Below are 56898 nucleotides of genomic sequence, written 5' to 3'. Positions count from 1 at the left end.
TGTGAGGGACGTGGTATATGTGTACTGGGAGCAAGGCCCCGGTTAGACGAATGAACGACGAGCAACGATTCGGACGGAATCGCCGCCAGACGCCCACAGAAATCGAGAAGTGCGGACCGACTGCCGAGCGAACGGAGGGGTGCCCATGACCGAGGAAGACGCCGCCACGCTGCCGGACAGCACGGACGTCGCCGTCGTCGGCGGCGGGGTCATGGGAACGAGTATCGCGTACTTCCTCGCCCGCGAGTCGGATCGATCGGTGACCCTCCTGGAGCGGGACGGGCTCGCGGCGGGCTCGACGGGCGACTCCTCGGCGATTCTCAGACACCACTACGGCGACGAGGAGATCTACACCGACATGGCGTGGTGGAGCCACGAGTTCTTCCGCTCGTTCGACGACGAGGTCGGCGCGCGAATCGCCTACGAAGGGAGCCCGCTCGTCAGGTTCGCCGACGAGGGAACACCCGGCGGCGAGTACGCCCGTGACGGGTACGAGGCGCTCTCGAGCCGGGACATCCCCGTGTCGGTCCACCGGGGGGAGGCCATCGTCGAGGAGTACCCGATGTACCGGGGGGCAAGCGAGTTCGACATTGCCGTCAGCGACGACTCGGCCGCTTACTCCGACGGGTCGGACGTCGCCCTCGGGTTCGCCCGCGGGGCGAGCGAGCGCGGTGTCGACGTCGTCACCGGGGTCGCAGTCACCGAGGTCCGGACCGAAGACGGCGAGGTCACCGGCCTCCGAACGGAAGCGGGGACCGTCGACTGCGACGAGGTCGTGGTCGCGGCCGGCCCGTGGACGCCGCGACTCGCCGAGACCGTCGGCGTCGACGTCCCGATCACGCCCGTTCGCGAACAGATCGTGTTGCTCGATCCGCCGACCGACTACGCGGAGACGTATCCCTCGCTAACCCCGACGACCAGCCTCCCCGACGGCGAGTGGTACATCCGCCCCGACTTCGGCGACGGCGTGCTGGTCGCGACCCACCGATACGCGGAGGAAGTCGACCCGGACCACTACGACGACGAGCCCGACGAGGAGACGATGCTCGAGCTCGTCGAGAACCTCGAGGAGGTGATCCCGGAACTCGCCGAGGCCGGGATCAAGGGGACCTACTGCGGCGTCTACTCGACGACGCCGGACCACGACTTCGTAATCGACGAGGCTGGACCCGAGGGCTGTTACTGGGCTTGCGGGTTCTCCGGCCACGGATTCAAGCACGCGCCAGCGGTGGGCTCGCTCGTCTCGGGGCTCGTCCGCGGCGAGGAACCGACCCTGGGGGACGTCGAGATAGATCTCGAGTACTTCTCGCTCGACCGGTTCGCGGACGATCCGGCGGGGAACGGGCTGCCGGACGACTACATCTGACCGGGGCTACGCGTCCGACAGCGTGAACCCGTCCAGTTCGTCCCGGGCGTCGGCGAGGAACGTGTGCCGCCCGGTGATGTAGGCCGACCCCGTCACCTCGGGGGTCGTCACCGCCACGCCGTCCCGGTGCTCGACCTCGAGCAGCCGGCCCGTGAACTCGCTCCCGATCAGGCTCTCGTAACGGTACCGCTCCCCGACCTCGAGGTCGCCCCGTGCGTGCAACAGCGTCATCTTCGCACAGGTTCCGGTCCCGCAGGGCGAACGATCGACCTGGCCGTCGCCGAAGACGACGACGTTCCGGTCGGCTGACGGCCCGGACTCGTAGAACTCGACGATCGACACGCGTCGCCGCGTTCCCGCGAGCGGGTCGACGATCCCGCCGTTCTCGTTCAGCCGTCGGCGGATCTCGAGCCCGAGGTCGACGAACGTATCGGCGTTCTCGGGCGATACCTCGAGGTCGAGATCGAGGTCCGCGACGTCGACGAGCGCGAAGGCGTTACCGGCGGAGACGACGTCGACGGAGAGCGACCGGGGCTCGTCCGCTTCACCCGTCGTCATCGTGTGTTCACACTGGTCCGCGACGTACGACCGAACGTTCCTGACAGTGACGTCCTCGACGCGACCGTCCGTCACCGTCGGCGACGTCGCGACGAGTCCGGCCGGGGTTTCGACGACGATGCGGTCGGCGGGCTCGAGCCGTCCGGTCTCGATCAGCGCCGTGACGGCGCCCATCGTCCCGTGGCCGCACATGTCCAGGTACCCCTGCCCGTCCATGAAGAAGAGGCCGAGGTCGGCCTCCGGCGCGTTGGGGAGGGTCGGTACCGCGCCGAACATGTCGGCGTGGCCACGCGGTTCGCACATCAGCAGTTCGCGCAGCCAGTCGTAGTGGGTCGCGAACCGATCCCGTTGCTCGCCGACGTCGCCACCCCGGATCCGTGCCCTGTCGATGCCGTCCGTGAGGATCCGGGTCGGTTCGCCGGCCGTGTGGGTGTCGATCGTCTCGACCGCGATGTCGCTTTGCATGGGTCGTCCGGGGAGTTACAGGCGTTCGAGCGACCGGATCTCGTCGTCGCTCCAGTCGTAGAATTGCCTGTCGGTCTCCTCGAGGGCATCGACACACTCGTTGTACTGCTCGCGGGCCCGGTCGACGAGCGGATCGTTCGGGTTCGCCTCGATCCACTCGCGGAGTTGCTCGAGCGCCCGCGGCGAGTAGGTGTCCATCCGGTCCTGGTGCTCGAGGATCTCGACTTTTCGGCTCTCCTGGCGCATGGTTCTGACGAGCGCCCAGGAGGCGACCCCCCAGAACGCCAGCAGGGTAAACGCGAGCATGCCGACGACCTCGGCCGTCAGCGCCATCAGTCATCACCCCCCGTGACGTCTGCGGGTTCGGACTGGCCGCCGCCACCCCGTTCTCGCTGCTCGGTCACCGACATGACGACGTAGCCGATGATCGGCAGGGCGACGACGACCGCGACGCCCCCGTACATCTCGGGGGTGCCGAACGAGTCGTAGGCCGAGTACCCCATGATGAACAGCATCACCGCGGGCACGACGAACTTGATGACCGGGTTCCACCAGCGACCCACGAAGATCCCGGCGTTGCGGTTCACCGCCAGGAGTCGTAGCCGTTCCGGCCCCATCACCCAGCCGATGACGCCGATGATCGCGAGCGTCGCCAGCGGCAGCCCCCAGTTGCCGAAGACGAAGTCGAGGTAGTCGAGGGTGTCGACGGAGTAGGCGCTCGGCAGCCCGATCAGCCAGATCGTACCACAGAGCCCGAGAACGGTCTGGTTCCGGGAGAGTCTGGTTTCCTCGGCCAGCGTCGTGACGCCCACCTCTGTGATGATCACCCCTGACGTGAAGGTGGCGAGGAAGAACCCGACGAAAAAGAGGATCGCGACGATCCCGCCGAGCGGAATCTCCGGGAAGACCTGCACCAGCGACACGAACGCGAGCCCCGCGCCCGCGTCCGGCTCGAGCCCGACGGCGAAGACGACGGGGAAGATCGCCAGCGCGGCGAGGATGCCGATACTGGACTCGCCGATGGCGGTGAAGACGCCGCCACCCAGCGGCACGTCGTCGTACTCCCGCAGGTAGCTCCCGACCGTCAGCGCGATCCCCCAACCGAGGCCCGTCGAGAACAGCGCCTGGCCGAGTGCGGCGATCCAGGTGTCGCTGTAGGTGAGGTACTCCCACTGGATGCCGAAGGTGAAGGCGATACCTTCTGCCGCACCGTCGAGGGTCAGCCCGCGGATCGTCATGATGACCAGCGAGATCACAAGCGCCGGCACCGCGTACACGACGAGTCGCTCGACGCCACGCCGGATGCCCAGCAGGAGGACGGCCGCGATCGACCCCATCACGACGGTGTGGAGGCCGATCATCAGCGCCGAGTTCGCGAAGAAGTCGTTCATGAACGTCGCGGGTTCGAAGCCCGACGCGGTGAACGAGAACAGCATCGAGTGAACCGCGTAGTACAGCGTCCACCCGATCAGCGGCGAGTAATACGACATCAACGCGACGTTGACCAGTAACACGACGACCCCGAACCCGACCAGCCCGCCGGGCCCGAGCACCTCTCGGAACGCACCGATGACGCCTTTCTGGGAGTACCGTCCGAGCGCCACTTCGGCCATCAGGCCAGGCACCGCGAGGACGAACAGGAGGGAGAGAAACGCCAGCACGAACGCGCCGCCGCCGTTCTCCCCCATCACGTACGGGAACCGCCAGATGTTTCCAGCGCCGACCATGGCGCCGATCATCGCCATCAGGAAGCCGAACCGAGTGCCCCACTCGGCTCGAGCGGTCTTTGCATCATTGGACGTCATGTGTGACCATACCGTACTGAACTAACAGAGGCTGATAGCTGGGGTGTCTCCCATGGTCGGGGCCGGGCCCGGCTCCGGCCCGGAAACGAACTTCGCGGCCAGAGAGCGAGCGGGAAGTGACGTCCCCTCGAGGGTGCCGACGGCGGCGTCGAACGACGTTTTTAGCCCCCCGTCCCGAAGGGGACGGTATGGACCGCAAGGAGTTTCGCGACCTCGCCTCCCCCGCACAAGCGCGGGAGGCAATCGACTCGCTGTCGCTCGAGGGCGGCGTCGAACGGGTGTCGCTCGCCGACGCCCGCGGGCGGGTGCTCACCGCCCGCCTCGACGCAGAACTGGACGTGCCGGGGTTCGACCGGGCGAGCCTCGACGGCTACGCGCTGCGAGCGCGGGACACGTTCGGGGCCGACGAGGCCGACCCCGCGCGCCTCGAGGTGGTCGGCGAGGTACACGCCGGCGAGGAACCCGACGCCGACCTCGAGGAGGGACAGGCCGTCGAAATCTCGACGGGAGCGGTGATGCCCGCGGGTGCGGATGCGATGGTGCCCGTCGAGCGGACCGACACGGAGGGGTCGGACGTACTGGTGCGGACGTCGGTCGCCCCCGGGGACAACGTCATGTTCGCCGGTGCGGACGTGGCCGCAGGCGAGCGCGCGCTGGGGCCCGGAACGAGGATTACGCCCCGCGACATCGGCCTGCTGTCGGCGCTCGGGATCGACGAGGTTCCCGTCCGGGCACGGCCGCGGGTCGGAATCGTCTCCACGGGTGACGAACTCGTCCGCCCCGGCGACGACGTGAACAGCGCCCGCGGCGAGATCTACGACGTCAACAGCTACACGATCGCCGCGGGCGTCGAGGACGCCGGCGGCGAGGCCGTCCTCTACCCCCACGCCGGCGACGACCGCGAGGAGATGGAGCGCGTCCTCCGGGAGGCCGCCCGGGAGTGTGACCTCGTGCTCTCCTCCGGGTCGACCAGCGCCAGCGCGGTCGACGTCATCTACGACGTGATCGAGGAGGGCGGCGAACTCCTGCTTCACGGGGTCGCCGTCAAACCCGGCAAGCCGATGCTGGTCGGTCGCCTCGAGGACTCCGCCTACGTCGGCCTCCCGGGCTACCCCGTCTCCGCGATGATGGTGTTCCGAACCTTCGTCGCGCCGGCGATCCGAGAGGCTGCGGGGCTTCCAGAGCCCGAGGCGGCCACCCTCGAGGGTCGGATGGCCGTCGAGGAGCGGTACGGCGAGGGTCGACTCCGGCTGATGCCCGTCGGTGTCGTGGCCGATGGCGACGGCGAGACGCTCGTCTACCCCGTCGACAAAGGAAGCGGCGCGACCACCAGCCTCGCAGAGGCCGATGGCGTCGTCGAAGTCGACCCCGCGACCGACTACCTCGAGGCCGGCGAGTCCGTAACGGTCCGGCTGTTCTCGCCGGACGTCCGGCCGCCGACCCTGCTCGGCGTCGGCGAAGACGATCCGACGCTGAACCGGATGCTCGACCGTCTCGAGAACCCCAGGTATCTCTCGGTCGGCTCCCGGCCGGCACTGCGGCGACTCCGCAACGGCGTCCCGGACGTGGCCGTCGTCGCCGGTCCGCTCGAGCGCGAAACCGAGGTCGACGCCGACGCGATCGGCGGCTGGGACCGCGAGTGGGGGCTGCTCGTGCCGCCCGGCAACCCCGACGACGTCTCCGGGATCGCGGACCTGGTCGACCGCGACCTCCGCTTCGTCAATCGGACGACCGACTCCGGACTGCGCGCGAGCCTCGGGGCGGCCGTCGCCGATCTCGCTGAGCAACGCGGCGTCGACAGACACGAGGTCGTCGAGGCGATCGACGGCTTCCAGGTCGCCCTGCGGGCCCACGAGAGCCCCGCCCGGAAGGTCATCGCCGGCGAGGCGGACGCCGGCCTCGGGCTCGCCGAAACCGCGGACAGGCTCGACCTCGAGTTCGTCCCCCTCGGCGACCAGCAGGTGCGCGTCCTCGCGAACCCCGACCGCGTCGAGAAAGCGGGCGTACGCGAACTCGAGCGGACGCTGGAATCGAATCTCGAGTAGGTCCCTCGTCGGATCCGTCGGAATCCCTGACGGTTAATAAGCCGTGAAAAGCGATTTTTGGTCCTCGGCGGTGTACGTGTCGTGATGTCGACGATAGCGGAACTCCGCCTATCGGCCGCGGACACGACGCTCGAGGAGACGTTCGAGCGCGCCCCCGAGGTGACGGTCGAACTCGAGTCGTCGGTCTCGAAGAACCGGCCGTCCCTCTGGGTCACCGACGTCGGTCGCGAGCGGATCGAACGGGCGTTCGACGTCGATCCGTCGGTCCGGTCGTCCGAACTGCTGGTCGAGACCGACCAGCGACTGCTGTTCGACGTCCGGTTCGCCGAGAACGAGGGGCTGAACAGGCTCTACGACGAGTTGCTCGTCGACGGGAGTTCGCTGCTCGAGGCCTGGGGATCGAACGGCTGGTGGCAGATGAAAGTCCGGTTTCCCGACCGGGACGGGCTCTGTGAAGGGTACGACCGCCTCGTCGACCGAGGGATCGACGCCGACCTCCGGCGGGTTAGCGACGTCCCGGAGCAATCGGAGGTCGACAGCCGGCTGACCCCAGAACAGCGGGAAGCCCTCGAAGCTGCGCTCGAGTACGGCTACTTCGAGATTCCGCGCCAGGTGTCGATGGAGGAGCTGGCGAACGAACTCGGCATTTCACACCAGGCACTGTCGGAGCGGTTCCGACGCGCCTACGAAACGCTGGTCAACGACGAACTCGAGTCGGCGAGTCGACCGCCGTAGCTCACGCGAAGTAGGGGTGGTCGAGTTCGTCGAACGAGCGGACGCGGTAGTCTCCGAGCACGCACTGGCCGCGCCGTTCGTGGCCGATCCGCTCGACGTGGATGGCATCCAGTCCGGCGTTCCAGGCCGCGCCGACGTCGCAGGCACCGTCACCCGCCAGCACGCCGCGGTGGCCATTGTGGCCCACGCCGAGGTCGTTCATGACCCGCTGGACGGGCGTCGGGTCCGGCTTCCAGCCCGTCTCCTCGGTACAGCAAAGCCGGGCGTCGAACCAGTCGCGGATGCCGAGTTCGTCCAGGACGGGTTCACAGAGGAACTCCTGGCAGTGCGTGACCAGGCCGACGGGTTCCTCGAGGTCGCCGACGAACTCGGCGTCCTCGTGCAGGAAGGTCTGTTCGGCCCGGACGTAGGGGTCCTCCTCGGCGTGGAACGCCTCCCAGAACTCCCCGGGATCGAGCCCCCACTCGCGGAGCTGGTGGTCCCGGGAGCCGGTGAGCCCGTTCCAGATGATCTCGGCCTCGCGGTCGCTGAAGCGGTATCCGAGCCGGTCACCGACCCGGTCGAACACGTCGCGGGTGTACGACCACTCGACGTCGACCAGCGTGCCGTCGAGGTCGAGCAGCCAGAAATCGTACTCGGAGACCATCGGGACACACAGCTACGGGTTTGCGAAGTTTATGTGTACCGATCGAGGGCACTGCCGTCGGTCACGAGCCGTCGGTCACCCGGATGCTCGAGCCGAGATACTTCGAGAGCACTTCCGAGACGTGCTCGGCGTTGAACGTCTCGAGATCGGCCGCGATCTCGCGTTTGAACGCCTCGTAGTAGGCCTCGTCGGTCCGGAGTTCGCTGAAGGCGACGGATTCGACCTCGAAGGGGAGCCCGCCTGCGGCGTCGGTCCCCGCCGGGTCGGCGTCGTCGCCGCCGAGCCACTCGGCCGCGAGCCGTCGCGCGTACTCCTCGTCGGCGACGTCGCCCCGCCAGAGCGTGGTCCGGAAGAACAGCCAGCCGTCGGCCCCCGGTTCGGGCGCATCCCGGTGGACGGTGAGTTCGGTCCGGGCCGACGCCGGATCGATCGAGACCGACGGCGCTTCGCTCTCGAGGCGGACGGTGACGCGGAAGACGTAGCTGGCGTGCATGGGTACAGTGTACTAGATCGGTGCGGGTGTGCGTTTCGCCGGCATCGCCCGGTCGCGACGGGGACTTCCCTCGAGCCCCCTCGAACGGTTCCCGTCGCCGCTCAGGCCTCGCGCTCGGACTCGATCAGTTCGGCCATCTCGACGTCCTGATCGGTAATGCCACCCTCCTCGTGGGAGGTCAGCCGGATCTCGACCTCCTTGTACCGGATGACGATCTCCGGGTGGTGGAACTGCGATTCCGCGATCTCGCCGACCATCTGCGCGAAATTGACCCCGTGAAGGTAGTCGTCGAACTCGTAGGTACGGACGATTTCGTCGCCGTCTCGAGTCCACTCGTCGGGCAGTTGTGCGTCGATCTCGTCGTCTGAGAGTAGGTCGGCCATATCCGTGTCAACGCAAGCCAACCAGATAACGATTATGCCAAGGTCGTCCCGGCCGACAATTAAGTCGAACCGGCAGGAAACAGCCGTCAGAACCGACAACGCGTCGGGGGCGTTCGTATCAATCGTCGTCGGTCACGTGGATGAGGTCCGTGCCCGCGGTCTCGGCCTCGCCCTCCGACTCCATCGCGTTCGCACCCGCGTCGAGCAGGGCCGCGACCTCGACGTCGTCGCCGAAGTGCGGATCGAACAGCTGTAAGGCGGTGTGAATCGTCTCCCAGTCGTCCTCGGCTGCCGCCTCCCGCAGGCTCGTCGTCGGCGGGGCGAGCAGTTGAGACACCAGCGTATCCGCCATCGACTCGACGACCTCGCGCTGGGAGGGAGAGAGGTCGTCGTCGAGCCTGGACAGCGCCTTCTCGAGTTCGCGTTGCTTGATCCGTTCGGCGGACTCGTACATCGCGGCGATGGCCTCGTCGGCCCGCGCCCGCTTGTACTGTTCGAGGAGGAGGTCGAACTCCCGTTCGACGATCTCCTCGACCTCGCGGGCCGCCTCGGCCCGCTGCCGTCTGGTCCGTTCGGTGACCGACTCGAGGTCGTCGAGGTCGTAGACGGCCACCGTCGGGAGGTCGGCCGCGGCGGGCGCGACGTCGCGGGGCTGGCCGAGGTCGACGACGACGCGTTCGACGTCGGCCTCCGCTTGCGCCGTCGGTTCCGAATCCGAGAGATGGCCGGGTTCGATCACCGGCTCGTCACTTCCCGTCGCCGCGACGACGATGTCGGCTTCGGGTGCGGCCGACGGCACCGATTCGAGGGAAAGCGCGCTGGTTCCAGTGTCCCCGTCCTCGTCGGCACCGGCGTCGCTCGCCAGCTTGTCCGCGAGCGCTTCGGCCCGCGCGAGCGTTCGGTTCGCGACCGACAGCTCCGCGACGCCGGCATCGGCGAGGCTCCGCGCAGCGAGCCGGCCCATCTCGCCCGCGCCGACGACCAGTGCGGCCGCACCCTCGAGGTCGCGTTCCTTGGCGGCGAGTCGCGTCGCCGCCGACCCCAGGGAGACGACGCCTTCGTTGATCTCGGTCTCGGTGCGGGCACGTTCCCCGACGTGGATCGCCTTCGTGACGGCGGGGTCGAGCATCGGGCCGATCCCGCCGGCGTTCCGGGCGTCCTCGTAGGCGTCACGGACCTGCCCCATGATCTGGTCTTCCCCGAGCACGACCGACTCGAGGCCGGCCGCGACCCGCAGGAGGTGTCGAAGACTCTCGTCGTGGCCGGTCCTGACGATCGCGTCGTCGTCGACGCCGGCGAAGAACTCCTCGAGTGCGGCCCGCCCGACCGCCGCGTCGGGACCGACGACGTAGGCCTCGACCCGGTTACACGTCGAGAGGACGTATGCTTCGTCGATCTCCGGCAGCGAGCAGAGGTCGGCAACCGCGTCGCGTTGCGCGTCGGGGCTGGCGTCCGCGAGGTCGTCGACACTACCGCTGTCGTGGGTGACCCGCGCTGCGCTGATGACGCCGGTACCCGTCACTCCCGGTCACCTCCCATCCCCGTTCCGGTGTCGTCGAGTTGCTCGCCGAGCACGTCCTCGATCACTTGCTGGCGGTTGGAGTCTCCACTACGTAAAGTTGTCCAAACTTCCGGCGATCTGGTGACGTCGGTAACCACCTCCCGTCGCCGCTCCGGCGACACTCCCCGCGACCGCAGTTCCGTCCGCAACTCCCCACAGAGCGTCGCCATCTCGCCGGCGCCCGCCAGGGTCTCCTCGAGTTCCTCGCGGAGGTACTTGCTCACGGCGGGGGCGGTCCCGCCGGTGGCGACCGCGACGACGACGGGATCCTCCCTGACCGTCGCCGGAACGACGACGCGGCCGGGATCGCCGTCGCCCGTTCCGGATCGATCCGCCCTGTTCACGAGCGCGCCACGCTCGCGCGCGGCCTCCCCGATCGCGTCGTTGAGCGTCTCGTCGTCGGTCGCCGCGACGACGAGGGTCGGAGTCGTCCGCTCGAGCCAGTCGCCGACCTCGTCGGGATCGGGCGCGGCCCGGATGCGGCTGACGGTACCCGACCGATCGGTACTGCCGTTCCCAGTCTTCACCTCCACCTCCACCGCCACCTCCTCGAAAGCGTCCGTAAACGCCGGACTGACGACGATCACCTCCGCTTCGCGGGCGAACCGGCGGGCCTTGCGTGCGCCGACGCTGCCGCCGCCGAAGACGAGCACCGTCGCGTCCGTGAAGTCGTGACCGAGGGGGATCATGTCGTGTCTGGTCGCGTGTTCGCTTCGACGCGTTCGGTCAGTCGAATCCCCGTCTTCTTCAAGATTCGCGTTGAAAAGAGCGTCTCCCAGTCGTCATCGCGTACGTCGCCGTACTCGGCGACGGTCTCGCGGACACGCTCGATCCGCCGGCGACACTCCCCTTCGGAGCGACCGTGGACCATCGCGAAGAGGTTGTACGACCAGACGCCCTCGTGGCGCGGCCGCTCGTAACAGTGAGTGACGAACGGAAGCGACGCGACGGCCGGCCCGACCTCGGAGACGAGGTCGTCGGGGACGTCCCAGACCGTCATCCCGTTTTCCGTGTACCCGAGCGCGTAGTGGTTCGGCACGACGCCGACCCGGCGGATCTTCCCCTCCCGGTCGAACCGCCGGATCGTCTCGCGAACCCAGTCCGGATCGCGGTCGATGGCGGCGGCGACGTCCGCGTAGGGGGTTTCCGAGAGCGGCAGTCCGTCCTGTACCTCGAGAACGAGGTCGCGTTCCGCCGGCGAGAGGGGACTCGAGGCGTCCGCGGGCGTGTCGCTCGAACTGGGCTCGTCGGCCCCCGGACCGATCTCGAGCGACTCGTCCGACAGCGGCCCGTCGACCGGGAACCGCGCCTCGAGTTCGAACTCCCGTCGCTTGGGCATCGCGTACGTCTCGCGGCCCGTCGCGGCCTCGATCTCGGTCAGCACCTCCGGAACGCGGTCCGCGTCCGCGACGGAGACGACGAACCAGAGGTTCAGCTCCGGGTGGTCGCGTTCGTAGTTGTGGGCCACCTCGCGGCGGGCGTTGATCGTCTCCGCGATCTCGTCGACCCTGTCGTCGGGTGCCGACGTCGCGGCCAGGACCGCGGTCCCGCCGATCGCCTCCGCGTCGATCAGCGGCCCGAACCGGGAGAGAACCTCCCGCTCCGACAGGTCGCGGATCGTTCCGAGCACCTCCCCTGCGGAGACGTCGACGCCCCGCGCCCGGAGGGCGGCAGCGGCGGGTTCGAACGGCCGTGCCGCGACCGGGAATCCGCCCTGGAAGGCGTTGACGACCGCCCGCTCGCGCTCGACGAGGGCGACGTCCGTGTCCATACGCGCCCCTCGGGAGGCGGTACCTAAAAACAGCCCGGCGACTCCAGCGCCGTGGGAGACGGCCGCGTGCGTCCTCAGTCGCCCTCGACGCCGGTCACGTCGAAGCCCATCTCGCGAACGTCCTCGAGGATCGCCTCGTGGTCCGCGCTGGCCCGGTAGTAGACGACGATGTCGAAGCTCCCCTCGCGCAGCAGCTGCTGACACTCCCAGACGAACTCCTCGTCGTCGAGGGTGAGCCCCTGGTGCTGGTTGGAGGAGAAATCGGGGTCGTCGTTGCCCGAGTAGACGAAACAGTCGGTCGGATCGTAGCCGGAGTGTTCGGCGATGACGTCCCCGACGTCGATCGTCGCCTGCATCATCTTGACGTCGTCCTGACCGTCGTAGTCGGTGTGGACGATCGCGCCGTTGAGATCGATCTCGCCGGGCTCGAGCAGTGCCTTCGTCCGCTGATAGAGGTCGTCGTCGATCGTGTCTGGCATTGTCGATACGAGAACCGCCGCACGGATAGCCGTCACGATTCGATCCCGGGGCCTGTGGGCCGTATGAAGGGTGTAGTAACGATTGTGGAGTACCGGACGGTCGGACAGTTCTGCGACGCGACGACAGGAGGGCGTCGGTATCGCAAGACCATGTCGACCCGTCTCATTGGCGGAAAGTAACACGCAAAACACATAGTCGTCGGCCCCTTCCTTTCGGCCGATGAAGCGGTGGCTCCGTCAGCGCGCCGACGCGATCTACGAGCGGGTCCTCTCGAGAGAGATCTCCGGTGCACCGACCCACGTCGCGGTGATCCAGGACGGAAACCGCCGGTACGCCCGTCGGCGGGGCGGCGACGCCCCCGAGGGCCACCGTGCGGGCGCACAGACGACCGAGCGCGTCCTCGAGTGGTGTCAGGACGTCGGCGTCGAAGAACTGACGCTGTACGCGTTCTCCACGGAAAACTTCGAACGGCCCGACGAGGAAAACGAGGAACTGTTCGACCTCCTCTGTGAGAAACTCCGCGAGTTCGCCGATGCCGACCGCGTCCACGAGAACGAGGTCGGCATCCGGGCGATCGGCGAAATCGAAATGCTCCCCGAGCGCGTCCAGGAGGCCGTCGACTACGCCGAACGGCGCACCAGCGACTACGACCGGTTCGTGCTCAACATCGCCCTCGCCTACGGCGGCCGCTCCCGGCTGCTCGAGGCCGCCCGCGACGTCGCGACCGAGGTCGATGAGGGCGAACTCGAGCCCGAGGAGATCGACGTCGAGACGATCGAACAGCGGCTCTACGACCAGCCCGTCCGGGACGTCGACCTGATCATCCGGACCGGCGGCGACGAGCGAACCTCGAACTTCCTGCCGTGGCACGCAAACGGCAACGAGGCCGCGGTCTTCTTCTGTACGCCCTACTGGCCCGAGTTCTCGAAGGCGGACTTCCTCCGGGGGATCCGCACCTACGAGCACCGCGAGGAGTCCTGGCGGCGCACGCGGGCGCGCCGCGCGCTCGCTCTACTGGGGGCGCTGGGCGACACGGAACTCCCCGAAGCCCGCTCGGTCGTCGACCGGTTCCGGGACTCGCTGCCGACGGGCGAACGGCCCGCCGAGGACGAGTTCCCGGTCGGTGAGGACGGCGACCTCGAGGGCGAACCGATCGCGGACTGACGGCGCAGTGGCCGGTCGCGCTCGAGAAGCCCGGACTATTATATCAGCAGGGGAGAATTATCGACCGTGTGTAACTCTGCCTTCCAGACTGCGGTCGTCCTCCTGCTCGGTCTCGCCGCCGTCGTGGTTCTCGGACCGGTCCCTGCCGCTGCCAGTCCTGCCGGGACTGCGACCGCCGATACGACCGAGGAGAACGCGTCGCCGTCCGTCACGTTCTATCGTGCAGCGGACGTCGACGGCGACGACCTGCAAAGCGCCGACGACATCGAACGTAAAATAGCGGACGGATCGATCGAAAACGCGGCCGTAATGCTCGAACGCGAGACGCTGGTCGTGGCGATCGACGACGAACGGGTGGCGTCCCACCACGAACCGGCGAACGACTCCGACGGTTCGGACCCGGCGACGTCATCTACCGGTCGGTTTTTCGCCTCGCTCGAGGAGGAGAACGATGGACACCTTCGGCTCTTCCAGACGAACCCGACTCCGGAAACGCTCCGGACCGAGATACCGCTCGGACCCGAGAACGCCACGGCGTATCGAAACGCGAGCGTGACCTACCTCGTCGTCGATCCCGCGGTGCCGGCCGCCGACGATCGGTCGGTCTCACACCGAGACAGGTACGGGATCGCGCTCGGGTCGACGTACAGACCGTACCCGATGGACGAGCCCGTGGAATTTCACGAGTCGAAAGCCGACGTGCTCCACCTCTCGAGCGGCGACCCGCTCCCGACCGAAGCGGTCCGACGGGAGGTCGAAATCAACGTCCCCGGCGACGGGGACGCCGAACCCGAGATCCGTCTGGAACTCGACGGCGAGAACGGAACGGAGACTCGCACCGTTCCCGTGACGGCGGTCCCCTGGTCCGACCACCACGGGTTCTCGGCGGACCTCTCGACCGTCGAACCCGGCACCGAATACGAACTCGAGTTACGCTACGACGGTGACGTCGTCGACTCTTATTCCGGGGTCGTACGGGAGCCAGGGGCGACCGTCGAGGTCGCCGAGGTGACCGAGACGACCGTCGACGGCGAACCGACGCGCGAGTTGACCCTCGACGTCGGGACCACCCACGGCGGAGCGATCCTGGTGACCGGCCCCGATCGGGAGCAACTGTACTACAGCGCCGGACTCGAGCCACAGGACGACCGTTCGACCGAAACGTTGCGGATTCCCGGCGAGAACGGCCGACCGACGCTGCCGGTCGACGAGGAGATCCACGTTCACCTCGAGCGCGAACACGCCGCGGTCGAGTCGACCTATCCCATCGGCTCGCCTGCCGCCATCGTTCCCGGAGCCGAGAACGCGACGGAACGCGAGGGGATGTCCGATAAGGACGGGACGTCGGAGGGGACCGACGGTAGCACGGAGGACCGGACGGAGTCGGAATCAACAGCCGACGTGACGGATGCTGAAAGCCCTGCCGACGACGTTCCCGGGTTCGGCGTCTCGACGGGCACCGTGGCCGCACTGCTGGTCGCGCTGTCGCTTCTCGTCCGACGAATGGAAGACTGAACGGACGATCACCATCACGTCGAGGCTACGTGTTGGCGGATTCCGTGACGATCGCAACCAGACGGGACGGGCTGGCGGGCCCGCGCGAGGATTGCCGCGTTGCTCGAGGCGCGGTTGCAACCGAATCTGAACGCTCACAGCCGTGCGAATCCGAACGAATTCTAGACGGAATGTGCACCGAAGCCGGAGGGAGTTCGACCCGTTCTTGAAAAATCTATTTTCCCGACGTAGCCGTCCGCTCAATCGGTATGCCCGAGACAGACACGACGCGACGACGGCTCCTACACGGCGTAAGCGGCGCGACGATCATCGCACTGGCAGGCTGTCTGGGAGGTGACGGTGACGGCTCCGACGGCGACGCGATGGACGACGGTTCCATGGACGACTCGACCGACGACACCATGGCGGAATCGACCGCCATGGACCCGAGCGACGCGCCTCGAGCGGAGATCGATCGGTTCAGCGAGGACGCGGGGACGTTGATGGTCCGCGACGAGACCAACGATCTCCCCGAACCCGACGCGCCGATCGACTTCGACCAGGGTCCGTTCGTCACCCAGGGATTCGGGCCGGACGGCGAACCCGTCGAGTACTACAACTTCGACGTACAGCCGACCGACCCCGCGCCCATCTACGCGTTCTTCCGGGAGAACGGCGACCCGGTCGAGGACCAGCTCAACGTCGTCGGCGTAGTTCCCGGCGACGAGGGGTACAACGACTTCTGGCACGTCCACCGGGTGACGGTTCCCGACGACTACGAGGCCAACGCGGTGACGAGCGCGGCCGAACTGATGGACGGCGACTTCGAGATCACGCCCACGGAGACGATCAAGAACTGCCCGATCGTCCCCGACGGTTCCAGGGCCTCGAAACGCTACGGCTACGGGGACGGGGACGGGGACGGAGACCAGGAACTGGTCGAGGGCTGGTACGACGGGACCGTCGTCAGCTACTTCCTTTTCGAGGAGCGCCCGCTCGAGGCGACCGACGACGGAACCGTTCCGACCACACCCATCTACGTCTCGTTCGACGTGAACCCCGACGAGGACGGCGGCGGGCCCCAGTCCGGGTTCATGACAGAGGAGATGAGCGAGCAGACCCACAACGTCGTCGCCTCGCTGCCGGAGGACGAGGGGTACTCGCCGCTGTGGACGGTCACCGTCTACGACAACGAGGAGTTCGGGGACGTTTCGGACCTCGAGTCGGCGACCGATGCAACCGTCCTCGAGACCGACACCGCGACCGTCAACTGCCCCGTCGTCTCCGGGGGGATGGGGTGACCCGATGACGACCTCTCCGTCCCGCAGGGAAGTCGTCTTCGCGGCCCTCGCCGGCCTGACCGGCGTCGCCGGCTCCTACGCGGTGACGGGCTACTCCCGCGAGTTCCTGGTCGCCCCGATCGACGACGCCGTCGTCAGGGCCACGCCGGGCCCGATCGTCGCGTGGATGATACAGAACGTCGGCGAACGGGCACATCTCCTCCACATCGCGCTTTCGTTCGCCATCGCCGTCGGGTTGCTCGCCGTCGCCGCAGTCGTGGGACTCCGCGTCGCTCGGCGACTGGACCGACCGGCGGTCGGGGTCGGCCTGGCCGGCGTCGCCGCGTGGGGTCTGACGGCCTCGATCACGGCCGAGCCACTGCTCGCGATCGGTGCCGGGGTGCCCGTACTGGCGTTTGCCGCCCTCGGTGCAACGCCAGTCGCCGCTCCCGAACACGATCCGTCGCGGCGGCGCGCGCTCGTTTCGGGCGTGAGCGCGCTGGCCTTCCTCGCCACGGCTCTCGGCTTCCGTCGATTGACTGCCGACGACGACACCGCCGGCGGCGAACCCCTCGAGGAGATCGAGGGAGGAAACGAGAGCGAAACGACGGACGACGGGGACGACGAAGCGACGCTGATGGAGCAGGCCGAGGCGAACGCCCTCGACATCGAGGGCGACGTCCCGGGGCTCGTGAGTACGTTCGACGAGTTCTACAACGTCGACATCGCGGATTCGACCCCGAACTCTCGCCCGACGACTGGTCGATGACCATCACCGGGGAGGTCGGCGACGACACCACGATCACGTTCGACGAGTTGACCGGGATGCCGACCGAGCGCCGGTTCGTGACCCTCCGGTGTGTCGGCGAGGACCTGAACGGCGAAAAGCTGGACACCGCCGTCTGGACCGGAACGCCGATCAAGCCCCTGCTCGAGGAGGCCGACCCCGAAGGCGAGTGCGGGTGTGCGATGCTCCACGCGGCGGACGATTACTTCGTCCAGTTCCCGATCGAGGCCCTCGAGGACGGCTTCCTCGCGTGGGGAATGAACGGGCGGTCGCTCCCCCAGTCCCACGGCTACCCGGTTCGCGTGCTGATCCCGGGTCACTGGGGAGAGACGAACGTCAAGTGGCTCCAGGAGATCGAACTGCTGAACGAGGAGATGGACGGCTACTGGGAACAGCGCGGCTGGCACGGCACCGGCCCGGTGAACACGGTCGCCAAACTCTGGAGCGACACCGTACTGGACGACGGGACGATCGAGGTGGCCGGCCACGCCTATGCGGGGACCCGGGGCATCGAACGCGTCGAGGTGTCGACGGACGGCGGCGACAGCTGGGCGGACGCCGAGCTCTCGGAACCGCTTCCGGGCGACGACGTGTGGCGGCAGTGGCGCTACGAGTTCGATCCCGACGGCAGCCACGAGGTCGTGGTACGGGCGACCGACGGCGAGGGGGAGCTCCAACCCGAGGAGCGATCGGAGTCGTTCCCCAGCGGCGCAACGGGGTGGGTCAGCAGGACCGTAAACGGATGACCGCCGGACTCATAGTGCCTCGTTACGAGACCACGCACGGATGGAGAAGGCACTCTGGTACCTCCTCGTCGGAACCCGCGGCGGTGAGAACCGTGCACGCATCATCGCCGCCCTCGACGAGCGACCCCGGAACGCCAATCAACTCGCGGAGTGCCTCGACGTCGACTACAATACAGTGAGACACCACCTCGATATGCTACAGGAACACGACGTGATCGAGTCCGGCGGCGACGAGTACGGGAAGCTGTACTTCCTCACCGACCGGTTCGAGCGACACCGCGAGGAGTTCGAAACCGTCCTGGAGGCGATGTGAATGGAGACCGCGATGGGTCCCTGGCTGATGGTCGCGACCCTCCTCTCGGGAGCGAACGTACTCCTCCTCGGGGTGCTTACGATCATCTGGATCCGGAACTACCGGACCTTCGGCTCCGAGATGACCGCAGGGCTGGCCGTGTTCGGGGTCGCGATGCTGCTCGAGAACATCGTCGCGATCTATTTCTTCTTCAGCAGCGGGATGCTCTACGCCGACTCGCCGGGCGTCCAGCAGTCGGTCGCAACCCTTCGAGCCTTCCAGACCGTCGCGCTGGCCTTCCTGACGTACGTCACCGCGAAGTGACGTCGGGAAACGGCTCCGCGGGCTATCGCCCGAACCGCCGCGACCGGTTACAGTACTCCCGTACCGCCCGCAGGAAGTCCCGCTTGCGGAAGTCCCGCCAGTTGACGTCGGTGAAGTACAGTTCCGAGTAAACCGACTGCCAGATCATGAAATCGGAGAGTCGCTCCGCGCCGGTCTTGATGACGAGATCGGGCTCGGAGGGGAAGACGAGGTGCTGTTCGACCGCCTCGTCGTCGATCTCCTCGGGCTCGAGGGTGCCCTCGTCGACGCTTTCCGCCAGCGTCCGCACTGCGCTGGTAAACTCGTGTTTGCCACCCAGTCCGATCCCGACCCGGATCGGCGCGTCCGCGGGCGCCCGGTCGTCGGGACCACGAACGGCCACCTCCCGCGGGGCGTCGATCGTCTCGAGTTCGCGCCGCAGGGCGGGGACCGCCTCGGAGTCGAGGACGCTCACGTAGACGGTCACCAGCGAGGCGTACTCGGTCGCCCACTCGAAGAAGTCCGCCAGCGTCTCGTAGGCCCCGTCCTCGAGCAGGTCGCGTTCGGTGATGACCAGGGCGACGTGGTCGGGGGGATCGGCCTCGTGGCGGCGAATCCGGAGGGCGAGGTAGCGTTCGTACAGACCCACACCGCCGGATATCCCGCCCGGTATCATACGCGTTACGTTCTTTGCCACGCGACTCCGGCCTCGACGCGCTCGAGCGTGTGAATCCTGCCCTCACAGCCAGGACAGAAAGCTGCGAGAGGCCGGCGCTGTCGCCCGAAAACCCGGTCGATACGAGTTCGGGAACCTTCAAGTAAAGCCGACAGAAAGAGACCGATATCGTGACAGCACCCGTTCGGCGAGCCGGCGTCTTCGCGGCACTCTGTACGCTGTCGCTTGCCGTTCCGCTCTTCGGACCCGAGGTCGCGGGGGCACTCGCCGCTGCGTTGTTGCTCGGCGCGTTCGTCGTCACCGACGGCCCCCTCTTCGATCTCCTCGCCTACCCGGGGGACTACGAGGACGGTCGCCTCTACGGCCTGCTCACGTTCGTTCTCGCGGGCGTCGCCCTGGGACTGCTCGCCGTCGGGACCGCGATGTCGACGGCCATCTTCGTCGGGACCGTTTTCCTCGTCGGCTACGGAAACCTCGGCGAACAGGCCGTCCGCCTGCGAACGGACGACGACGTGGCCCACGTGATCGGCTTCTCGGTCGCGGCGACGGCCGCCGGCGTCGTCGGCCAGTCCGGAACCCTCGCGGTCGACGCGTCCGTCGCAGCCGTCGAATCGGCGCTCCCACGGGTCGTCTTCCTCGCGGCCAGCGGGGCGCTCCTCGCCGCCCTGCTGCGTACCGTGTTGTTGCTCTACGACGACCCCGTGGTCATGCTCTCGGTCGGCCTCCTCCTGTGGCTGCTCGCGGAACTCGAGCCCGCACTCGGGGCCGTCGAAATCGTCGCCGCCCTCGCGGTCACGGTCGCGCTCGGCTACGTCTCCTACGCGCTCGAGACCGCCTCCGTGGCTGGGATGCTCACCGGCGTCCTCCTGGGGCTGTTGACGATCGTTCTCGGGGGGTACGGCTGGTTCGTCGTCCTCATCTCGTTCTTCGGGATCGGCGGCCTCGCGACGAAGTTCCGATACGAGCGGAAACGGGACCTCGGCGTCGCCGAGGACAACGACGGTGCACGGGGCAGCGGCAACGTGTTGGGGAACGCTGCCGTCGCGCTCGCCGCCGTGCTCGGATACGCCGCCAGTTCAGCGACGCTGCTGCCCGCGGATCCCGACCCACACCTGTTCCTGTTCGCCTTCACCGGCTCGGTAGCGACCGCGATGAGCGACACGCTCTCGAGCGAAATCGGGAGCGTCTTCGAGACGCCTCGGCTGATCACGACCTTAGAGCCCGTGGAACCGGGGACCGACGGCGGCGTCACCTGGCAGGGGGAACTGGCCGGTCTCGCGGGCGCGACTGTCGTGGCCGGGATCTCCTTCTGGCTGTTCCCCGAGGTCGATACCGTCGGCGCGGCTATCGTGGTCGCGGCCGGCTTCGTCGGAATGACCGTCGACAGCCTCCTCGGGGCGACGCTCGAGGGACGGCTGCTCGGCAACCAGAGCGTGAACTTCCTGGCGACGCTGTCGGGCGCGGTGGTCGCCGCGCTGCTCGTCGTCTCGTTCGCGGCGTTCGGGTGACGAGCAGTCGTGCGCGTTGCTTCCGCTCAGTTGTCAGTCGCCAGTCGCTGATCCCCAGTCGCCGATCCCCAGTCGTCAGTCGTCCGCCGGCCTCCCGACACCCTCCCCGGAGCGTCGTTGGCCCGTGCACTCGGTCGAGTTCGAGTTCGAATTCGAGTTCGGGGACGTCGCCGGGTCTCGGTCCTCGCTGGCGGGCGTCCGAACCGGCCGCTCCTCGAGCGACCGTCGCTGCGTCCCGCCAGCGGCGTTCGTCACCGCGAACGTCATGAGAATCCATGCGCCGAGAAACAGCCATGCCGCCGCCGGTGGTGGTGACATACTCGGCGGTCGATCCCGACGAGCTATCAACCTCTCGAACCGGAATCGGCGGGCGAACGGTTCTCGAGTCACGGGCGAACAAGTGACACAGCGGTAGCGTAGCGGTTCGCGTCAGCCGTCGTCGGAGTCGCCGCCCGTCGCCGGCGCCTCCGCAGCGATGTCGTCGACCGCGTGGATCCGCACGCTCGTCGGCCGCTTCGTGAACTGACCCAGCGAACGGGCGACGATGCGATCGACCCCACGATCCGCCGCCAGATCGAGCAGCCGCTGACTCAGGATGCCGTCGAGCAGCACCGTCGTCGGAACCGTCTCGAGGTCGTCCAGGGCGTCATACGCGTCGTTCGCGTCCGCCTCCTCGAGGGCGTCACCGTCGGCGTCCAGGAACCGGACCCGATCGGTGCCGTCCCGAACGACCTCTTTCGCGTGTCCGTAGACGGTTTCGGGTGTCGCCTCGGCCGCGTCATCCGCCTTTCCTTCGTCCTCGGTATCGGCCGGCGATTCCGCCGTTTCCGTCGTCTCCGTCGACGATCGGTCCTCGTGGACGCCGCTCTCGGAGCCGACCGACGCGTCGCCGCCGGGCCGGGCACCGACCGTCGACGGCTGGCGGGAGGTCGGGGTGGCGAACTCCGTGTCGGCCCCCGTCTCGCCGTCGGCGTTCGGCTCCGCCGAACGCGTCGACTCGGCCCTTGACGGCTCCGCATCCGCTTCGCCGGCGGTCGGCGCCGGCGTCGTGCTCCCGTCGGTGGCCGCGATGGCTTCCCGGGGCTCGTTCAGTCCCGAAACGGTGTCGTATGGCACCTTGTTCCGGAGCGCGGTGAACAACTGGTGGTGGTCGAGGTCCTCGACTGACTCGCCCGACGGCGCGAACGCAACGTAGTCCACGTCCCCGACCTGGGCCAGTTCCTCGAGGATGAGGTCTCCGCCGCGGTCGCCGTCGAGGAAGGCGGTCACGGTCCGGTGACGGGTGAGTTCCGCGACGGCGTCCGGAACGTTCGTCCCCTCGACCGCGATGGCGTTTTTGATGCCGTACTTCAGCAGCGTGACCACGTCGGAGCGACCCTCGACGACGATGATCGCGTCGCTGTCGCTCACCCGCGGGCCGGCAGGGAGCCCCTCGTACTCGGTGATGTCCTCGACGCGGACGTGCTGGCGGACCTCCGCGAGGATCTCCTCGGAACTCATCACGCTGTCGTCGAATCCGGTCTCGAGCAGTTCCTTCGCACGCTCGACGACCTCCTTGCGCTTTGCGGCCCGGACGTCCTCGATCTCGGTGACCTCGAGGTCGGCCCGACAGGGCCCGACCCGGGTGATCGTCTCGAGGGCAGCGGCCAGCGTCGCGGTCTCGACTTTGTCCAGGCTGGTTGCGATGGTGAGGTGGCCGTGAGACTGGCCCGCGGTGCTTGCTATTTCGACGTCGATACGACCGACTTTCTGAGACTGGCGGAGGTCCCGGAGATCGAGTTCGTCGCCGAGCAGGCCTTCCGTCTGACCGAAGATAGCGCCGACGACGTCGCTCCGCTCGACGACCCCGTCAGCCGTGACGTCCGCGTGAATGAGGTATTTCGAGGTGTCTTCCATTGGAGATCCGTCCCCGAGAGGGGCAACGACGCGAGAGGCGCGGTCGCGCGCGAGATCGGTTTATGTAAGATAGAATCGTGACGGGCAAATAGCTGTTGACATCCGGGGAAATTCGCGCTCGAGGCTTCGGGTCGTCCGAAGGGGCCGATCGGTCAGTGCATCGGCCGGTACCGATACCAGTACCAGTAGCAGGTCACCGCGAGCAACACGACGAGTCCGCCGAGGAAGAACAGCGCGCCCGGCGGGATCGTGTTGAAGACGGCGTCCGCACCGCCGTCGGCGACGGCGTCGACGTCGTACACGCCGGGATCGTCGACGTTGTAGGCTCCGGGGTCGTCCGCGTAGACGTCCGGATCGCCGCCGGCGTCCGCGCCCGCATCGGGTGCATCCGCCGCATCCATGTCGCCACTGTCCCCGGTGGCTTCGGCGTCCTCGGTTTCCTCCGCGCCGTCCTCCTGGGACGTGATGCCGACGTCGTCGCCGGCGTCGTCGGTTCCGGCCTCACCGTCGGCGTCGGCGTCGGCTTCGGCGTCGGCATCCGCATCGACTTCGGCATCCCTACTGTCCGCCGACTCGTCGCCCGATGCCTGGTCGTCGACGGCCGCTGCGTCGCCGCCGGCACCGCCTTCGGGTCGCGCCCGCTGGCCGGGCATCAGCCAGTTCGAGAGCCCGTACTGGACGAGGAGACTACCGCCGGCCAGCGCCCCGATACCGCCGATCAACCGCGAGATAGCCGATTTCAACTGACTCGCTTTGGACTCGTCGCTGGTGACGATCAGCGGGCCGTCGGTCGTCGCGTAGACGCTCATCTCGTTGCCCCGCGAGGAGTACCAGGTGTCGACGACCTCGACGAGGCCGGCCTCCTCCAAGTTCTCGAGGTGGTAGCGAACGTTCTGGATCGAGGAGTCGATCGCGTCGGCGACGTCGCTTGGCGTTCCGGGCTGGTCATCGAGTTGCGAGTAGATCTCCCGGGCGGTCGTCGAGGACAGGGCGCTGAAGACCGCGTCGGCGTCCTCCCCCTCGAGGTCGACGACGCGGGGTGCCCCTTCCTGCGGGGACGTCTCCGAGCGGAAGGGAAACAGACGGGCCATATGGGATTCGCTACTCGTTTTCTCTCCAACACTTATACTCCTTTTCCTACCTGAAAGAGCGGTTTTAGCTTGCCGTAAAACGGCCGGAGAGGCCCTGATACTCCATCTCACCGGCGCTGTGACGAAAGGGACTATTTCTCGGCGTCTTCGGCGAGCGTTTCGTGATCGATCTCGAGAGCGAGCGATCGATGGGAGATAGTCTTCGATAGTCAGGGTTGAAGGGAAACAGTTACCAACGTCGACTCGAACCTCCGAACATGCGTCGCCTGGAACTCGTCGGCTGGACCGCCGTCGCGATCGTCCTCTCCGCGCTCGCGATCCCGTGGTTCCTCTGGGGTAACGCGACGACGGTCGTCGGCCTCCCGCTGTGGCTCTGGTGGCACGTCGGATGGATGCTGCTCGCCGCGGTCGTGTTCCACTACTTCGCCAGACGTGCGTGGGGTATCGGCATCGAAACCGACGGTGGAGCGATCGGGGGTGAGTCGCCGTGAGCGCGACGCTCCAGTTGGGGATCATCGTCGGCTACCTCCTGCTCGCGCTCGCCGTCGGCTTGGTAGCCTACCGGCTGACCGACCGCACGGCCGAGGACTTCTATCTGGCGAGCCGCACCCTCGGAACCGTCGTCCTCCTCTTTACGACGTTCGCGACGCTCCTGTCGGCGTTTACGTTCTTCGCCGGGCCGAACGTCGCCTACCGCCAGGGCCCCGAATGGGTGCTGGTCATGGGGCTGATGGACGGGATCATCTTCGCGATCCTCTGGTACGTCGTCGGCTACAAGCAGTGGCTCCTCGGACGGGAGCACGGCTACGTCACCCTCGGGGAGATGCTCGGCGACCGGTTCGCCTCGACCCGGCTCCGGGGGCTGGTCGCGGGCATCAGCCTGCTGTGGCTGTTCCCCTACGTCATGCTCCAGCAGGCCGGGGCGGGCACCGCGCTCGAGGCGCTAACCGACGGGACGGTTCCGTACGCCGTCGGCGCCGGACTGATCACGGCGTTCATGATCCTCTACGTCGTCGTCGCCGGGATGCGGGGGATCGCCTGGACCGACACGCTGCAGGGGCTGTTCATGCTCGTCACCACCTGGATCGCGATGATCTGGGTGCTCGCCGCGGTCGGCGGGCCGACGGCGGCGACCGCCGCGCTGGAAGCCGAGGCGGCCCAGTACCTCGCGCTCGGCAGCGATCACTACACGCCCCAGTGGATGCTCTCGACGGCGATCGTGATCGGCTTCGGCGTGGCGATGTTCCCGCAGGTCAACCAGCGGTTCTTCGCGGCCGGTTCGCGGACGGTGCTCAAGCGGTCGTTCGCGCTGTGGCCGATCCTCTGCGTGGCGCTTTTCGTGCCCGCGTTCATGCTCGGCGCGTGGGCCCGAGGGCTCGACGTGACGGTGTCCGAGGGCGGGAACGTCCTCCCGGCGGTGCTGGCGGAGTACACCCCGATCTGGTTCGCCGCGCTGGTCATCGCGGGCGCGATGGCGGCGATGATGTCCTCCTCGGACTCGATGCTGCTCTCGGGATCGTCGTACTTCACCCGGGACATCTACCGGCCGTACCTCGAGCGCGACGCCTCGGCCCGGCGCGAGGACCTGATCGCCCGCGCCGGCGTCGTCGTCTTCGCGACGGCGGCGTTCCTCGGCAGTCTGCTCGAGCCCGCGACGCTGTTCGAACTCGGCGACGCGGCCTTCAGCGGCTTCGCACAGCTCGCGCTGCCGGTGCTCGTCGCGCTCTACTGGCGGGGGACGACCCGGACGGGGATCACCGCCGGGATCGCCGCCAGCCAGGGGTTCTACCTCGCGAACCTCTTCGTCGGAACGATCGTCGGCGGACTCGAGGTGGTCGGGCTCGCGCCGGTCGTCGGGGAAATCGCGCCGGCCCTGATCGCGGTCGTCACGACTGTCTTTCAGGGGAGCTACCTGGGATGGTCCGCGGGCATCGTCGGGATGGCCGTCGGCCTCGTCGTCACCGTCGGCGTCTCGCTGGTGACGACGCCCGCGGCCGACGAGCGGCGGGCGATCTACTTCGAGGGGCTCGGCGCGGACTGAGACTGGCCGCTGTATCGATTCTCCGGTTCCCTCGTTCCCTCTAGGATATCGTGTCCGCTCGACCCCGGTGAACGGGATCGGCGGGGAGCAACACACCGAAAAGCACGCCCCGCGTAGGGGGAACCGAGAACCGATGGCCCTCGATCTTCCGGAGTCGCTTTCCGACGCGTGGCAGCGGGTCGGTACTCGAACCGCCGAGACGACCGTGCTGATGGCCACGATCACCGCGGAGACGACGCTGTACGAACCCACCGACGGGGCAGGCCCCACGAGGATCGATGTGGGCCCGAGCGACGTTCCGCTTCGCTCGCTGTTTACGGTGGAGATGACCTTCTCGCCGCCGCTGCCGTCCGTCGGCGTCTCGCCCGCGTCGGTGTTCTCGATGGCTGCGCCCACCGCGAAATCGCAGTTCGTCAATACCATCGAGGACGAAGGCCTGGTCGTCGAGCGGACGCGGGACACCCTCGAGTTCGAGGCGCCCAACGGCGCCGCCGGGAAGTGGTACGTGCTCGACGCCTCGTACCCGCTCGAGTTCGGGGGCGACGAGGAAGCCGCGACTGCACTCCCCGCGGAGGCCCACGTCGCGGTCTGGCCCACCGAGCGCAGTTACGGGATGGCCGGCGGGACGATCCCGCTCTCTCCCGACGGCGATGGGAGCGACCTCGAGTCCGGGCCGCTCGAGTCGCTCGCGGACGGGAACGGAAGCGGCGACGCGGAGGCCGACCCCGGTTCCGACCGACGGAGCCCGGACCGCGACCTCGAGTTCGACCGCAACCTCGACCTCGACCTCGACCCCGACCGCGACCGGGAAACGATCGCCACGCTGATCCGAGAACTCGAGGCGTAGCGACCCTCGTTCCCCGCTCGAGCGAAACAGTCACCTCGATCAATACTGTTAGGAGTCGGACGCTCCAATCCGGGCGTATGCAAACGCACATCGTTCCGGTCGGGTTCGACTACGACCGGCTGATCGCGCCGCTCGTACGCGATCAGATCGACGTCGACCGCGTCATCCTGCTGGAGGGAGCCATCGGCAGCGAGGCCAACGTCGAGTACTCCCAGCACCTCTCGGAGAAACTCGAGACCGACTTTCGGAACCTCCTGGGCGCGAGCACCGAGCGGTTCGTCCTCGAGGACGTCTACGACTACGACGAGGCGTTCGAACAGGCCTACGACCTCATCACGGCCGAACTCGATCGCGGCAACGACGTCTGGGTCAACGTCGCCGCGATGCCCCGGACCGTGAGCTTCGCGTTCGCGACCGCGGCCAACTCCCTGATGGTCGAGCGGGAGGACGACCGCGAGGCGATCCACACCTACTACACCGCCCCGGAGAAGTACCTCGAGACGGAACTGGCCGAGGAACTGCGCGAACAGATCGATCTCCTCGAGGACCTCGCGGCACTCGATGACGACGACGCGCTCGAGGACGACCGCGTCGGGACCCGTCTCGAGAGCGCGCGGGACCTGCTGGCCGAGTTCGACGAGCGGGGGACCACGATCGGCGCGAAGGAGATCGGCGGGAGCCACATCGTCGAACTGCCGGTCGCCTCCTTCTCGAACGTCAAACCCTTCGAGGAACTCATCCTCTACAAACTGGGCGAGGACGGCGAGTTCGCTTCCGTCTCCGAGCTGGCGGAGTCGCTCGCCCGCGAACTCAACGAGGAGTACACCGATAGCTTCCGCTCGAAGGTGATCTACAACGTCGACCGCCTGGGCCCGGGCGGCAAGGGCTACATCGAGCGCGAGGAACGCGGGAAGTCCTACCGGACCAGGCTCTCCCGGATCGGCGAACTGTGGGTGCGGGCCCACTCGGACTCAGAGGAGTCGCTCGACCTCGAGAGCGGCGACGAGGCGGGACCGTAGCCGGGCTGTTACAGCGACCGGCGGACCACGGCGAACGGATCGTAGCCGCCCTCGAGCATTACGCGGGCGAACCAGCCGGAGACGCGGGCGAGGGCGTTCAGGACGTGCAACGTCACGAGCAGGAGCAACAGGCCGACCCCCGCGGCGACGAGTGCCCGGGGCAGTGTCGTGATTTTCCAGTGCCCGAACGTAAACACTGCATCGAAGCCGACGAGCAGGTAGTTCCACCCCAGGTACAGCGTCTGGCTGATTTCGGGCGCGCGATCGGGGACGAGCCCGACGTACAGCCCCGGCCGGTCGTAGTACAGCGGGAGCACGAGCATGCTCAGGCTCGTCGACAGGCCCGTCGTCGCGAGGACGAACCCCGCCAGCCCGATGACGAACTTCGCGGGGAGGTAGAGCAACGAAGACCAGGTCTTGTGGTCGGTGACTAGGGAGACGAACTGGTCCCGTCGGCGTTCGCCGGACAGCTCCGTCCGGGGTTCGATCTCGGGCTCGAGCATGGTCGAGGTCAGCCAGCGCTCGAAGCCCGCGAGCGCGAGGCCGACGGCGAGCGTGAACGCGAGGATCGGGATCCCGACCAGCACGACCGCGAGTCCGAGCCCCAGCGAGACGCCGATCGTCACGAACAGGAAGTACGCAAGGCCAAGCGGGAACGCGAGCAAGAGATACGCCAGGCTGAGATACGTTCGCCGCTCGAACGGGACCGAGACGAACCGCCCGAGACGTCCCCCGAACCGTTCGACTCGATCGTCGGACGCGGTGGCTGCCGACCGTGCCATCTCGAGCGTGACTGCTGGACGCGAGGACATAAACGTTCGGCTCCGGTTGGCGAACGAACAGTTCGTCCCGACGGTATACTCCGTCGGCGGCCGACCGGTGAGGTGGCGATGGTCACGGCAGGGGAATCGACCGGTACGATCGGCACGAGGACCAATGGAACTTTTGTCCTGTCAGCGAAACCGGATCACGATGAACGACGACGGTGAGGCCGACGTCGTCGACGTGCTCAGCGACGACTACGCGCGGACGATCCTCGAGCAGACCCGCGAGGAGCCCAAGTCCGTCGACGCGCTGAGCGACGCCTGCGGGGCCGATCCGTCCACTATCTACCGCCGCGTCGAGCAACTCCAGGAGCGTGACCTCCTCGAGGACCAGCAGAAGCTCGACCCCGGCGGCCACCACTACAAGGTCTACAGCGCCCGGCTCCGAGAGGTGCGGATCCAGCTCGGGGAAGACGGGTTCCGAGTCGACGTCGATCGAGGGCCGGAGGAGTCGGCGGCCGACCGCTTCACCAGACTCTACGAGGGATTCAAATGACTCGCCAGCCACGGGAGCCAACTGTCGGGATCACCGGGGAATGGCCGGGGCCGGGGCCGGGCCTCGAGTCCATCGGTCCGGTCGACGTCCCGGCCGCCCTCGAAGGCGGACCGATCGCCGCCCCGGAGTCGGTCGCGGTCCCCCTGCAGGGGACGACCGGCGGGGCGCCGGAACTGGTCGCGCTGGTGTTTCTCTCCCTGCTCGTCGCCACGCTGCTGTCGATCTATCTGGCAATCCGGCTCTACCGGGGCTACCGCCGCGGCGGCGGCGTCGGCATGCTGGTCCTCGGTACCGGGCTGGTGTTGCTCACCACCGTTCCCATGTTGCTCAGACTCGCCCTTTCGAACGCGCCGAGCGTCTCGCCGGTCTGGCGGGAAACCGTCGCGACGGCGGTACAGCTACTCGGATTGCTCCTGATCCTGGGGGTGGTCTATGGTCGTCGCTGACCTCGAGCCCGCGGCCGTCCTCTTCGCGACGGCGCTCGCGACGGCCCTCGTGGGAACCGTCGTCGCCGGCCTCGCATACCGTGGGTACCAGCGCAACGACAGCGAACCGATGCGGTTCCTTGCCGTCGGGGTCGTCTGCATCACCGTCGGCCCGTTCCTCGTCAGTTACGGGCTCGCACCCGCACTGGCGCTGTCACAGGCCGTGACGCTGCTCGGCGTCTTGCTTTCGAACATCGCCGGCCTGCTCGCGATCCTCTACTCGCTCGAGGCCGTCTGATAAACGTTTCGCCGAGTGGACGACTCGCCAGTTCGCGACCCCGGTTTAGGGGAATCGCGCCCGTCGATGGGAACGAGAACGCATGGCTACGACACCATCCGATTCGGCACGATCGCGGTCGACCGACGCCGCATCCGGCGGTCGCGGGATCGCCGCCGCTCCGGTCGACCCCTGGACGTACCGTTCGCTCGCGTACTTGCTGCTCGCGTTCCCGCTTGGGGTCCTCTACTTCGCCGTCGTCGTCGCGGGGGCATCGACGACCCTCGGACTGAGCATCACGCTGCTTGGCCCGCTCGCGTTCGTCGCGACGCTCCTGTCGATCGTCGCGCTCGCGTGGCTCGACGGCGCGGTGACCGAAGGGCTGCTCGAGGCGGACGTTTCGCCCGGCTTTCCGGAGACGGAGGCTGGCGTCGTCGAGTTCCTGCGAGAACTCGTGCTCGGCCGGGCGACGTGGCTCGGCGCGGTCTACCTGCTGTGGAAGACGCTGCTCGGGTTCGTCGCGTTCGTCGGAATCGTCGTCGGCCTCTCGCTTGCGGCCAGCCTCCTGGTCACGCCGCTGTACTACGGCGACCACGTCGTCGTCGCCGGCTGGTACGAGATCGACACCTTCCCGCGTGCGCTGGCCGCGGCCGCGGGCGGCGTCGTCGTCGGCTACGCCACGCTCCTGGGCGTGAACCTCGCCGGCCGGCTGGCGGCGGTCGTCGCCGAGCGGCTGTTGACCGTCGACGACGACGAAGAGTGACGGGACGGGAGAGCTCTCCCCCTCACCCCGATCGCCTCCCGCCGCGATCAGTCGAAGTGGATAAGCGGCTTGATGATCCCGTCCGCCTTCTCGTCCATCATCTCGAACGCCTCCTCGATCTGGTCGAACGCGAACTCGTGAGTCGTCATCGGCGTCGGATCGACCCGGCCGTTCTCGAGGAGCCGTAGCAGGCGCTCCATCCGGAGTCGGCCGCCGGGACAGAGGTCGGTGACGATGTCGATTTCGGCCATGCCGACGCCCCACTCCTCGCGGGGGACGTGACGGAACTCGCCCTCGCCGTGATAGCCGACGTTCGAGACGGTCCCGCCGGGTTTCGTGACCCGGATGCAGTCCTGAAACGTCGCATCCGCGCCGAGCGCCTCGACTGCGGCGTCGACTCCCTCGCCGTCGGTGAGGTCCATGATCCGATCGGCCGGGTCCCCCTCCTCGAAGTCGACGATCCGGTCCGCGCCGTACTCCCTGGCGAGTTCCTGGCGCTTCTCGACGGTTTCGACCGCGATGATCTCGCCGGCACCCTGCAGCGCCGCGCCCCTGGTCGCCATCAGGCCGACCGGGCCCTGGGCGAAGACGGCGACGGTACCGCCGACGGGGACGTCGGCGTTCTCCGCGGCGGCGAACCCCGTCGACATCATGTCCGTCGTGTACGCGGCCTCGTGATCGCTCACCCCGTCGGGGATGTGCGCGAGGTTTCCGTCGGCGTCGTTGACGTGGACGTACTCCGCGAACGTGCCGTCCTTGACGTTCGCGAACTTCCAGCCCCCGAGCGCGCCGTTCGACTGCGAGGGGTGGCCGTCCTGTGCCGCCCTCGAGTTCCAGTCGGGCGTGATCGCGCCGACGACGACCCGGTCGCCGGGTTCGAAGTCCTCGACGGCGTCGCCGACCGCGTCGACGGTGCCGACGATCTCGTGCCCGAGCGTGAGGTCCTCACGCTCGCCGATGGCGCCGTGGACCGTGTGACAGTCCGAAGTACAGATCAACCCCTTCGTGGGTTCCAGTATCGCATCGGTCGGTCCCGGCTCGGGACGGTCCTTCTCGGTCATCCCCGTTTCCCCGATCTCTTGCATAACGAACGCTCGCATAGCGCGTTCTCGCCACCCCGTCCGTCGGCAAAAAGGTTTCACGTCTCCTGGGGACCGTCACGGATGCGAACGCGTCGACGGTCGACGTCGACGGACTACTCGAGCGCCCGGAGTTCGATCCGCCCGGTCGACGTCTCGAACCGGAGCGTCGGTCCGCCGTCGCCGAGCGCCCCCGTGACCACGTCGTCGCCCCGGGTCGCGTCCTGCAACTCGAGGCCTTCGATCTCGATGCGTCCGGTGCTCGTCTCCACCCGGAGTTCGGCGTCGAGATCCGGATCGATCGCCGCCTCGATGCGGCCCGTACTGGCCGTGACCGACGTATCGCCGTCGATCGCCGGCACGTCGACCTCGATGCGACCCGTACTCGTGGAGACGTCGTCGAGGCGCTCGACGTCGCGGATCTCGACGCGACCCGTGCTCGCGCTCGCGCCGACTCCGCCGTCGACGTTCGCGACGTCGATCCGTCCGGTGCTGGTGTCGACCCGGAGGTCGCCGGCGACGTCCCTGACCGTCACCTCGCCGACGCTCGTCGAAACCTCCTCGAGGGCTAGCTCGCGGGGCACGTCGATCTCGAGGTCCATCGAGGGCCGACTCCGGAGCCAGCCCTCGGTGCCGTCCCACTCCGAGCGGAGTTCGAGGGTGCCGTCAGTGCGCTCGGAACGGAGTTCGAGGTTCTCGAGGTCGGTCCGGACCGAACTGGACTGCTTCTCGATGTCGACCGCGACGTCGTCGCGGTCGCCGCCGGTCACCGTGATCTCGCCGGTCTTCCCGTAGACGCGCAGCGCGTCGACGTCCGCTGCGGGGACGGTGTCGGACCTGGCGAGTTGCTGGCCGACGAACGGCGTCGTGCCGGTACAGCCGGCGAGGGCGGCGCTTGCGGTTACGGCGATCCCCCCGAGTAGCGTTCGTCTGCTCACGTCCGGGTTCGAGTTCGAATCGATCGTCATGGATACGCGTACGGACACTACCCACCTTAATCCGGAGTCGCGACTGGCGACCGGCCAAGCGACCCCCGACAGTTATATAGGAGTTTCACTCCCGGCCAAGCACCCGCTCGCGGAGCACGAGCAGGCTCGGCAACACCGTCAGACAGGCGACGAAGGCGAAGACGATGCTCAGTCCGGTAACGAGGCCGAACCGACGAAGCGGCGGCGCGAGCGCCAGGGCGAGCACGCCGAACCCGGCGGCCGTCGTCAGCGCGCTGCCGAGCAACGCGCCGCCGGTGCCGGTGACCGTCGCCTCGAGGGCCGCCTCGATCGAGTCCGCACGTTCGCGTTCGGCGACGAACCGCTCGCCGAGGTGGATGCTGTAGTCGACGCCCAGTCCGATCGCGAGGCTCGTGATGACGGCCGTCTCGCTGTTGAACGGGACGCCGAGGGCCGCCATCGTCCCGAGCAGCCACGCCAGCGCGGCAACGACGGGCGCGAGGGTCACGACCCCGAGCGAGAGCGTCCGGTGGCGTACCCAGTACAGCGCCGTCAGGAAGACGAGGATAACGGCCAGCGTCACCACGAACGCCTGGATCAGCGTCTCGAGCAGGGCGTCCTGGATGACGGCGGTCGTCACCGGGCCGCCGGTCGCGACCGCCGTCACCGGCGCGCCGCCTTCGATCCCGCTCGCGAAGGCGCGGGTGTCGTCGGCGACGCGCTGGGCCGCCGCGTCGCCGCGCACGCTGACCACGAGGCGGGCCGATTCGTAGGTTCCATCGTCGGTTCGCTCGAGGACCGTCGCAGCCCTCTCGGCGTCGGCCCCGTAGAGCAGGTCGTACAGGCCCTCGAGGTCCTCGTCCGGAACCCCGTCGTCGTTCGTATCACGCTCGGCGAGTCCCGCCGCGACGGTCTCGTTGTCCGCGGCGACGTCCTCGAGGACGGACAGCGGCCCGTCGACGGCGGCACTGCCGTCGGGACGGACGTCGACCGTCCCGCCACCGGCGACCCCCGACCGCGCGTCCTCGATCGCCGCCAGCGTCGCGGGATCGGTCACGTCCCCGCGTATCACCACTTCGGCCTGCGAGCCGCGGTCCTGGAAGTTCTCGCCCAGGTACTCGGCATCCTCGCTGATCGTGTAGGTGTCGGGCGCGAACGGCTCCGGGAAGGATTTCGCCCACTCGGGAGCGTCCTCCGGCAGGAAGTCCGCCTCGTTGAACTCCGTGTCGATGCCGGTCGCGCCGTACGCCCCACCGACCGCCAGCAGAAGCGCGACCGCGACGACGGCGATCGGCGCGCGCCGCGCCGGGACGATGCTGCCCGAGAGGACGCGGTTGATCCGGCCCGGTGTGACGCCGAAGGCGGGCTTGGCCCGGTCTCGGTCGAACCGGTTCTCGAGCAGGCCGTCGACCTCGACTTTCAGTGCGGGAACGAAGATCCCGAACGCGACGAACGTCGCGAAGATCCCCCCGGCGCTGAGGATCGCGAAGTCCTGGATCGCGGGTAGGGGACTGACGACGTTCGAGAGGAACCCGACCCCCGTCGAGAACGTCGCGGCGGCCAGCGCGAGTACGACGCCGCCGACCCCGAGGGCCATCCCGGTTCGGACGCCGCGGGCCGCGGGAGCGGTCGCACTCGAGACGGCCTCCGCTTCGTATTCGCCGTCCGGTCGTCCCCCGTCCTCCGCCACGTCCACGTCGAGCGTGCCCGCCCGAGCCTCCCGGTAGCGCATCACGACGTGCAACGCGTAGTCGATCGAGAGCCCGATCAGGAGGAAGGGGACGGCGATCAGCAACTGGCTCGAGGGGATCTCCAGCCAGCCCATCAGCCCCGCGAGCCAGGCCATCACGACGGCGATGCCGGCCAGGCCGAGCAGGACGTCGACGACGTCCCGGTACGTGATCGCGAGGATTCCGAGGACGAGTATCAGGGCGACGGGCGTGATGACGACGAAGCTGTCGCCGACCGCGCTCGCGGAGGCCGCGTCGGTGATCCCCTCGCCGAAGACGAACCCGTCGTCGAACCGCTGTTCGAACAGCGACTCGACCTCGAGTTGGGCCGCGTAGGCGGCCTCTGGCTCCTCGTTCTCGCCGGCGTCCTCCTGGAAGAGGAACGTGATCCGCGCCTCGGCCTCCGTCTCACCGGGCTCGTAGTCGCTCGGGAGGAACTCGGTCGGGTCCTCGCCGGCCCGGGAGTCGAACTCCGAGTCGGGATCGAGCACCTCCGCGAGCAACGCCTCGACCTCCTCGTCCGAGCGGGATTCGAGCGCCTCGATCCCCTCCTCGAGGGTCGGCTCGCTCGTGTCCGGCGGGCCGTTGGCCGCGGCAGCGCGGTCCTCGTAGACGGCCGCGGCGGCGACGACGTTCTCGAGGCCGACGAAGCCCTCCTCCGCGAGCGTTTCGTTCACCGACTCGTTCGCGCGGGCGTCCCGCTGGAGGTACAGCCCCTCGAGCAACGACTCCCTGGTGAGGACGTCGCCGCCCTCGCGCTCGTCGCGGACTACGATCTGGGTGACGATCGCATCGTCGGTCTCGTAGTTTTCCTCGACGTACTCGAGGGCGGCCTCCTCCTCGGAATCGGTCTCGAACTCGCCGATACCGGCGTCCTCGGTTTCGTTGACGACGGCTCCAGCCGCGACGGCCGCGGTCAGGACCAGGAGCAGGACGACGACGAGTTTGCTCCGGCCGACCAGCGCCGCCGCGTACCGCTCGGCGAGGTTACGCGCCATGGCACCACCCGTTCGCCCCGCGTCCGGACTCCGGTGGGTTCATCGAACGGGTATTGCAACCCGACCGCTGATAACCCTTCGCCCTCAAAGGACTACGCATAATCCGAATCCGATTATGAACACCGACCCGGACCGCGACCGTGGTGTCCTCTCGCCCGCCGATCGGTCGTACCTGCTCGGCGAAACGACGATGAGCCACGAACAGAGCCGCCGGAACGCCGAGGCGCGCATCCGGCAGCGCGTCGAGAACGCCATCCTCGACTTCGATCTCCTCTTGCATACCCTTGCGGAGAAGGATCGACGACAGATCTTCGACGACGTCCACACCGACCAGGCGCTGCTGGACGGGCTCCGCGCGATGGTCGCGTTCGCCTACGTCGGCACGAAAGAGCAGGGCCTCGAGTTCGACGAGGTGCTCGTGCCCGCCATCAGGGCGTCCGAGGAAGCGGCCGCGGCCAAACGGGCGAACGCGAACGTCTCCGTCGACGTCACGTTCGACGTCGAGACGACGAGCGAGACGCCGCTCGAGGGGGTCGCGAAGCGCCTCGAGGCGGGGGAGCCGGTGACGCCCCGCGAACTGTTCTCGCTGATCATGCGCGGCGAGGACGATCCCGCACGCCACGAATCGATCTCGCTGGTCGGGACGGACGCCGAGGGCGTCGACGACCAGTTCCTCGAGCGGCTGGCGACGTACCTCGAGGGGGAGGTCAGACGGGAAACCGACTCGCGGGCTGTCATCGAGTTGGTGGGCGAGCAGAACAGTGACGGCGGCGACGACGGCGGGGACTGACCAGTGACGTACCCCGGGACGTCGATCACTGCCCGTCGAGGTCCCGGACGAACCGCCGCACGACGTCGGTGAACGCCTCCGGGCGATGGAGGTTACAGATGTGGCCGGCGTCCCGCAGGACGACCACGTCCCCACCCGAGGCCGCCGCGTGCTCCCGTTCGCCGCGGCGCATGAGCGCGTCGCGCTCGCCGTTGACCACGAGCACCGGTCCCGGGTACGACTCCAGTTTCGCCCGGGCGTTCCGCCCGGCGATGTCCGGGCCGGGCGTTCCGCCCGGCGATGTCCGGGCCGGGCGTGCCGAACTCCCGCGGGAAGATGCCCGACTCGAGGATCTCCCGTTCGTGTTCCGGCGAGAGGTCCCGGTTGCGCACCCACCGCTTGCCGAGTCGCTGGGCCGCCCGCTCGACGAGGTCGCTGCGCGTCGCCAGCCGCACGACGGCGCCGGTGAGCCGCGTCGCGAGGTTCAGCCCCCGGATCGGGTTGGCGCTGCTCCCGACGACGACGAGGCCGTCGACTTTCCGGGGGTACCGGCTCGCGTACTCTGTCACCAGGTAGCCGCCGAGCGACAGCCCCACGAGGACGGCGCTCCCGCCGGCGTAGGATTCGATCGCGTCGTCGAGCACCGCGATCCCGCGCTCGAGGTCGAACGACTCGCCCGATCGGTCCCCGTGGCCGGGAAGATCGGGTGCGACGACGCGAAACTCCTCGGCCAGCGCGTCCCGCTGTGGTCCCCACATCTTCCGCGTGAACATCGCCCCGTGGGCGAGGACGATCGACTGCGCTTCGGGCGGGCCGGCGACGTCGACGCCGCGACCCGATTCGGTCGCCGTCGAAGTCCATCGGTTCATACCGACGTCAGTACGGGAACGCCCTCCTTAGTGGTGCTGCCGGCAGGGCAAACTCGAGCGACGACTCGCGGACGCGAAACACCTAACACGGAGCCCGCCGTCATTTCCCGGTATGAATCGCTCCGTCGCGGTCCGGACGGGCCGCTTCGACGGTCCGCGTGGCGTGTTCGTAGGGGCCCCGTAGCCCCGCATTCCCTACCCCGTTTCGACGGATGTATTGTCCCCGACCGAATTTCACCGAGCAACGGCCAGTACCAGCTATGGATCATCGACACGGACGACCGACGCTCCCGCGACCGACGCACCGACGACGCCCGCCACGGGCGGTGAGAGCATGAGTACGGACGCACCCGAAGGAGAGGGGGAACAGCAGCCGGCCTCCGAGGACGAACCGACCCTCGAGGGCGGGTACGACCCCGAAGCCGTCGAGGAGCGCTGGCAGCAGCGCTGGGTCGACGAGGAGGTCTACGCCTACGAGAGCGACCCCGAGAAGGACCCAAACACCGTCTACGCCATCGACACGCCGCCGCCGACGGTGTCGGGCAGCCTCCACATGGGCCACCTCTATGGCCACACGCTGCAGGACTTCGCCGCGCGCTTCCAGCGGATGCACGACGGCGACGTCCTCTTCCCGTTCGGCTACGACGACAACGGGATCGCCTCCGAACGGCTGACCGAGAAGGAACTCGACATCCGCCATCAGGACTACGAACGCCGCGAGTTCCAGCAGCTCTGTCGCGAGGTCTGCCAGGAGTACGAGGCCGAGTTCACGGAGAAGATGCAGGGGCTCGGCTGTTCGATCGACTGGGGGAACACCTACAAGACGATCGAGCCCCGCGTCCAGCGGATCTCGCAGCTCTCGTTCATCGACCTCTACGAGCAGGGACGGGAGTACCGCCAGAAAGCGCCCGCCATCTGGTGTCCCGAGTGCGAGACGGCGATCTCGCAGGTCGAGATGGAGGACATGGAGAAGGGCGCACACTTCAACGACATCGCCTTCGAACTCGCCGGGGACGCCCCCCGCGACGAGTTCGTCATCTCGACGACCCGGCCCGAACTGATCCCGGCCTGCGTCTCCGTGTTCGTCCACCCCGACGACGACGAGAACCAGGACCTGGTCGGCGAGACCGCCCGCATCCCGATCTTCGGCCACGAGGTGCCGATCATCGCCGACGACCGCGTCGACATGGAGAAAGGCAGCGGCGTCGTGATGTGCTGTACCTTCGGCGACCAGAAGGACATCGAGTGGTACCAGGCCCACGACCTCCCGCTGCGGGTGGCGATCGACGAGTCGGGGACGATGACCGACCTCGCCGGCGACTACGAGGGCATGTCCACCGACGAGGCCCGCGAGGCCATCGTCGAGGATCTGGACGACGCGGGCTACCTGCGGGACCGCGAATCGATCACCCACACGGTGCAGGTCCACGAACGGTGTGACACGCCCGTCGAGTTCCGCGTCTCCAAGCAGTGGTACGTCGAGATCCTCGATCACAAGGAGGAGTACCTCGAGGCCGGCCGGGAGATGGACTGGTACCCGGAGAAGATGTTCACCCGGTACAAACACTGGATCGAGGGCCTCGAGTGGGACTGGCTGATCTCGCGCCAGCGCGACTCGGGGATCCCGTTCCCGGTCTGGTACTGCGAGGACTGCGACCACGAGATCATCGCGGAGAAGGAGGACCTGCCCGTCGATCCCCTCTCGGACGACTCGCCGGTCGAGACCTGTCCCGAGTGTGGCGGCGACGAGTTCGTCGCCGAAGAGGACGTCTTCGACACGTGGGCCACGTCGTCGCTGACCCCGCTGATCAACGCCGGCTGGGACTGGGACGAAGACGCCGAGGAGTTCACCATGTCGAAGCCGGAACTCTACCCGTTCGATCTGCGCCCGCAGGGCCACGACATCATCTCGTTCTGGCTGTTCCACACCGTCGTCAAGTGCTACGAGCACACCGGCGAGGTGCCGTTCGACGCGACGATGATCAACGGCCACGTGTTAGACGAGAACCGCGAGAAGATGTCCAAATCGCGGGGCAACATCGTCGCACCCGACGAGGTGCTCGCGGAGTATCCCGTCGACGCCGTCCGCTTCTGGGCGGCAAGCGCCGCGGTCGGCGACGACTTCCCGTACCAGGAGAAGGACCTCACCGCGGGCGAGAAGCTCCTGCGGAAGCTCTGGAACGCCTCCAAGCTCGTCGACACCCTCGCGCCGCGCGAGCCCGACGAACCCGAGGACCTCGAGCCGATCGACCGCTGGCTGCTCGCGGAACTCGACGACGCCACCGAGGAGCTGACGGCCCAACTCGAGGAGTACGAGTTCGCGAAGGCCCGCGACCGCCTGCGGACGTTCTTCTGGAACACCTTCTGTGACGACTACCTCGAGATCGCCAAGGAACGCGAGGACAACCCGTCGACCCAGTACGCGCTGCGGACGGCCCACCGTACCTTCCTCGAGCTGTGGGCACCGTTCCTGCCCCACGTCACGGAGGAGATCTGGCAGGCCGTCTACGCTCCCGACGGCGATGCGGACCTCGAGGAGACCAGCATCCACCTCCGCGACTGGCCCGACCCGCAGGGGTACGACGCCGACCTCGAGGCCGGCGAGACGGCGATGGAGGTCATCTCCGCGCTGCGTCGCTACAAGAGCGAGAACCAGCTGCCGCTGAACGCCGACCTCGAGGCCGTCGCCGTCTACGGCGAGGTCGACGGCTTCGCGGACGCGATCGCGAACGTGATGCACGTCGCGGACCTCGAGGTGCTCTCGGATCAGCCGGAGATCACCACCCAGGTCGCCTCGATCGACCTCGACTACTCGCAGGTCGGGCCGAAGTACGGCGAGAAGGTCGGCGAGATCGACGCCGGCATCGAGAGCGGCGACTACGAACTCGACCGCGAGGACGGCGTCCTCCGCGTCGCCGGCGAAGAACTCGCCGAGGACCTGTTCGAGGTCGAACGCGAGCGGACCTACTCCGGCGAGGGCGAGATGCTCGAGACGGAGTCGGCGGTCGTCATCGTCGAGTAAGGCCCCCTGGCCTTCAGTCCGTTCCGATTCCCTCACCGACGGAAACGAGTCGGGAGCCGATCAGTTGATCACCAGTTCCTCCCGCCAGGTCGCCGTCGCGGTCACGCGGTCGCCGTCGACCTCGAGCGATCGGTTCTCCCCCGAAGCGCCGAGTGTCGCCTCGAGCGCGGCCTCGTCCGGATCGTCGATCACGGCCGCGAAGTCGCCGGTAGCCGTCTCCTCGTCTTCTACCGTGAACGAGGAGACGATCCCCGCCGCGCCCTCGAGTTCGTCGTACTCGAACTCGACGTCGGCGAGTCCGTCGCCCGAATCGTCGAGCGGATCGCCGTACCGCCCGACGGCTACGTCGCCGTCGCCAGCGTTCTCGAGCAGCCACGCGACCGTCTCCGAGTCGTCCGTCGCCCGATCGATCTCGCCGGCGGCGGCCCCGATCGCGGTCTCGAGTGCGTCCGCGGGATCGTCGATGGCCGGACGGGCCTCGCTGGCGAGGATCGCGTCCGCTCCGACGGCGATCGCCGCGTCGTCTCCCGGATCGACCGGCGTGTAAACGACGTACTCGCCGATCTCGTCCGTGCGCTCGAGTTGCCGGAGGAAGTCGGCCTCCGCTTCGGCGGTGACGCGCGCGTCGACCTCGTCGGGGTCGATGTCACCGGTCGCGACGAACGCCCGATCGGTCAACAGCAGCTCCTCGACGGTCGAGTCGAACGCCTCCTCCTCGAGGATTCGCCCGATCCTGTACCGGGCGAGATCCAGCCCGACGTAGAAGTACGCCGAGAGCAGCGCCTCAGAGACGGGTGCGACCATCGGATCCGCCTCGAACTCCGGCGGCACTTCCTCGTCCGGTTGGCCCGCCTCGAGTTCCGCCCGGAGGTCGTCGCCGACGCTCGTCCAGTCGACGGAGACGAACTCGAGGGCGTCGTCCTCGAGGGTGAGCCACCGGCTGTACTCGGGGACGTCGTCGGTGTCGTCGGTACCGTCTTCCTGGGCCGTCACGTCGGAGGCGAGTACGCCGGCGGTTCCGACGGCGGAGACCGTCGCGACTCCCATCGCCCCGGCGAACTCGAGGAGATCCCGTCGGCTCGGTGTCATAGCCGTGTGCCACACCGCCGACCCCGATATAGGCGGGGCCTTCCTTCGGTTTCGACTGACGGTCAGCACCGCGTCGAAGTGGGGGCGACCGTCAGATGTCCCGGCGGGTAAAGATCACGACCGAGACCGCGACCAGCACGAGAAACGCGGCGAGGAGGATTCCGGCGTCACCGAACGCGTACTCCTCGTGGACGAGGATCGCGGTCTCGTCGTAGTATCGGCTCGGCGCGAGGTCGCCGATCCACTCGTAGTCGGGATCCAGCCTCGAGACCCCGTCGACGAGCCACAGCAGGAAGACGAGTACCAGGGCCGTCCCCCTGGCGATCCGGACGTGATCGACGAACACCGACAGCACGAGCCCGATCCCGGCACAGACCAGCAGGTAGGGTATCGACAGCAGGTGGACCATCGCGAGGGCGACCGGATCGAACGACTCGCCGATGGCGAGCGCGGCAACGTAGACGACGATCGGCACGCCGACGTTCAGCGCGACCACCGGGACCCACAGCGCGGCGACCTTCTGGAGAACGACCGACTCCCGCGAGACCGGATTCGAGAGCGTGAGGTCCATCCGCCGGTCCTGCACGTCGCCCGCGATCAGGCCGGCACCGACGTACGCGAAGTAGATCGCGAGCAACAGCGACCAGAAGAAGGCATAGAGTTCGGCGGCGACGAACCCTTCGATCGTGTGGAGCGCTTCGATCCCGAAGAGGTCGAACATGTACTCGGGGAACGCCTCCTCGAACGCGTCCATCTCCGCCTGAATGCCGGGGAACATCGAGAAGTACAGCGCCGACAGCAGAGCGAAGACGACGAGCAGGATCACCGAGCCACGGACGCGCTTTCTGGACTCGAGTCGGAGTACGGCCGTCATCTCAGATATCCCTCCGCGTGAAGATCACGACGGCGGCGGCCAACAGGACGAGGAAAGCCGCGAGGAGGATTCCCGCGTCTCCGAATGCGTACTCCTCGTGAACGAGGATCGCCGACGGATCGTAGTACCGACTCGGCGTGAGGTCGCTGACCCATTCGAAATCGGGGCTCATGTGCGAGAGGCCGTCGACCAGCCAGAGGGAGAACACGAGGACCAGTGCCGCGGCCTGTGCGGTTTCGACGCGGTCGACGGTGACCGACAGGACGGTCCCGATGGCGGCACAGACCAGCAGGTAGGGCACGCCGAGCAGGTGGACCATCGCGAGCGGGACGGGATCGAACGGCTCCCCCAGGAGCCTCGCGCCGGCGAACAACACGACCGCCAACCCGATCGTCAGCCCTGCCAGGGGGACCCACAGCGCGGCGACCTTCTGGAGGACGACCGACTCCCGCGAGACCGGGTTCGAGAGCGTGAGATCCATCCGCCGCGTCCGGACGTCCCGGGAGATCGTGCCTGCACTGACGTACGCGAAGTAGATCCCGCCGAGGAGCACCCAGGCGAACGGGAAGATGTAACCGCCGGCGAACCCCTCGATCGTGTGGAGTTCCTCGATGCCGAGCAGTTCGAGCATGTACGCCGGGTACACCTGCTCGACGAGTTCCGCCTCCGCCTGGATGCTCGGGAAGACGAGGAGGAAAAACGCCGAGAGCAGGGCGAGCAGCCCGGTCAGTACAAGCGTGCTGCGAAACAGTTTTCGGGATTCGACGCGCAGGACGGCGGTCATCCGTCCCCCGGGAGCGGCTCCCGTTCGTCCCCGTAGTAGTGTTTGAAGATGTCGTCGAGTTGTGGATCCCCGATCTCGACGTCGACGACCTCGAACCGGACGAGGTGCTCCAGGAGCGCGCCGGCCTCGCCGGTGTAGGTGAAACGGACCGTTCCCTCGACGGACTCGACATCGATCATCTCCGACGTGACGAACGCGTCCTCGTCGACTGACTCCGCCAGTTCCACTCGAACGTCCTTCCCGCCGCGTTCGAGCAAGTCGTCGATGTCCTCGAGGGCGACCAGTTCCCCGTCCCGGATGATCCCGACGCGATCACAGACGCGCTGGACCTCGCTCAGAACGTGTGACGAGAAGAAGATCGTCTTCCCCGCGTCGCGTTCCGCCTCGAGGAACGCGTGCATTCGATCCTGCTTGAGCGGGTCCAGCCCGGACGTGGGTTCGTCCAGGATCGCGAGTTGCGGATCGTGCATGAACGCCTGAACGATCCCGAGCATCCGCCGGTTCCCCGACGAGTAGGTTTCGATCCGCTTGTCGAGCGGCGGACGAAACAGTTCCAGCAACTCCTCGCGTCGCTCGTCGCCCCGCATCCGCGCGAAGTAATCGAGCGCCTGGCGCCCGGTCAGTCGGTCCTCGAACCCGAGCGTGTCCGGGAGGTAGCCGACGTCGGATTTCACCTCGGTGAGCGCCCGCCGATCCCGGACGTCCGCGCCGAGAACGGTCGCCGTTCCGGCGGTCGGTTTGATGAGTCCGAGGAGTAACCGAATCGTCGTCGTCTTTCCCGCCCCGTTCGGGCCGAGGTAGCCGAATATCTCGCCCGCTCCGACGTCGAAGGTGACGCCGTCGTTGGCGGTGACGTCGCCGTACCGCTTCGTGAGACCGTCGATGCTGATGACGGCGGACCCTCGAGCGCTCTCCGGGTCGGATTCGGTCGTGGAGCCGGTCTCGGCCGCAGGATCGTCGGCGTCGGTCTGGGGACGCATGGATCGGGTACCTCCGGGTTTCCGGTCGGACTGTGAACTCGAGTCGAATCGATGTCCGGGAACGGTGACTCACAGCCGCCCGCAGCGATCGGTGACTCAACGGACGCCGCGACGGATCATAAAATGATGGTTGGCTTAGCAGACCGTCCCGGGTCGACCGCAAAATCACCCCCAGTGGGGTCGCCGGAGTCGCGGGCAGGCACGAACACGCTCCACCGGGCTCGAGCTACCGACCGTCGTTCTCGGAGAGGGCCACGGTGAACGAGAACGTCGGCCCCGGCGGGAGCCACACCTGGTCCGTCACCGCCGACAGCGCCTGGATCGACGACGGCGACCGCCTCGGCGGCTCCTCGAGGAGTACGACGCGACGCACCCAATTCTCGGCCACGAAAGCGATTGGGTCTACGCCTACGAAGGACCACTACAGGGCCCGGACGTACGAACTCGAAAACCGGACGGTCCGATTCGGTCCGCTATTCATCGGACTCGACGCAGCGACCGGCGGTCGACGGCCGCCGCATCGAAACCGGCGGACGGCACGGCCTCGAGTCACCCCGAGCGCGACCGCCGACGCCGGGTTGTGATCCCGCTCTGTCGGCCGGTTCGCGTCGAGGGGAAGACTATTCGTCCCGCGGACGGGGCGTAAGCGACGGCCGGACCCACAGCCCGACGCCTGAACCCGTTCGGTGGCCGATGCGGCGGTCCCGCGCCCGACTCCGATCCCCGCGTCCGTCGCTCATCGGAGCCGACCGCCGGTCCCGCCGGCTCTCACCCTCGGCACCCGGCGACCGGTCGGCGAACGCCTCCTGGCGCTCCGCCTCGAGGCGCTGGCAGCCGATCACCAGCGAGTCGGGGACGGACGTCGCCGAAGACTGTAGCGACTCGATGACGGCGGCGATTTCGTCGAAGTTCGGCCCGCGGGAGGCGACCAGCGGTTCCGAGTCCCACTCGACGAACCCGCCGTCGGCGAGGATCGGGAGGTGCTGGTGGTGCAACTCCCGCCGAAGGACGTCGGGGTCGGTGGGCGCGTTCGGATTGACCGCGCTCTCGGGCAGCGGAACCGTCGCGTCGGGCGACGCGTCGAGCAGCGAGACGACGAGTTGGCGCCGCGGTTCGGCGGCGAGCGCCTCGAAGACGCGGTTCCAGCCGTCGATCACCCGTTGTCCGTTTTCGAGCCGTGCATCGAGTCGCATCTTGCGTGCTCGTGAGCGGCGAGTCATATAAACCATATCCCAACCCGCAAGATCGGTAACTACCACCGCGAGTGAGACGTCCGCTCGAGGGCGGTCACTGCGTGGCCGTGCCGTCCGACCGAGCCCGTCCGAGTTCGCATTTCTTGATCCGTGTCGCGAGCGCGAGAAAGAGCGCGAGCATCGCGAACGTCACCTCGCCGGCGGCGACGACCCCGAGCGCGTCGGCACCGAGGAACATCGGCGCGTCGCGGGGGACGGGGATGAACGTGTGGTGTGGCTCGCCGACGATCGGGACGAAGTAGTCGACGACCAGGTTGCTGCCGTACCAGACGAGCGCGACGGCGATCCCCCAGACGGGAAAGTCGGAGATCCGATGGAGGACGTATGCCTGGACGACCATCGCGAGGTGGCTCCAGAAGAGAAACTGGAACATCAGCGGGTGGAGGTAGCCGTAGGCGTCGGAGAAGGCGAGCAGGGTGTACGGCGTCCACAACCCCAGGATGACGTTCCCGAAGAAGGCGAGCGACGTGAGCCATGGCTGTTCGTGGCCGAGTTTCCAGGCGGCGATCGCAAGGGCGATAAACAGCGTCGCCAGCGGGCTATCGGGCACCCACGGCCACATGACGAGGGCGGTGTCGGCCAACTGCCCGGAGTAGTACCAGAAGCCGAAGGCCGTCCCCGCGAGGTTGATCGCGACGACGAGCCACGCAAAGCGGAGTCCGAGATCCTCGAGGACCTTCGGCACCGGTGCCAGATACGTCGGCAGGCGGTCGCGCTCGGGAAGCGACGTGGTCAACACCATCTACCCGTCGGAACGGACGACAGTCGCAAAACAGTAGCGGTTGGCGGTTCCGGTTCCCGTTCCAGATCTCGCTTGCGATCGTACTCTCGTTCTCGCTCTCGTTGTCGTTCTCGTTCCCTGTCATCGTTCTCGCTGTCCACGAGGCGCTCGAGCGGAGACCGTCGATGAGACGGTGAGACAATCGGGCGGGATCGATAGACCAGTAGACACAGCGGTTCTCGAGGTCGGAGTGTGGTCCAACTGGATCACTCGCTTTCGAGGCTGTAGGCACTGAGACCGTCGCGCGTTGCGACGTAGACCGTGCCGTCTTCGATGACGTGTGAGAACTCCGTCGACGAACCGTCCGCAATCGCCCGAACAGTCCCGTCGGTCGAGACGGTGACCACCGCGTAGCCGGTCGAACCAGCAACGAGCAGATCGTCGATCAGTGTGAGGTTCGTGTAACTCCGCCCGCCGAGTCCCGGATCGGTATACCGCCACTGCTCGACACCGCTGTCGGCGTCGAGCGCGACGAGATCGAACCGGGCCGGTGTGTAGACCACGCCGTCGTCGACGACGGGCGTCGTCCAACACTCGAACTCCTCAGTCGTCCATTCGATGGTACCGGTGTCGGCGTCCATTGCGACGACCCCGTCCCCTATCGTCGGAGCGTAGACCTGCCCGTCAGCAACGGCTGGCGTCGTCGCGACCGGGTCCGTTCGCTCATGCCAGATGTCGTCGCCGGTCGCCCGCTCGAGACACTGCAGGCCGTCTTTGCGGGGAACATAGACGTGATCCTCGGTTACGGCAGGTGACAGATCGGCCCAGCGACCACCGCTAGTGGCTGGATACCTCGGTGTGTCGACCGACCATTCGACGGTTTGCTGCTGATACGATAGTGCTGTTACTGCCGATCTCGATTTGATGAATAGGTCGTCATCGGAGAGTATTGGAGCGAACGGTCGACCACCCGGAAGATCGCATTGCCAGTCGATGTCTCCATCCGAACCAACCGCGTACAGCATCCCATTGCCTTCGAATGTAGGAAGGACGATCGTATCGCCAGCTATTGCGGGGGTTGCCGTTATCCCCGTTTCGAACACCGTTTCCGGGTAGCTGTCCGATCCTATCCCTATGGATTTCAGACGCCCTCTGGTAGAAACGTAAATACGGTCATTCAGTACGAGCGGCGAAGTAGTGATGCTGAACTCTTGGTCGACCGACCATTTTTCGGCTAGTTCTGTGTACGACGACCCTGAATCGGTCCGATAGTCCAATACGCTACACCCACTGAACAAAATAGTGCCACTGGATGAAAGAAACGCACGTCGCGTATCGTTTCGCATAAAGTAATTAATGTATTAGCCTCATTCCTTGGTAGTCGGGCATGGCCGTGGGTTACACCCACCGCCTCCACTCCCCCCACCATTTGTTAGGAATTCTGTTTCATAAGTATGACTTGTACCTTCATAGACCACAATCCATTCAACCGTGACAGCTACACCATCAGGACTGTCTACCGAATCGAATTCTGCTACGCTTGAATTGTTAACTCGAACAGTATTACTCTTCAAATCACCACTGAAATCAAACTTGTGTCTTGCTAGATCAAGACTCTTTTCACTCTCATTGTTAACATCTAAATCTGGTTCTGTCCTACTCCATGTACGTCCTACATTCACTATACCATCAGAACTAAATCCAAGTGACCACCCCTCAGAAGAAGTCCCTTCAGTATTACCAGGACCATATGACTCTAACTCAGCATGATCTGAATTCCAATCATGTCTTATACGGGTACGATCTTGTTTATCACCACCGATCTCTGGTTCTACTTGTACGTCCATGGCACAGATAGGAACACTGGGGTCAGAGTGATTTCTATAAACCACTTCATAGTTCGTAACATTTCCACGACTGTCTGCTTTATCATGATTATAATTATGTATTAAATCAAATTCATCGAAATCATATTCATTATGGGATTTATTTGATTTATCTTTGATTGAATCTAATCCAGTTCTAAGTTATGCTCTCCTCTTAAATGATTTGTTCTTTTTATTATTTGCCCTTTTGTGAATTTTTTGGACACTATTTTCCGAATTATCTGACCCAGATATAGCTTTATCCCCTGTTTCACTCGAAACAATTCCGAAGTATTCATCTATTCCTTCTCCTACAAAGTCAAGATTATACGCAACGATAATATCATTTTCTGGTGTTTTTGGGTTGCTCACTACACCATTATTTATAGTACTATAATCCAGGTGTTTATTTATTTCTTGGCTTCTTCTTGAGAATATCTCCGATTTTGAAATAGGGTCTGAAGCGTCTCCTCGAAGTGCTAGACCAGTATTGCTTTCAGACTTTGCCATCCCAATACCCGATCCAACTATTGAGCCAACTGCTATTCCACCGATTTGAATCATCCTCCGCCGATTATTATCAACCATGAGCATTCATATTTTCCAATAGCTATTAATCTTTTCCACCAAATTCTATCTTAGATAATATGCGTCTGTAGATATACACTTATCATATAGCCTGTTATCCGTAAAGGACACGCGTAAGTGCGATGGCTCCTAACCGCGCAGTATGGCAGATACCACCGATCTCGAGGAGCTACGACGCGGGACCGACCTCGTCAAGCGGGGGTTCGCCCGGATGCAGAAAGGCGGCGTCATCATGGACGTCGTCAACCCCGAACAGGCCCGCATCGCCGAGGAGGCCGGCGCAGTCGCAGTGATGGCCCTCGAGGCAGTCCCGGCGGACATCCGCAAGCGCGGCGGCGTCGCGCGGATGGCCGACCCCGCGGACGTCGAGGAGATCGTCGACGCCGTCTCGATCCCGGTGATGGGGAAGGCCCGCATCGGCCACACGAAGGAGGCCCAGATCCTCGAGGCGGTCGGCGTCGATATGATCGACGAATCCGAGGTGCTGACCCCCGCGGACGACGCCTATCACATCGACAAGCGCGACTTCACCGCGCCGTTCGTCTGTGGCGCTCGCAACCTCGGCGAAGCCCTCCGGCGCATCGACGAGGGCGCGGCGATGATCCGCACCAAGGGCGAGGCTGGTACCGGTGACGTCAACCAGGCCGTCCACCACCAGCGTTCGATCAAGGGCGCGATCCGCAAGATCGAGGGGATGACCCACGAGGAGCGCGAGGCCTACGCCCGCGAGATCGAGGCTCCCGCGGAACTGGTCCACGAGACCGCCGAGATGGGACGGCTGCCGGTCGTCAACTTCGCCGCCGGCGGCATCGCCACCCCCGCCGACGCCGCGCTCATGATGCACCACGAGTGCGACGGTATCTTCGTCGGCAGCGGCATCTTCGGCGCGGAGAACCCGCCCGCGATGGGCGAGGCGATCGTCGAGGCCGTCAACAACTGGGACGACCCCGAGGCGCTCGCCGAAATCTCGAAGAACCTCGGCAAAGGGATGAAAGGCGACGCGAACGCTGACCTGCCCGAAGAAGAGCAGATGCAGGATCGCGGCGTCTGAACCGGATCTCTCGCTCCAACCGGCATCGACAGCCCGGCCGAAAGCGGACATCGCGGTCCGCCGCTCGCTCCTAAAAGCGGCTGAACAATACACCGTCCTCGTTTCCCTGCCGTGCTGACAACCGGTCGGTGTGACTGATCACGCCACCAGCGGCCCCGGACGGCGGTACGATCGGACCCCGCTCGTGGTCACCTGGGAACTCACACAGGCCTGCGAACTCGCCTGCGACCACTGCCGGGCCGACGCGACGCCGGATCGCGATCCGAACGAACTCGACACCGAGGAAGGGATCGCGCTGTTCGAAGGGATCGCCGACTTCGGCGAGCGAACCCCGATGGTGGTCCTCTCGGGCGGCGACCCGCTGGAGCGACCCGACCTGTACGACCTCATCGAGGGTGCGCGAGCGGCAGGCATCACGCCGGCCGTGACGCCCGCGACCACGCCGAATCTCGAGGACGGGACGCTCGAGCGACTCGCAGATGCGGGTGTGAGCCGGATCGCGGTGAGCCTCGACGGCGCTTCGGCCGAGAGCCACGACGCCTTCCGCGGCGAGTCGGGAACCTTCGAGACGGCGATCCGGGCGGCAAAGCGGGCTCGAGAACTGGGACTCTCGATTCAGGTCAACACGACCGTCACGGCCGATACGGTGGCCGAACTACCCGATATCGCCGACCTCGTTGAGGACCTGGGTGCAGTGATGTGGGAGGTGTTCTTCCTCGTGCCGGTCGGTCGAGGCGTCGAACTGGCCCAACTCGCGCCCGAACGGGCAGGGACGGTCGCGGGCTGGCTGTACCGACAGAACGAGACGCGCCCCTATCGAATCATCACCGTCGAAGCACCCTTTTACAGGCGAGTCGCGAACGAGTTGCGCGGCGAGGACGCCGCCGTCGGCACGACGGGTGCGGGCAACGGATTCGTCTTCGTCAGCGCGACGGGGGAGGTCTACCCGTCTGGGTTCATGCCGCTGTCGGCGGGCAACGTCCGCGAGGAGTCGCTGGTATCGATCTACCGCGAGTCAGACCTCATGCAACGGTTGCGGGACCGATCGTCGTTCACCGGGCCCTGCGGGAAGTGTCCGGCGGTCGAAACCTGTGGCGGCTCCCGCTCCCGCGCCTACGCGGCGACCGGCGACCCGACCGGAAGCGACCCGCTCTGTCCGTGGGCGGCGACGGAACACGAATACGAGTACGAGTACGAGTTCGAGCTCACAGGGGAACCGGACCCCGGAGCACTCGAGCCACTGTAGCCGTCCGAACCGGCCCGAAGCGGGTAGAGTAGCGTCAGAACCACTCGGCGACCGGCTGAACGACGCCAGCCGCGACCAGTCCGAGGAGGAGAAGATACGCGGCCGTCGCGCCGATCCCGGCCGACAGGAACGGGGTCGGCGAGACGAGCGCCCCGCCGATCACGAGCACGATCGCGACGGCGAGCGAGCCGAGCCTGACCGCGGGCCGAGCCCACCACCGGCGAACCGTATCCGCGTGTGGAGCCATCGCGGCCTCCAGCGCGAGCACGACGATACAGCCGGCGACGAACGCCGGGATCGAGACCTGCGCGTCGCTGGCGACGAACGCACTCGAGAGCACGACGAGTACGACCGCAGCGAGGAGTCCGTCGGTACGCCGTCCCATCGCAGTGGTACGATCCGGGTTACTCCGTGTAAAGCCGCGCGCCGTCCCCGACGACGGTCTGGTATGCTCGGCTGTCGACGCCGACCGCGTCGAAGGCCTCGACCATCGCCGCGGCGACCGCCCGTCGATCCGACCGGTAACAGGCCGCGAGCACGCCCGGCCCCGCGCCGCTTACCGTGACGCCGGTCGCGCCGGCCTCGAAGGCGGCCTCACGGACGCGGTCGTAGCCGTCGATGAGCGCGCTGCGTTCGGGCGTAACGATCTCGTCTTCCATGCCGCGCCCGACGAGTTCGGGATCGTTCCGGGCCATCCCGATCGTCAGGGTCGCCGCACTGCCGACGGTGTCGACGACGTCGCTCATATGGGCCCGTTCGGGGACGACCTCGCGGGCGTCACGCGTGGAGACGGCCATGTCGGGCAGACAGGCGACGACCGGGATCGAGGCGTCGATCTGGGTAACGCCGTCGTCGGTGACGACCGTGAAGCCGCCCAGCAGCGACGGCGCCACGTTGTCCGCGTGGGCCTCGCCGGAGACCAGCGCCTCGCCCTCGGCGGCGATCGGAACCAGTTCTCTCCGGGAGAGGCCGCGATCGTAGAGTTCGTTGAGGGCCACGGCCGCGGCGGCGGCGCTCGAGGCGGAGGAGCCGAGCCCCGACGAGGGTCTGACCCCCTTGTCGATCCGAATGCGCGCCGGAGCGTCGAGCGCGTCGGCGACCGCACCGACGGTGTTCTTCGCCGGGTCTTCCGGGATGTACTGACTGCCGGCTCCGGTAACGGTGATCGTGGTCTCCGGGGCGCGCTCGACCCGAACCACGTCGGCGGGCGTCCCGAGCGCGACGCCGAAGACGTCGAAACCGCTCCCGAGGTTCGCGCTCGTCGCCGGAGCCCGCACGGTGAGCATGCCGATTCCTTTCCAGACGGCAGGGAAAAAGGTAGCGAACGAGTGGCACTCGAGTCGCCCCTCTCGACGCGGTGCCGACTGTGACGCCGGTAGCACGGCTCATCGGGAACACCGCAGAAAAGAACGAGCAGTCGGCTGGCGTTACTCGGAGTCGTCGGTTGGGTCCTCGTCCTCGTCTTCGTCTTCGTCCTCTCCTTCGCTTTCGTCCCCGCCTTCACCGAACGTGAATACGTCGTCGTGTTCGGTTTCGCTCTCGTCGTCAGCCTCGCCGTCGGAACCGGTCGGCGCGAGTGGGTCCGAGCCGCCGGCGTCCGTCACGGCCGCGGCGTCGTCCGCCCCCTCGTCGACCGGGGAGAGCGGATCTGCGGCGTCGGACGGCGCCTCGTCGTCGAACGCGATCGGCTCCGTGTCGGCCTCGACCACGTCGTCATCGGCCGTCGTCGTTCCCGACACCGCGAGCGGATCCGCGTCCTCGTCCGCCGACTGGTCGTCGAACTCGAGTGGGTCCGTCCCGTCGTCGGTTTCGACGTCTGCTTCCGCGTCGCCCTCCGTCTCGAGGCCGAGGATCTCGTCGGCGCTGATCTCGGCCGGCGCGTCGTCGACCTCGGTCTCTGCCGCGTCCTCACCTTCGGCTTCGGCGACCACGTCCGTCGCGAACTCGCCGACGTCGACGGCGACGTCCGAGGCGAGGTCCTCAGGTTCGGCGTCGGTGTCGAACCGGTCGAGCGCCTCGGAAAGCTGGACCGCCTGCTCGGACAGGCTCGAGGCCGACTGGGTGACCTCGGTGAGCGCGGAGGTCTGTTCCTCGGCCGCCGCCGCGACGTTCTCCGCCTCGGCGGTCGTCTCCTCGGAGATCGTCGCCGCATCGTCGACCATCGCCACGACCTCCTGGGTCGACGCGGCCTGCTGCTGGGTCGCCGCCGAGATCTCCTGGACGCCGACGTTCGTGTCGCCGGCCAGATCCGTGATCTCCTCGAGTGCATCGACCGCTTCCTGGACTTTCCGACCGGCGTCTTCGATCTCCGCACTGGTTCCCTCGACCTCCGCAGCCGAGCGTTCGGTCCGGTCACGAATCGCCTCGAGGCGTTCCTCGGCCTCGTCGGCCGCTTCGGCGACGTCCTCGGAGAGGGCCTTGACCTCCTGGGCGACCGCCGCGAACCCTTCGTCGTCGTTGCCGCCCGCCGAGCGGGAGGCCTCGATGTTCGCGTTCAGCGCCAGCATGTTCGTCTGGCGAGCGATCTCCGAGATGGTCGCGATCAGTTCGTCGATCTGCTGGACCTCCTCCTCGAGGCGGCGCATCTCCGCGACCGCGTCGCCGGCCTCGACCTCGATCTCGTCCATCGCCGCGATCGCTTCGCGGGCCGCCTCCTGGCCTCCCTGGCCGGTGTTGACGGTCCGTTCGGCGATGTCGGCGACCTCGTTCGAGGAGGCGGCGATCTCTTCGGTCGTCGTCGAGAGGGCGCTCATCTCCTGGTTGACCGACTGGAGCGACTCGTTCTGGCGTTCCGCGCCGTCGGAGATCTCCTGGATCGACTCGGTCACCTGCTGGGACGCCGAGCGGACTTCCTCGCTCGAGGCCGTGACCTGTTCGGAGGCGGTCGCGACCTCCGTCGCGAACTGGTTCAGCCCCGCGACCGTGGCCTCGATCTCGGCGAGCATCCCGTTGAAATCGGTGGCGATCGTCTCCATCGCCTCGTTCTCGCTGTCTGCGTCCATCCGCACGGTCAGGTCGCCGTCGGCAGCGTCGCCCATCACCGCACAGTACTCGCCGGCCTTCTCCTCGAGGTGATCGTTGATCTGCTGGACGCGTTCGCGTTCCTGCTCGGCCTCTTCGCGGGCGGTCTCGGCCTCTTCGATCTGGTCGCGCAGAGCGACCCGCATCGAGTCGAAGCCGTCGTAGAGCCGGCCGATGTTGTCGATCCGTTTCGTCTCGAGATCGACGTCGAGGTCGCCTTCCTCCATCCGTTCGGCTTTCCGGGTCAGTTTGTCGATCGAGCGGGAGGTGTTCCGTCCCAGCACGGCCCCGATCAGGCCGATCGTGAGGACGCTGACCGCGGTCGCGATCATCCCCCATTCGTTGACGTCGTTGACGAACCCGTAGGCGTGCTCGGTCGGTTCGTGGTAGACGATCGTCCAGTCGGTACCCTCGACCGACGCGGCACTGACGACGTACTCGTCGGCGTCGAACCCGTACGTGCCGTCCGCGAGCGCACCCGAGGCCGTTCCCTCGACGACGTCCGCGCCGCCACCCTCGCCGTCGGCCAGCGAGAGCACCGACCGGTCGCCGTACTCGAGGCCGAAAGTGGTGTAGTTCTCGCCGAGGTTCTCGCTGTCGGCCATCACCGTCCCCTCGCCGGAAAGCGCCATCATGGTGACGTGGTCGTCGACGTGGACGCTGTGCATGTACGACATCAGGTCCGCGGAGTAGACGATCGCGCGGTCGTCGTCCGATGCCACGACGTAGGAGACGACCGGCGTCTCCTCGTCGCTGAGACCGGTGACGAGCGCCGGCTCGGAGACCCAGGTACCGTCCTCACCGACCGCGTCGTAGGCCTCGTCGTCGACGCTCTCGAGGACGTCGGTCGACTCGCCGCGGAACCGGTCGGCCGTACTGGCGAGGACTTCACGCTCCCCGGTGTCGACGTACGAAATCTCGAACACCTCGGTGCGGTGTTCCAGCCGCCAGTCCCCGAGGCTGCTCTCGATCGCCGCGGCGTCGTCGGACGCGACCACGTCGGAAGTCGCGATCAGCGACGCCGTTCGCTCGTTCTGTTCGTGCCACATCTGTAGACTCTGTGCTTCCTGCTGGACGGCCGTTCGATGGTCGTCCTGGACGCTCTCTTCGACTTCGTCGGTGATCGTCGCCGTGGCAACGAACCCGATCATCCCGACAGTTACCCCGAGAACGAGCAACGCGATCGCGAACTTGACCGCGTACCGTCGGCGGATAACTGCGGGTACTAGCCGTCGGACGAGACTCATAATAGCCACGGACAGTCTCGTCACTACATAAGTTATGGTACGCAGTTATCGAAGCTGATAGCTACCCGGTAGCGGAACCCGGGCTGTCGCCGACGATCCGAGGGTCCGACGCCGTGTTACTCCTCGGGGTCGTCCTCGAACGTGAACACGTCTCCGTCCGTTTCTCCGTCGGCGTCAGCGTCCTCGAGTCCGTTTCCGGCCCGGCCTTGGCTTCGGGATCCGGTTTCGGCCTCGTCGTCATCGTCGGTGCGTCGATCCGCGGAGTCGACGTCGGGATCGAGCGGATCAGCGTCGCCGTCGTCCGCCGGATTCGGCTCCCGGTCCGGCTCCGACTCCTCGATAGCTCCGAGGACTGCCGCGCCATCGTCCCCCGCCGTCGCGGACGGCGTCTCGTCGTCCCCGGAAGCGGCGTCGGCGCTCGCCTCGACTCCGGCCGCCGTCTCGAGGTCGGCGGGTTCGGCGTCGGTGTCGAACCGATCGAGCGCCTCGGAAAGCTGGACCGCCTGCTCGGAGAGGCTCGAGGCCGATTCGGTAACCTCGGTGAGCGCGGAGGTCTGTTCCTCGGCCGCCGCCGCGACGTTCTCTGCCTCGGCAGTCGTCTCCTCGGAGATCGTCGCCGCGCCGTCGACCATCGCGACGACCTCCTCGGTCGACGCGGCCTGTTCCTCCGTGGCCGCCGAAATCTCTTGCACGCCGACGTTCGTCTCGCCGGCCAGGTCCGCGATCTCCTCGAGCGCGTCGACCGCTTCCTGGACTTTCCGACCGGCATCTTCGATTTCGGCCGTGGTGTCTTCGACCTCCGCCGCGGAGCGTTCGGTCCGTTCCCGGATCGCCTCGAGGCGTTCCTCGGCCTCGTCGGCCGCCTCGGCGACGTCCTCGGAGAGGGTCTTGACCTCCTGGGCGACCGCCGTGAACCCTTCGTCGTCCTCGCCGGATGCCGACCGCGAAGCCTCGATGTTCGCGTTCAGCGCCAGCATGTTCGTCTGGCGGGCGATCTCGGAAATCGTCGCGATCAGTTCGTCGATCTGCTGGACCTCCTCCTCGAGGCGGCGCATCTCCGCGACCGCGTCGCCGGCCTCGACCTCGATCTCGTCCATCGCCGCGATCGCCTCTCGAGCCGGTTCTTGTCCGTCCTCGCCGGTGTTGGCCGTTCGCTCCGCGAGATCGGCAACCTCGTTCGAGGAGGCGGCGATCTCTTCGGTCGTCGTCGAGAGGGCGCTCATCTCCTGGTTGGCCGACTGCAAGGACTCGTTCTGGCGCTCCGCGCCGTCGGAAATCTCCTGGATCGACTCGGAGACCTGCTGGGAGGCCGATCGGACCTCCTCGCTCGAACTGGTCACCTGCTCGGATGCGGTCGCGACCTCCGTCGCGAACCGGTTTAGCCCTGCCACCGTAGCCTCGATCTCGGCGAGCATCTCGTTGAACTCCGCAGCGATCTCCGCCATCGCCTCGTTGGTGCTGTCGGTATCCATCCGCGCGGTCAGGTCACCGGCGGCGGCTGCTCCCATTACGTCGCTGTACTCGTCGGCCTTCTCCTCGAGATGAACGTTGATCGCCTCGACGCGTTCACGCTCGCGTTCGGCTTCCTCGCGGGCGGCCTCGGCCTCCTCGATCTGGTCGCGCAGGGCGACCCGCATCGAATCGAAGCCGTCGAACAACTGGCCGATCTCGTCGATCCGATTCGTCTCGAGGTCGACCTCGAGATTACCGGATTCCATCTTCGCAGCCCGGTCCTGCAGGGTCCGGAGCGGTCCGACCGTCTGTCGCCCGAGGACGACCCCGACCAGGCTCAGTCCACCCAGGCTCACCAGCAGCATCGTCAACACGTTGTTCCGGACGCTTGCGGCCACGCCGTAGGCCTCGTCGGTCGGCACGCTCGAGACCGCCACCCACCGCGTGTCGCTCACCGGGACGTACGCCTGAACCGTCTCCTCGTCGTTTACCAGGCCCACTCGGCCACCAAGCGCCGCCTCGAGAGCATCGTCGTCGACGTCGGACGATGCCTCGTCGGCCCGGAAGACGTCGTTGCCGTCCGCATCGAGGATGGACGTCGATTCGGACGTGTTCTCCAGGTGGAGCTGTTCGATCTGGTACTCCAGGGTACCGATGACAACGACGACCCTGTCGTCGCGGTCCGGCACCGGGCTGGCGAACGCCATCACCTGGTCGTTCAACGTCGGCGACTCGTAGGCCGACTCCGTGTACCAGACCTCCTCGTCTAACTCGAACTCGGCGTCGAAGTCGTGGTCACGCCACGGCTCCTCGAGGTCCGCGAGCGAGCGGTCGCGGTAGGAGGCTGTCGTGCTGGTGACGATTTCGTCTGCGTCGGTGTCGACGTAGTGGATCGCGCGAACGTTGACGCCCATGCGAGCCTGTTCTTCGACGAGGTGGCCCTGGACCTCCTGTGGGTTCCCCTCCTGAAGGACGGGTGAGGACGATGCGGTGCGTGTCTGGACGGACATCGATTCCATCCAGGTGCTGATTTCGTCCGCTTGCATCTCCGCCGTCGTCTCGAGTTGGGCGTTGGC

General features: G+C 67.0%; 52 protein-coding genes and 3 pseudogenes (1 of these 55 running past the window's edge). 22 read left to right on the top strand and 33 right to left on the bottom strand.

What is annotated here, in order from left to right:
- The first annotated feature begins 145 nt into the window (after positions 1-145).
- On the top strand, positions 146-1366 hold the full coding sequence (locus BM113_RS05940; protein WP_089786205.1) for an NAD(P)/FAD-dependent oxidoreductase: 1221 nt from the start codon (positions 146-148) through the stop codon (positions 1364-1366).
- Positions 1367-1372: 6 nt separating this feature from the next.
- On the opposite strand, the gene BM113_RS05935 is transcribed toward BM113_RS05940, so the two are convergent.
- From BM113_RS05935 to BM113_RS05925, 3 genes are read right to left on the bottom strand one after another with little or no spacing between them, the layout of a single operon-like run.
- On the bottom strand, positions 1373-2389 hold the full coding sequence (locus BM113_RS05935; protein ID WP_089786203.1) for a proline racemase family protein: 1017 nt from the start codon (positions 2387-2389) through the stop codon (positions 1373-1375).
- Between the two features lie 15 nt (positions 2390-2404).
- Complete coding sequence (locus BM113_RS05930) at positions 2405-2722, bottom strand: DUF8026 family protein (RefSeq protein WP_089786202.1); 318 nt, start codon at positions 2720-2722, stop codon at positions 2405-2407.
- Positions 2722-4194, bottom strand: coding sequence for a sodium-dependent transporter (locus BM113_RS05925; protein WP_089786200.1), 1473 nt, complete (start codon positions 4192-4194; stop codon positions 2722-2724). Before BM113_RS05925 ends, BM113_RS05930 begins: the two co-directional genes overlap by 1 nt.
- A 188-nt stretch (positions 4195-4382) precedes the next feature.
- Here BM113_RS05925 and BM113_RS05920 point away from each other — a divergent pair, with 188 nt between their 5' ends.
- Entirely contained in the window at positions 4383-6239 is a 1857-nt protein-coding gene (locus BM113_RS05920; protein WP_089786198.1) for a molybdopterin biosynthesis protein, read from the top strand.
- A gap of 84 nt (positions 6240-6323) precedes the next feature.
- Complete coding sequence (locus tag BM113_RS05915) at positions 6324-6974, top strand: helix-turn-helix domain-containing protein (protein WP_007140041.1); 651 nt, start codon at positions 6324-6326, stop codon at positions 6972-6974.
- Position 6975: 1 nt separating this feature from the next.
- Here BM113_RS05915 and BM113_RS05910 read toward each other — a convergent pair whose 3' ends face one another.
- The 7 genes from BM113_RS05910 to BM113_RS05880 form a co-directional block, all read right to left on the bottom strand.
- Entirely contained in the window at positions 6976-7620 is a 645-nt protein-coding gene (locus BM113_RS05910; RefSeq protein WP_007140042.1) for an HAD family hydrolase, read from the bottom strand.
- Positions 7621-7681: 61 nt separating this feature from the next.
- Positions 7682-8113, bottom strand: coding sequence for an LWR-salt protein (gene lwrS / locus BM113_RS05905; protein WP_007140043.1), 432 nt, complete (start codon positions 8111-8113; stop codon positions 7682-7684).
- 101 nt (positions 8114-8214) lie between these two features.
- Positions 8215-8496, bottom strand: a complete 282-nt coding sequence (locus BM113_RS05900; RefSeq protein WP_007140044.1) for a 4a-hydroxytetrahydrobiopterin dehydratase — start codon at positions 8494-8496, stop codon at positions 8215-8217.
- A gap of 118 nt (positions 8497-8614) precedes the next feature.
- The gene (gene hemA, locus BM113_RS05895; protein WP_089786196.1) at positions 8615-10018 is read right to left on the bottom strand and encodes a glutamyl-tRNA reductase; all 1404 of its coding nucleotides are present in this window, start codon (positions 10016-10018) and stop codon (positions 8615-8617) included.
- The gene (locus BM113_RS05890) at positions 10015-10746 is read right to left on the bottom strand and encodes a precorrin-2 dehydrogenase/sirohydrochlorin ferrochelatase family protein (protein ID WP_089786195.1); all 732 of its coding nucleotides are present in this window, start codon (positions 10744-10746) and stop codon (positions 10015-10017) included. Before BM113_RS05890 ends, hemA begins: the two co-directional genes overlap by 4 nt.
- Positions 10743-11828: a siroheme decarboxylase subunit beta gene (ahbB, locus tag BM113_RS05885; RefSeq protein WP_089786193.1), complete on the bottom strand. Its 1086-nt coding sequence runs from the start codon at positions 11826-11828 to the stop codon at positions 10743-10745. Before ahbB ends, BM113_RS05890 begins: the two co-directional genes overlap by 4 nt.
- A gap of 74 nt (positions 11829-11902) precedes the next feature.
- A complete protein-coding gene (locus BM113_RS05880; RefSeq protein WP_007140048.1) occupies positions 11903-12307 on the bottom strand; it encodes a DUF5778 family protein in 405 nt (134 codons plus the stop codon).
- Positions 12308-12527: 220 nt separating this feature from the next.
- Here BM113_RS05880 and uppS point away from each other — a divergent pair, with 220 nt between their 5' ends.
- The 6 genes and pseudogenes from uppS (at position 12528) to BM113_RS05850 (ending at position 18395) form a co-directional block, all read left to right on the top strand.
- Complete coding sequence (gene uppS, locus BM113_RS05875; RefSeq protein ID WP_089786191.1) at positions 12528-13472, top strand: polyprenyl diphosphate synthase; 945 nt, start codon at positions 12528-12530, stop codon at positions 13470-13472.
- Positions 13473-13538: 66 nt separating this feature from the next.
- Positions 13539-14987, top strand: a complete 1449-nt coding sequence (locus tag BM113_RS05870; RefSeq protein ID WP_245757982.1) for a hypothetical protein — start codon at positions 13539-13541, stop codon at positions 14985-14987.
- A gap of 248 nt (positions 14988-15235) precedes the next feature.
- On the top strand, positions 15236-16267 hold the full coding sequence (locus tag BM113_RS05865) for a hypothetical protein (protein ID WP_089786190.1): 1032 nt from the start codon (positions 15236-15238) through the stop codon (positions 16265-16267).
- A 4-nt stretch (positions 16268-16271) separates the two neighbouring features.
- A pseudogene (locus BM113_RS23010) lies at positions 16272-17779 on the top strand (molybdopterin-dependent oxidoreductase).
- Positions 17780-17819: 40 nt separating this feature from the next.
- Positions 17820-18092: a winged helix-turn-helix domain-containing protein gene (locus BM113_RS05855; protein ID WP_089786188.1), complete on the top strand. Its 273-nt coding sequence runs from the start codon at positions 17820-17822 to the stop codon at positions 18090-18092.
- Positions 18093-18395, top strand: a complete 303-nt coding sequence (locus tag BM113_RS05850; RefSeq protein WP_089786187.1) for a DUF8036 family membrane protein — start codon at positions 18093-18095, stop codon at positions 18393-18395. It begins immediately after the preceding gene.
- Positions 18396-18417: 22 nt separating this feature from the next.
- Here the strand turns inward: BM113_RS05850 and BM113_RS05845 are convergent, their stop codons facing one another.
- Entirely contained in the window at positions 18418-19023 is a 606-nt protein-coding gene (locus BM113_RS05845; RefSeq protein WP_089786185.1) for an undecaprenyl diphosphate synthase family protein, read from the bottom strand.
- Positions 19024-19220: 197 nt separating this feature from the next.
- Here BM113_RS05845 and BM113_RS05840 point away from each other — a divergent pair, with 197 nt between their 5' ends.
- Positions 19221-20558, top strand: coding sequence for a DUF92 domain-containing protein (locus BM113_RS05840; RefSeq protein ID WP_007140056.1), 1338 nt, complete (start codon positions 19221-19223; stop codon positions 20556-20558).
- A 75-nt stretch (positions 20559-20633) separates the two neighbouring features.
- Here the strand turns inward: BM113_RS05840 and BM113_RS05835 are convergent, their stop codons facing one another.
- From BM113_RS05835 to BM113_RS05825, 3 genes are all read right to left on the bottom strand, one after another.
- The gene (locus BM113_RS05835; RefSeq protein WP_143095810.1) at positions 20634-20876 is read right to left on the bottom strand and encodes a hypothetical protein; all 243 of its coding nucleotides are present in this window, start codon (positions 20874-20876) and stop codon (positions 20634-20636) included.
- A gap of 111 nt (positions 20877-20987) precedes the next feature.
- Positions 20988-22454, bottom strand: coding sequence for a DNA primase DnaG (gene dnaG, locus BM113_RS05830; RefSeq protein WP_089786181.1), 1467 nt, complete (start codon positions 22452-22454; stop codon positions 20988-20990).
- A 152-nt stretch (positions 22455-22606) separates the two neighbouring features.
- Positions 22607-23545, bottom strand: coding sequence for an ArsR/SmtB family transcription factor (locus tag BM113_RS05825; protein WP_089786179.1), 939 nt, complete (start codon positions 23543-23545; stop codon positions 22607-22609).
- 257 nt (positions 23546-23802) lie between these two features.
- On the opposite strand from BM113_RS05825, the gene BM113_RS05820 reads away from it, so the two are divergent.
- From BM113_RS05820 to BM113_RS05805, 4 genes are all read left to right on the top strand, one after another.
- The gene (locus BM113_RS05820; protein WP_089786178.1) at positions 23803-24036 is read left to right on the top strand and encodes a DUF3311 domain-containing protein; all 234 of its coding nucleotides are present in this window, start codon (positions 23803-23805) and stop codon (positions 24034-24036) included.
- Positions 24033-25586 carry a sodium:solute symporter family protein gene (locus tag BM113_RS05815; RefSeq protein ID WP_089786176.1) on the top strand — a complete coding sequence of 518 codons (1554 nt, stop codon included), beginning with the start codon at positions 24033-24035 and terminating at the stop codon, positions 25584-25586. Before BM113_RS05820 ends, BM113_RS05815 begins: the two co-directional genes overlap by 4 nt.
- 133 nt (positions 25587-25719) lie before the next feature.
- Positions 25720-26433: a DUF6517 family protein gene (locus BM113_RS05810; RefSeq protein WP_089786174.1), complete on the top strand. Its 714-nt coding sequence runs from the start codon at positions 25720-25722 to the stop codon at positions 26431-26433.
- Between the two features lie 77 nt (positions 26434-26510).
- Positions 26511-27452: an HFX_2341 family transcriptional regulator gene (locus BM113_RS05805; RefSeq protein ID WP_089786172.1), complete on the top strand. Its 942-nt coding sequence runs from the start codon at positions 26511-26513 to the stop codon at positions 27450-27452.
- Between the two features lie 8 nt (positions 27453-27460).
- Here BM113_RS05805 and BM113_RS05800 read toward each other — a convergent pair whose 3' ends face one another.
- Positions 27461-28234, bottom strand: a complete 774-nt coding sequence (locus BM113_RS05800; protein ID WP_245757979.1) for a sensor domain-containing protein — start codon at positions 28232-28234, stop codon at positions 27461-27463.
- Between the two features lie 190 nt (positions 28235-28424).
- Here BM113_RS05800 and BM113_RS05795 point away from each other — a divergent pair, with 190 nt between their 5' ends.
- The 4 genes from BM113_RS05795 to BM113_RS05780 all read left to right on the top strand — a co-directional run bounded on the left by BM113_RS05795 (position 28425) and on the right by BM113_RS05780 (position 30237).
- Positions 28425-28772: an ArsR/SmtB family transcription factor gene (locus tag BM113_RS05795; RefSeq protein ID WP_089786463.1), complete on the top strand. Its 348-nt coding sequence runs from the start codon at positions 28425-28427 to the stop codon at positions 28770-28772.
- A complete protein-coding gene (locus BM113_RS05790) occupies positions 28769-29218 on the top strand; it encodes a hypothetical protein (RefSeq protein WP_245757978.1) in 450 nt (149 codons plus the stop codon). Before BM113_RS05795 ends, BM113_RS05790 begins: the two co-directional genes overlap by 4 nt.
- Complete coding sequence (locus tag BM113_RS05785) at positions 29205-29495, top strand: DUF7521 family protein (protein ID WP_089786168.1); 291 nt, start codon at positions 29205-29207, stop codon at positions 29493-29495. Before BM113_RS05790 ends, BM113_RS05785 begins: the two co-directional genes overlap by 14 nt.
- A gap of 82 nt (positions 29496-29577) precedes the next feature.
- A complete protein-coding gene (locus BM113_RS05780; protein ID WP_089786167.1) occupies positions 29578-30237 on the top strand; it encodes a sensor domain-containing protein in 660 nt (219 codons plus the stop codon).
- Positions 30238-30284: 47 nt separating this feature from the next.
- Here BM113_RS05780 and BM113_RS05775 read toward each other — a convergent pair whose 3' ends face one another.
- From BM113_RS05775 to BM113_RS05765, 3 genes are all read right to left on the bottom strand, one after another.
- A complete protein-coding gene (locus tag BM113_RS05775) occupies positions 30285-31337 on the bottom strand; it encodes an NAD(P)-dependent alcohol dehydrogenase (RefSeq protein ID WP_089786165.1) in 1053 nt (350 codons plus the stop codon).
- Between the two features lie 95 nt (positions 31338-31432).
- Entirely contained in the window at positions 31433-32284 is an 852-nt protein-coding gene (locus BM113_RS05770) for a DUF4097 family beta strand repeat-containing protein (RefSeq protein WP_089786163.1), read from the bottom strand.
- 85 nt (positions 32285-32369) lie between these two features.
- Complete coding sequence (locus tag BM113_RS05765) at positions 32370-34991, bottom strand: efflux RND transporter permease subunit (RefSeq protein WP_089786161.1); 2622 nt, start codon at positions 34989-34991, stop codon at positions 32370-32372.
- A 115-nt stretch (positions 34992-35106) separates the two neighbouring features.
- On the opposite strand from BM113_RS05765, the gene BM113_RS05760 reads away from it, so the two are divergent.
- The gene (locus BM113_RS05760) at positions 35107-35781 is read left to right on the top strand and encodes a DUF8102 family protein (RefSeq protein WP_089786160.1); all 675 of its coding nucleotides are present in this window, start codon (positions 35107-35109) and stop codon (positions 35779-35781) included.
- A 25-nt stretch (positions 35782-35806) separates the two neighbouring features.
- Here the strand turns inward: BM113_RS05760 and BM113_RS05755 are convergent.
- Positions 35807-36629 (bottom strand): annotated as a pseudogene (locus BM113_RS05755) (alpha/beta fold hydrolase).
- Between the two features lie 334 nt (positions 36630-36963).
- Between BM113_RS05755 and BM113_RS05750 the strand changes: the two are divergent.
- The gene (locus BM113_RS05750) at positions 36964-39651 is read left to right on the top strand and encodes a valine--tRNA ligase (RefSeq protein WP_089786158.1); all 2688 of its coding nucleotides are present in this window, start codon (positions 36964-36966) and stop codon (positions 39649-39651) included.
- A 60-nt stretch (positions 39652-39711) separates the two neighbouring features.
- On the opposite strand, the gene BM113_RS05745 is transcribed toward BM113_RS05750, so the two are convergent.
- The 10 genes and pseudogenes from BM113_RS05745 to BM113_RS21800 form a co-directional block, all read right to left on the bottom strand.
- A complete protein-coding gene (locus tag BM113_RS05745) occupies positions 39712-40740 on the bottom strand; it encodes a hypothetical protein (RefSeq protein ID WP_089786156.1) in 1029 nt (342 codons plus the stop codon).
- 91 nt (positions 40741-40831) lie between these two features.
- Positions 40832-41614, bottom strand: a complete 783-nt coding sequence (locus tag BM113_RS05740) for an ABC transporter permease (RefSeq protein WP_089786155.1) — start codon at positions 41612-41614, stop codon at positions 40832-40834.
- Between the two features lies 1 nt (position 41615).
- Positions 41616-42398 (bottom strand): ABC transporter permease, encoded by a 783-nt coding sequence (locus BM113_RS05735; RefSeq protein ID WP_089786153.1) that lies wholly within the window; start codon positions 42396-42398, stop codon positions 41616-41618.
- Complete coding sequence (locus BM113_RS05730; RefSeq protein WP_089786151.1) at positions 42395-43378, bottom strand: ABC transporter ATP-binding protein; 984 nt, start codon at positions 43376-43378, stop codon at positions 42395-42397. Before BM113_RS05730 ends, BM113_RS05735 begins: the two co-directional genes overlap by 4 nt.
- A gap of 226 nt (positions 43379-43604) precedes the next feature.
- Positions 43605-43751, bottom strand: a complete 147-nt coding sequence (locus BM113_RS22220) for a hypothetical protein (RefSeq protein ID WP_177209107.1) — start codon at positions 43749-43751, stop codon at positions 43605-43607.
- A 418-nt stretch (positions 43752-44169) separates the two neighbouring features.
- Positions 44170-44571, bottom strand: a pseudogene (locus BM113_RS22580) (hypothetical protein); the annotation flags it as partial.
- A 94-nt stretch (positions 44572-44665) separates the two neighbouring features.
- On the bottom strand, positions 44666-45373 hold the full coding sequence (locus BM113_RS05720; RefSeq protein ID WP_089786149.1) for a DUF1405 domain-containing protein: 708 nt from the start codon (positions 45371-45373) through the stop codon (positions 44666-44668).
- Positions 45374-45618: 245 nt separating this feature from the next.
- Positions 45619-46629, bottom strand: coding sequence for an outer membrane protein assembly factor BamB family protein (locus BM113_RS05715; protein WP_089786147.1), 1011 nt, complete (start codon positions 46627-46629; stop codon positions 45619-45621).
- Positions 46630-46719: 90 nt separating this feature from the next.
- Positions 46720-47199, bottom strand: coding sequence for a hypothetical protein (locus BM113_RS21805; protein ID WP_143095809.1), 480 nt, complete (start codon positions 47197-47199; stop codon positions 46720-46722).
- 180 nt (positions 47200-47379) lie between these two features.
- Positions 47380-47805, bottom strand: a complete 426-nt coding sequence (locus BM113_RS21800) for a hypothetical protein (RefSeq protein ID WP_143095808.1) — start codon at positions 47803-47805, stop codon at positions 47380-47382.
- 142 nt (positions 47806-47947) lie between these two features.
- Between BM113_RS21800 and pdxS the strand changes: the two genes are divergently transcribed.
- Together pdxS and BM113_RS05705 are read left to right on the top strand one after the other, a co-directional pair.
- Positions 47948-48856, top strand: coding sequence for a pyridoxal 5'-phosphate synthase lyase subunit PdxS (gene pdxS / locus BM113_RS05710; protein ID WP_089786145.1), 909 nt, complete (start codon positions 47948-47950; stop codon positions 48854-48856).
- 184 nt (positions 48857-49040) lie between these two features.
- Positions 49041-50102, top strand: coding sequence for a radical SAM protein (locus BM113_RS05705; protein ID WP_394327711.1), 1062 nt, complete (start codon positions 49041-49043; stop codon positions 50100-50102).
- A gap of 34 nt (positions 50103-50136) precedes the next feature.
- Here the strand turns inward: BM113_RS05705 and BM113_RS05700 are convergent, their stop codons facing one another.
- The 4 genes from BM113_RS05700 to BM113_RS05685 form a co-directional block, all read right to left on the bottom strand.
- Entirely contained in the window at positions 50137-50487 is a 351-nt protein-coding gene (locus tag BM113_RS05700; protein ID WP_089786142.1) for a hypothetical protein, read from the bottom strand.
- 19 nt (positions 50488-50506) lie between these two features.
- Positions 50507-51388, bottom strand: a complete 882-nt coding sequence (locus BM113_RS05695; protein WP_089786141.1) for a homoserine kinase — start codon at positions 51386-51388, stop codon at positions 50507-50509.
- A gap of 141 nt (positions 51389-51529) precedes the next feature.
- A complete protein-coding gene (locus BM113_RS05690) occupies positions 51530-54370 on the bottom strand; it encodes a methyl-accepting chemotaxis protein (RefSeq protein WP_089786139.1) in 2841 nt (946 codons plus the stop codon).
- A gap of 116 nt (positions 54371-54486) precedes the next feature.
- Positions 54487-56898, bottom strand: the 3' portion of a protein-coding gene (locus tag BM113_RS05685) for a methyl-accepting chemotaxis protein (protein WP_089786138.1). It continues 147 nt past the right edge of the window; only the last 2412 of its 2559 coding nucleotides appear in the window; the start codon falls outside the window, past its right edge; the stop codon is at positions 54487-54489.

Origin of the sequence: Natronobacterium haloterrestre (genome assembly GCF_900112205.1) — an archaeon.
GTDB lineage: Archaea > Halobacteriota > Halobacteria > Halobacteriales > Natrialbaceae > Natronobacterium > Natronobacterium haloterrestre.
Note: the sequence above shows the minus strand (reverse complement) of the source record. Positions and strands in the feature narration are given on the sequence as shown.

Coding starts and splice junctions, on each gene's coding strand:
- BM113_RS05920 (WP_089786198.1), top strand. CDS start 4,383: ATGGACCGCAAGGAGTTTCGCGACCTCGCCTCCCCCGCACAAGCGCGG.
- BM113_RS05935 (WP_089786203.1), bottom strand. CDS start 2,389: ATGCAAAGCGACATCGCGGTCGAGACGATCGACACCCACACGGCCGGC.
- BM113_RS05735 (WP_089786153.1), bottom strand. CDS start 42,398: ATGACCGCCGTCCTGCGCGTCGAATCCCGAAAACTGTTTCGCAGCACG.
- BM113_RS05810 (WP_089786174.1), top strand. CDS start 25,720: ATGGCCCTCGATCTTCCGGAGTCGCTTTCCGACGCGTGGCAGCGGGTC.
- BM113_RS05825 (WP_089786179.1), bottom strand. CDS start 23,545: ATGGCCCGTCTGTTTCCCTTCCGCTCGGAGACGTCCCCGCAGGAAGGG.
- BM113_RS05865 (WP_089786190.1), top strand. CDS start 15,236: ATGCCCGAGACAGACACGACGCGACGACGGCTCCTACACGGCGTAAGC.
- BM113_RS05900 (WP_007140044.1), bottom strand. CDS start 8,496: ATGGCCGACCTACTCTCAGACGACGAGATCGACGCACAACTGCCCGAC.
- BM113_RS05770 (WP_089786163.1), bottom strand. CDS start 32,284: ATGACGATCGATTCGAACTCGAACCCGGACGTGAGCAGACGAACGCTA.
- ahbB (WP_089786193.1), bottom strand. CDS start 11,828: ATGGACACGGACGTCGCCCTCGTCGAGCGCGAGCGGGCGGTCGTCAAC.
- BM113_RS05855 (WP_089786188.1), top strand. CDS start 17,820: ATGGAGAAGGCACTCTGGTACCTCCTCGTCGGAACCCGCGGCGGTGAG.
- BM113_RS05695 (WP_089786141.1), bottom strand. CDS start 51,388: ATGCTCACCGTGCGGGCTCCGGCGACGAGCGCGAACCTCGGGAGCGGT.
- BM113_RS05800 (WP_245757979.1), bottom strand. CDS start 28,234: ATGGCACGGTCGGCAGCCACCGCGTCCGACGATCGAGTCGAACGGTTC.
- BM113_RS05820 (WP_089786178.1), top strand. CDS start 23,803: ATGCGTCGCCTGGAACTCGTCGGCTGGACCGCCGTCGCGATCGTCCTC.
- BM113_RS05795 (WP_089786463.1), top strand. CDS start 28,425: ATGAACGACGACGGTGAGGCCGACGTCGTCGACGTGCTCAGCGACGAC.
- BM113_RS05930 (WP_089786202.1), bottom strand. CDS start 2,722: ATGGCGCTGACGGCCGAGGTCGTCGGCATGCTCGCGTTTACCCTGCTG.
- BM113_RS05915 (WP_007140041.1), top strand. CDS start 6,324: ATGTCGACGATAGCGGAACTCCGCCTATCGGCCGCGGACACGACGCTC.
- uppS (WP_089786191.1), top strand. CDS start 12,528: ATGAAGCGGTGGCTCCGTCAGCGCGCCGACGCGATCTACGAGCGGGTC.
- BM113_RS05700 (WP_089786142.1), bottom strand. CDS start 50,487: ATGGGACGGCGTACCGACGGACTCCTCGCTGCGGTCGTACTCGTCGTG.
- BM113_RS05880 (WP_007140048.1), bottom strand. CDS start 12,307: ATGCCAGACACGATCGACGACGACCTCTATCAGCGGACGAAGGCACTG.
- BM113_RS05805 (WP_089786172.1), top strand. CDS start 26,511: ATGCAAACGCACATCGTTCCGGTCGGGTTCGACTACGACCGGCTGATC.
- BM113_RS05890 (WP_089786195.1), bottom strand. CDS start 10,746: ATGATCCCCCTCGGTCACGACTTCACGGACGCGACGGTGCTCGTCTTC.
- BM113_RS05925 (WP_089786200.1), bottom strand. CDS start 4,194: ATGACGTCCAATGATGCAAAGACCGCTCGAGCCGAGTGGGGCACTCGG.
- BM113_RS05730 (WP_089786151.1), bottom strand. CDS start 43,378: ATGCGTCCCCAGACCGACGCCGACGATCCTGCGGCCGAGACCGGCTCC.
- BM113_RS05690 (WP_089786139.1), bottom strand. CDS start 54,370: ATGAGTCTCGTCCGACGGCTAGTACCCGCAGTTATCCGCCGACGGTAC.
- dnaG (WP_089786181.1), bottom strand. CDS start 22,454: ATGGAAGACACCTCGAAATACCTCATTCACGCGGACGTCACGGCTGAC.
- BM113_RS05780 (WP_089786167.1), top strand. CDS start 29,578: ATGGCTACGACACCATCCGATTCGGCACGATCGCGGTCGACCGACGCC.
- BM113_RS05765 (WP_089786161.1), bottom strand. CDS start 34,991: ATGGCGCGTAACCTCGCCGAGCGGTACGCGGCGGCGCTGGTCGGCCGG.
- BM113_RS05760 (WP_089786160.1), top strand. CDS start 35,107: ATGAACACCGACCCGGACCGCGACCGTGGTGTCCTCTCGCCCGCCGAT.
- BM113_RS05910 (WP_007140042.1), bottom strand. CDS start 7,620: ATGGTCTCCGAGTACGATTTCTGGCTGCTCGACCTCGACGGCACGCTG.
- lwrS (WP_007140043.1), bottom strand. CDS start 8,113: ATGCACGCCAGCTACGTCTTCCGCGTCACCGTCCGCCTCGAGAGCGAA.
- BM113_RS21800 (WP_143095808.1), bottom strand. CDS start 47,805: ATGGTTGATAATAATCGGCGGAGGATGATTCAAATCGGTGGAATAGCA.
- BM113_RS05850 (WP_089786187.1), top strand. CDS start 18,093: ATGGAGACCGCGATGGGTCCCTGGCTGATGGTCGCGACCCTCCTCTCG.
- BM113_RS05835 (WP_143095810.1), bottom strand. CDS start 20,876: ATGTCACCACCACCGGCGGCGGCATGGCTGTTTCTCGGCGCATGGATT.
- BM113_RS05750 (WP_089786158.1), top strand. CDS start 36,964: ATGAGTACGGACGCACCCGAAGGAGAGGGGGAACAGCAGCCGGCCTCC.
- BM113_RS05940 (WP_089786205.1), top strand. CDS start 146: ATGACCGAGGAAGACGCCGCCACGCTGCCGGACAGCACGGACGTCGCC.
- BM113_RS05745 (WP_089786156.1), bottom strand. CDS start 40,740: ATGACACCGAGCCGACGGGATCTCCTCGAGTTCGCCGGGGCGATGGGA.
- BM113_RS21805 (WP_143095809.1), bottom strand. CDS start 47,199: ATGGACGTACAAGTAGAACCAGAGATCGGTGGTGATAAACAAGATCGT.
- BM113_RS05790 (WP_245757978.1), top strand. CDS start 28,769: ATGACTCGCCAGCCACGGGAGCCAACTGTCGGGATCACCGGGGAATGG.
- BM113_RS05785 (WP_089786168.1), top strand. CDS start 29,205: ATGGTCGTCGCTGACCTCGAGCCCGCGGCCGTCCTCTTCGCGACGGCG.
- BM113_RS05720 (WP_089786149.1), bottom strand. CDS start 45,373: ATGGTGTTGACCACGTCGCTTCCCGAGCGCGACCGCCTGCCGACGTAT.
- BM113_RS05775 (WP_089786165.1), bottom strand. CDS start 31,337: ATGCGAGCGTTCGTTATGCAAGAGATCGGGGAAACGGGGATGACCGAG.
- BM113_RS05740 (WP_089786155.1), bottom strand. CDS start 41,614: ATGACGGCCGTACTCCGACTCGAGTCCAGAAAGCGCGTCCGTGGCTCG.
- pdxS (WP_089786145.1), top strand. CDS start 47,948: ATGGCAGATACCACCGATCTCGAGGAGCTACGACGCGGGACCGACCTC.